General features: G+C 64.6%; 54 protein-coding genes and 2 tRNA genes (1 of these 56 running past the window's edge). 23 read left to right on the top strand and 33 right to left on the bottom strand.

Features of this window, described 5'->3' with window-relative positions:
- The 5 genes in view from tal to pgl are tightly spaced (at most 23 nt apart) and all read left to right on the top strand, a layout consistent with a single transcriptional unit that may run on beyond the window.
- Nucleotides 1–394, top strand: partial view of a transaldolase gene (tal, locus tag ACSS7Z_RS15600; RefSeq protein WP_438255789.1) — the final stretch only. Its footprint begins 719 nt before the window's first position; 394 of the gene's 1113 nt are visible here — the last part of the coding sequence; its start codon lies off the left edge, out of view; it ends in the stop codon at nt 392–394.
- Nucleotides 391–1998, top strand: coding sequence for a phosphoglucose isomerase-related protein (locus ACSS7Z_RS15595; RefSeq protein ID WP_438255788.1), 1608 nt, complete (start codon nt 391–393; stop codon nt 1996–1998). The genes tal and ACSS7Z_RS15595 overlap by 4 nt, the downstream gene beginning before the upstream one ends.
- Before the next feature lie 23 nt (nt 1999–2021).
- On the top strand, nt 2022–3569 hold the full coding sequence (gene zwf / locus ACSS7Z_RS15590) for a glucose-6-phosphate dehydrogenase (RefSeq protein WP_438255787.1): 1548 nt from the start codon (nt 2022–2024) through the stop codon (nt 3567–3569).
- Nucleotides 3566–4501, top strand: a complete 936-nt coding sequence (locus ACSS7Z_RS15585) for a glucose-6-phosphate dehydrogenase assembly protein OpcA (RefSeq protein WP_438255786.1) — start codon at nt 3566–3568, stop codon at nt 4499–4501. The genes zwf and ACSS7Z_RS15585 overlap by 4 nt, the downstream gene beginning before the upstream one ends.
- Before the next feature lie 5 nt (nt 4502–4506).
- Nucleotides 4507–5283, top strand: a complete 777-nt coding sequence (gene pgl / locus ACSS7Z_RS15580) for a 6-phosphogluconolactonase (protein ID WP_438255785.1) — start codon at nt 4507–4509, stop codon at nt 5281–5283.
- On the opposite strand, the gene ACSS7Z_RS15575 is transcribed toward pgl, so the two are convergent.
- Nucleotides 5277–6326: a DMT family transporter gene (locus ACSS7Z_RS15575; RefSeq protein ID WP_438255796.1), complete on the bottom strand. Its 1050-nt coding sequence runs from the start codon at nt 6324–6326 to the stop codon at nt 5277–5279. The genes pgl and ACSS7Z_RS15575 overlap by 7 nt on opposite strands.
- A gap of 62 nt (nt 6327–6388) precedes the next feature.
- Between ACSS7Z_RS15575 and def the strand changes: the two genes are divergently transcribed.
- Both def and ACSS7Z_RS15565 read left to right on the top strand, forming a co-directional pair.
- A complete protein-coding gene (gene def, locus ACSS7Z_RS15570) occupies nt 6389–6955 on the top strand; it encodes a peptide deformylase (protein WP_438255784.1) in 567 nt (188 codons plus the stop codon).
- A gap of 119 nt (nt 6956–7074) precedes the next feature.
- Nucleotides 7075–7605 carry a septum formation family protein gene (locus ACSS7Z_RS15565; RefSeq protein WP_438255783.1) on the top strand — a complete coding sequence of 177 codons (531 nt, stop codon included), beginning with the start codon at nt 7075–7077 and terminating at the stop codon, nt 7603–7605.
- Nucleotides 7606–7766: 161 nt separating this feature from the next.
- Here ACSS7Z_RS15565 and ACSS7Z_RS15560 read toward each other — a convergent pair.
- From ACSS7Z_RS15560 to dusB, 5 genes are all read right to left on the bottom strand, one after another.
- A tRNA-Asn gene (locus ACSS7Z_RS15560) sits at nt 7767–7839 on the bottom strand.
- Nucleotides 7840–7945: 106 nt separating this feature from the next.
- Nucleotides 7946–8722, bottom strand: a complete 777-nt coding sequence (locus ACSS7Z_RS15555; RefSeq protein ID WP_438255782.1) for an ATP-binding cassette domain-containing protein — start codon at nt 8720–8722, stop codon at nt 7946–7948.
- Nucleotides 8723–8759: 37 nt separating this feature from the next.
- The gene (gene dnaG, locus ACSS7Z_RS15550) at nt 8760–10619 is read right to left on the bottom strand and encodes a DNA primase (protein ID WP_438255781.1); all 1860 of its coding nucleotides are present in this window, start codon (nt 10617–10619) and stop codon (nt 8760–8762) included.
- Between the two features lies 1 nt (nt 10620).
- Nucleotides 10621–12033, bottom strand: coding sequence for a deoxyguanosinetriphosphate triphosphohydrolase (locus tag ACSS7Z_RS15545; RefSeq protein WP_438255780.1), 1413 nt, complete (start codon nt 12031–12033; stop codon nt 10621–10623).
- The gene (gene dusB / locus ACSS7Z_RS15540) at nt 11984–13138 is read right to left on the bottom strand and encodes a tRNA dihydrouridine synthase DusB (RefSeq protein ID WP_438255779.1); all 1155 of its coding nucleotides are present in this window, start codon (nt 13136–13138) and stop codon (nt 11984–11986) included. The genes ACSS7Z_RS15545 and dusB overlap by 50 nt, the downstream gene beginning before the upstream one ends.
- Before the next feature lie 60 nt (nt 13139–13198).
- Between dusB and ACSS7Z_RS15535 the strand changes: the two genes are divergently transcribed.
- Together ACSS7Z_RS15535 and ACSS7Z_RS15530 are read left to right on the top strand one after the other, a co-directional pair.
- Complete coding sequence (locus tag ACSS7Z_RS15535) at nt 13199–13702, top strand: glutathione peroxidase (RefSeq protein WP_438255778.1); 504 nt, start codon at nt 13199–13201, stop codon at nt 13700–13702.
- A gap of 38 nt (nt 13703–13740) precedes the next feature.
- Nucleotides 13741–14247, top strand: a complete 507-nt coding sequence (locus tag ACSS7Z_RS15530) for a hypothetical protein (RefSeq protein ID WP_438255777.1) — start codon at nt 13741–13743, stop codon at nt 14245–14247.
- A 40-nt stretch (nt 14248–14287) separates the two neighbouring features.
- Here the strand turns inward: ACSS7Z_RS15530 and ACSS7Z_RS15525 are convergent, their stop codons facing one another.
- Nucleotides 14288–14983, bottom strand: coding sequence for a DsbA family oxidoreductase (locus ACSS7Z_RS15525; RefSeq protein WP_438255776.1), 696 nt, complete (start codon nt 14981–14983; stop codon nt 14288–14290).
- A 52-nt stretch (nt 14984–15035) separates the two neighbouring features.
- On the opposite strand from ACSS7Z_RS15525, the gene ACSS7Z_RS15520 reads away from it, so the two are divergent.
- Together ACSS7Z_RS15520 and ACSS7Z_RS15515 are read left to right on the top strand one after the other, a co-directional pair.
- The gene (locus ACSS7Z_RS15520) at nt 15036–15590 is read left to right on the top strand and encodes a P-loop NTPase family protein (protein WP_438255775.1); all 555 of its coding nucleotides are present in this window, start codon (nt 15036–15038) and stop codon (nt 15588–15590) included.
- Nucleotides 15587–16177 carry a P-loop NTPase family protein gene (locus tag ACSS7Z_RS15515; protein WP_438255774.1) on the top strand — a complete coding sequence of 197 codons (591 nt, stop codon included), beginning with the start codon at nt 15587–15589 and terminating at the stop codon, nt 16175–16177. Before ACSS7Z_RS15520 ends, ACSS7Z_RS15515 begins: the two co-directional genes overlap by 4 nt.
- Nucleotides 16178–16261: 84 nt before the next feature.
- Here ACSS7Z_RS15515 and ACSS7Z_RS15510 read toward each other — a convergent pair whose 3' ends face one another.
- The 14 genes from ACSS7Z_RS15510 to lepA form a co-directional block, all read right to left on the bottom strand.
- Nucleotides 16262–17062, bottom strand: coding sequence for an isoprenyl transferase (locus ACSS7Z_RS15510; RefSeq protein ID WP_438255773.1), 801 nt, complete (start codon nt 17060–17062; stop codon nt 16262–16264).
- Nucleotides 17059–17802: a DNA repair protein RecO gene (recO, locus tag ACSS7Z_RS15505; protein WP_438255772.1), complete on the bottom strand. Its 744-nt coding sequence runs from the start codon at nt 17800–17802 to the stop codon at nt 17059–17061. Before recO ends, ACSS7Z_RS15510 begins: the two co-directional genes overlap by 4 nt.
- A 121-nt stretch (nt 17803–17923) precedes the next feature.
- Nucleotides 17924–19684 (bottom strand): 2-isopropylmalate synthase, encoded by a 1761-nt coding sequence (gene leuA / locus ACSS7Z_RS15500; RefSeq protein ID WP_438255771.1) that lies wholly within the window; start codon nt 19682–19684, stop codon nt 17924–17926.
- A gap of 167 nt (nt 19685–19851) precedes the next feature.
- Entirely contained in the window at nt 19852–20748 is an 897-nt protein-coding gene (gene era, locus ACSS7Z_RS15495) for a GTPase Era (RefSeq protein WP_438255770.1), read from the bottom strand.
- Nucleotides 20741–22018: a hemolysin family protein gene (locus tag ACSS7Z_RS15490; RefSeq protein ID WP_438255769.1), complete on the bottom strand. Its 1278-nt coding sequence runs from the start codon at nt 22016–22018 to the stop codon at nt 20741–20743. Before ACSS7Z_RS15490 ends, era begins: the two co-directional genes overlap by 8 nt.
- On the bottom strand, nt 22018–22476 hold the full coding sequence (gene ybeY / locus ACSS7Z_RS15485) for an rRNA maturation RNase YbeY (protein WP_438255795.1): 459 nt from the start codon (nt 22474–22476) through the stop codon (nt 22018–22020). The genes ACSS7Z_RS15490 and ybeY overlap by 1 nt, the downstream gene beginning before the upstream one ends.
- Nucleotides 22470–23498, bottom strand: coding sequence for a PhoH family protein (locus tag ACSS7Z_RS15480; protein ID WP_438255794.1), 1029 nt, complete (start codon nt 23496–23498; stop codon nt 22470–22472). Before ACSS7Z_RS15480 ends, ybeY begins: the two co-directional genes overlap by 7 nt.
- A gap of 49 nt (nt 23499–23547) precedes the next feature.
- Nucleotides 23548–23895 (bottom strand): HIT domain-containing protein, encoded by a 348-nt coding sequence (locus ACSS7Z_RS15475; RefSeq protein WP_438255768.1) that lies wholly within the window; start codon nt 23893–23895, stop codon nt 23548–23550.
- A 63-nt stretch (nt 23896–23958) separates the two neighbouring features.
- Complete coding sequence (locus tag ACSS7Z_RS15470) at nt 23959–24687, bottom strand: 16S rRNA (uracil(1498)-N(3))-methyltransferase (RefSeq protein WP_438255767.1); 729 nt, start codon at nt 24685–24687, stop codon at nt 23959–23961.
- 26 nt (nt 24688–24713) lie between these two features.
- Nucleotides 24714–25826 (bottom strand): molecular chaperone DnaJ, encoded by a 1113-nt coding sequence (gene dnaJ / locus ACSS7Z_RS15465; RefSeq protein WP_438255766.1) that lies wholly within the window; start codon nt 25824–25826, stop codon nt 24714–24716.
- Nucleotides 25827–25858: 32 nt separating this feature from the next.
- Entirely contained in the window at nt 25859–26893 is a 1035-nt protein-coding gene (gene hrcA / locus ACSS7Z_RS15460; RefSeq protein ID WP_438255765.1) for a heat-inducible transcriptional repressor HrcA, read from the bottom strand.
- A gap of 72 nt (nt 26894–26965) precedes the next feature.
- A complete protein-coding gene (gene hemW, locus ACSS7Z_RS15455; protein WP_438255764.1) occupies nt 26966–28204 on the bottom strand; it encodes a radical SAM family heme chaperone HemW in 1239 nt (412 codons plus the stop codon).
- A complete protein-coding gene (locus ACSS7Z_RS15450) occupies nt 28204–28857 on the bottom strand; it encodes a DUF1990 domain-containing protein (protein ID WP_438255763.1) in 654 nt (217 codons plus the stop codon). Before ACSS7Z_RS15450 ends, hemW begins: the two co-directional genes overlap by 1 nt.
- Nucleotides 28858–28920: 63 nt before the next feature.
- Complete coding sequence (lepA, locus tag ACSS7Z_RS15445) at nt 28921–30771, bottom strand: translation elongation factor 4 (RefSeq protein WP_438255762.1); 1851 nt, start codon at nt 30769–30771, stop codon at nt 28921–28923.
- A 235-nt stretch (nt 30772–31006) separates the two neighbouring features.
- On the opposite strand from lepA, the gene ACSS7Z_RS15440 reads away from it, so the two are divergent.
- From ACSS7Z_RS15440 to ACSS7Z_RS15420, 5 genes are all read left to right on the top strand, one after another.
- Nucleotides 31007–31990 (top strand): ABC transporter permease, encoded by a 984-nt coding sequence (locus tag ACSS7Z_RS15440; RefSeq protein WP_438255761.1) that lies wholly within the window; start codon nt 31007–31009, stop codon nt 31988–31990.
- A 2-nt stretch (nt 31991–31992) separates the two neighbouring features.
- Nucleotides 31993–32892, top strand: coding sequence for an ABC transporter permease (locus ACSS7Z_RS15435; RefSeq protein WP_438255760.1), 900 nt, complete (start codon nt 31993–31995; stop codon nt 32890–32892).
- Entirely contained in the window at nt 32889–34817 is a 1929-nt protein-coding gene (locus tag ACSS7Z_RS15430) for an ABC transporter ATP-binding protein (RefSeq protein WP_438255759.1), read from the top strand. The genes ACSS7Z_RS15435 and ACSS7Z_RS15430 overlap by 4 nt, the downstream gene beginning before the upstream one ends.
- A gap of 131 nt (nt 34818–34948) precedes the next feature.
- Nucleotides 34949–36664, top strand: coding sequence for an ABC transporter family substrate-binding protein (locus ACSS7Z_RS15425; RefSeq protein WP_438255758.1), 1716 nt, complete (start codon nt 34949–34951; stop codon nt 36662–36664).
- A 91-nt stretch (nt 36665–36755) separates the two neighbouring features.
- Nucleotides 36756–37490 (top strand): alpha/beta fold hydrolase, encoded by a 735-nt coding sequence (locus ACSS7Z_RS15420; protein WP_438255757.1) that lies wholly within the window; start codon nt 36756–36758, stop codon nt 37488–37490.
- Here the strand turns inward: ACSS7Z_RS15420 and ACSS7Z_RS15415 are convergent.
- A complete protein-coding gene (locus tag ACSS7Z_RS15415; RefSeq protein ID WP_438255756.1) occupies nt 37429–38691 on the bottom strand; it encodes an MFS transporter in 1263 nt (420 codons plus the stop codon). The genes ACSS7Z_RS15420 and ACSS7Z_RS15415 overlap by 62 nt on opposite strands.
- The gene (locus tag ACSS7Z_RS15410) at nt 38688–40040 is read right to left on the bottom strand and encodes a GH1 family beta-glucosidase (RefSeq protein WP_438255755.1); all 1353 of its coding nucleotides are present in this window, start codon (nt 40038–40040) and stop codon (nt 38688–38690) included. The genes ACSS7Z_RS15415 and ACSS7Z_RS15410 overlap by 4 nt, the downstream gene beginning before the upstream one ends.
- A 196-nt stretch (nt 40041–40236) precedes the next feature.
- Here ACSS7Z_RS15410 and rpsT point away from each other — a divergent pair, with 196 nt between their 5' ends.
- Nucleotides 40237–40497 (top strand): 30S ribosomal protein S20, encoded by a 261-nt coding sequence (gene rpsT, locus ACSS7Z_RS15405; RefSeq protein ID WP_438255754.1) that lies wholly within the window; start codon nt 40237–40239, stop codon nt 40495–40497.
- Between the two features lie 356 nt (nt 40498–40853).
- Here the strand turns inward: rpsT and holA are convergent, their stop codons facing one another.
- The 6 genes from holA to ACSS7Z_RS15375 all read right to left on the bottom strand — a co-directional run bounded on the left by holA (nt 40854) and on the right by ACSS7Z_RS15375 (nt 50304).
- On the bottom strand, nt 40854–41891 hold the full coding sequence (gene holA, locus ACSS7Z_RS15400) for a DNA polymerase III subunit delta (protein ID WP_438255753.1): 1038 nt from the start codon (nt 41889–41891) through the stop codon (nt 40854–40856).
- Between the two features lie 71 nt (nt 41892–41962).
- The gene (locus tag ACSS7Z_RS15395; RefSeq protein ID WP_438255752.1) at nt 41963–43165 is read right to left on the bottom strand and encodes a M23 family metallopeptidase; all 1203 of its coding nucleotides are present in this window, start codon (nt 43163–43165) and stop codon (nt 41963–41965) included.
- Between the two features lie 135 nt (nt 43166–43300).
- Nucleotides 43301–45637: a ComEC/Rec2 family competence protein gene (locus ACSS7Z_RS15390; protein WP_438255751.1), complete on the bottom strand. Its 2337-nt coding sequence runs from the start codon at nt 45635–45637 to the stop codon at nt 43301–43303.
- Complete coding sequence (locus ACSS7Z_RS15385; protein WP_438255750.1) at nt 45634–46239, bottom strand: helix-hairpin-helix domain-containing protein; 606 nt, start codon at nt 46237–46239, stop codon at nt 45634–45636. Before ACSS7Z_RS15385 ends, ACSS7Z_RS15390 begins: the two co-directional genes overlap by 4 nt.
- A 92-nt stretch (nt 46240–46331) precedes the next feature.
- The gene (gene leuS, locus ACSS7Z_RS15380; RefSeq protein WP_438255749.1) at nt 46332–48914 is read right to left on the bottom strand and encodes a leucine--tRNA ligase; all 2583 of its coding nucleotides are present in this window, start codon (nt 48912–48914) and stop codon (nt 46332–46334) included.
- Nucleotides 48915–48978: 64 nt separating this feature from the next.
- Complete coding sequence (locus ACSS7Z_RS15375; protein ID WP_438255748.1) at nt 48979–50304, bottom strand: anthranilate synthase component I family protein; 1326 nt, start codon at nt 50302–50304, stop codon at nt 48979–48981.
- Nucleotides 50305–50322: 18 nt separating this feature from the next.
- On the opposite strand from ACSS7Z_RS15375, the gene ACSS7Z_RS15370 reads away from it, so the two are divergent.
- The 3 genes from ACSS7Z_RS15370 to ACSS7Z_RS15360 are packed head-to-tail and all read left to right on the top strand — an operon-like array spanning nt 50323 to nt 52980.
- On the top strand, nt 50323–51000 hold the full coding sequence (locus ACSS7Z_RS15370; protein WP_438255747.1) for a DedA family protein: 678 nt from the start codon (nt 50323–50325) through the stop codon (nt 50998–51000).
- A 4-nt stretch (nt 51001–51004) separates the two neighbouring features.
- Entirely contained in the window at nt 51005–52033 is a 1029-nt protein-coding gene (locus tag ACSS7Z_RS15365) for an App1 family protein phosphatidate phosphatase (protein ID WP_438255746.1), read from the top strand.
- Nucleotides 52033–52980 (top strand): 3-methyladenine DNA glycosylase, encoded by a 948-nt coding sequence (locus ACSS7Z_RS15360; protein WP_438255745.1) that lies wholly within the window; start codon nt 52033–52035, stop codon nt 52978–52980. Before ACSS7Z_RS15365 ends, ACSS7Z_RS15360 begins: the two co-directional genes overlap by 1 nt.
- Here the strand turns inward: ACSS7Z_RS15360 and ACSS7Z_RS15355 are convergent.
- Both ACSS7Z_RS15355 and ACSS7Z_RS15350 read right to left on the bottom strand, forming a co-directional pair.
- Nucleotides 52884–54092 (bottom strand): glycoside hydrolase family 3 N-terminal domain-containing protein, encoded by a 1209-nt coding sequence (locus tag ACSS7Z_RS15355; RefSeq protein WP_438255793.1) that lies wholly within the window; start codon nt 54090–54092, stop codon nt 52884–52886. The two genes, ACSS7Z_RS15360 and ACSS7Z_RS15355, sit on opposite strands and share 97 nt — an antisense overlap.
- A gap of 2 nt (nt 54093–54094) precedes the next feature.
- On the bottom strand, nt 54095–54751 hold the full coding sequence (locus tag ACSS7Z_RS15350) for an SDR family oxidoreductase (RefSeq protein WP_438255744.1): 657 nt from the start codon (nt 54749–54751) through the stop codon (nt 54095–54097).
- A gap of 67 nt (nt 54752–54818) precedes the next feature.
- Between ACSS7Z_RS15350 and ACSS7Z_RS15345 the strand changes: the two genes are divergently transcribed.
- Nucleotides 54819–55829, top strand: a complete 1011-nt coding sequence (locus ACSS7Z_RS15345; RefSeq protein WP_438255743.1) for a DUF2804 domain-containing protein — start codon at nt 54819–54821, stop codon at nt 55827–55829.
- On the opposite strand, the gene ACSS7Z_RS15340 is transcribed toward ACSS7Z_RS15345, so the two are convergent.
- Nucleotides 55816–56886 carry an NAD(P)-binding domain-containing protein gene (locus ACSS7Z_RS15340; RefSeq protein WP_438255792.1) on the bottom strand — a complete coding sequence of 357 codons (1071 nt, stop codon included), beginning with the start codon at nt 56884–56886 and terminating at the stop codon, nt 55816–55818. The two genes, ACSS7Z_RS15345 and ACSS7Z_RS15340, sit on opposite strands and share 14 nt — an antisense overlap.
- Nucleotides 56887–57024: 138 nt before the next feature.
- Here ACSS7Z_RS15340 and ACSS7Z_RS15335 point away from each other — a divergent pair.
- Nucleotides 57025–57100, top strand: a tRNA-Ala gene (locus ACSS7Z_RS15335).
- Nucleotides 57101–57199: 99 nt separating this feature from the next.
- Nucleotides 57200–57592 (top strand): 2'-5' RNA ligase family protein, encoded by a 393-nt coding sequence (locus ACSS7Z_RS15330; RefSeq protein ID WP_438255742.1) that lies wholly within the window; start codon nt 57200–57202, stop codon nt 57590–57592.
- Here the strand turns inward: ACSS7Z_RS15330 and ACSS7Z_RS15325 are convergent.
- Nucleotides 57548–57671: integrase core domain-containing protein (locus tag ACSS7Z_RS15325; protein ID WP_438255791.1), on the bottom strand; the 124-nt coding region annotated here is incomplete at its 5' end. The two genes, ACSS7Z_RS15330 and ACSS7Z_RS15325, sit on opposite strands and share 45 nt — an antisense overlap.

The following is a 57671-nucleotide window of genomic DNA, read 5'->3' as shown; positions in this document are numbered from 1 at the left end:
CTACGAGCTGTTTGAGCAGACGTTCGCCGCCGACCGTGCGAAGGCACTTGTGGATGCCGGTGCAAACCTGCAGCGTCCACTCTGGGCCTCGACCGGTGTCAAGGACCCGGCACTGCCCGACACCCTGTACGTCACCGAGCTCGTCGCCCCCGGCGTCGTCAACACGATGCCTGAGAAGACTCTCGAGGCGACCTTCGACCACGGCGTCATCACCGGTGACACCATCACTGGCGGTTACGAAGAGGCGCGTGCGGTCTTCGCCGGGCTCGCCGAGGTCGGCATCGACTTCGCCGACGTCACCCAGTTGTTGGAAGACGAAGGCGTGACGAAGTTCATTGACTCTTGGCACGACCTGCTCACCCAGGTCGCAGAAGGGCTTGAGGCGCAGCGATGACGTTCTCGATCCACGCCTCGGGCGCCGCGAAGGCAGCGATCGAAGAGGTCGTCCCACAGCTGGTGGGCGATCTCATCGCTTCGCGCATCACCGGTTTCGATTCCACACTGTGGGGCGAAGCCGCTGAGGAAGAAGCATCCAAGCGCCTGGGCTGGGTCGAAGCGGTTTCGGTCTCGCGACCGTTGGTTCCTGAGATCATCGCGTTGCGGGATCAGTTGCGCGCCCTGGGCGTGAATCACGTGGTTCTCGCCGGTATGGGTGGGTCGTCTCTGGCGCCTGAGGTCATCAGTCAGACCGCGGGCGTCCCGCTCACGATTCTCGACTCGACCGCTCCTGGACAGGTTCTGGCCGCTCTTGATGAGGGGTTGGAGCACACGGCGCTCGTCGTGTCGTCGAAGTCCGGGTCCACTGTCGAGACCGATTCGCAGAAGCGAACCTTCGAGGCCGCATTCCGCGACATGGGCATCGACCCCACCGAGCGCATCGTGATCGTGACCGACCCCGGTTCGCCGCTGGATGCTGCCGCGCGCGCCGACGGATACCGGGTCTTCAACGCCGATCCCAACGTCGGTGGGCGCTACTCGGCGCTCACCGCCTTCGGCCTGGTTCCGTCGGGACTTGCCGGCGTCGACATCGCCGAACTGCTCGACGAGGCAGAAGCCACGCTGCTGCAGGTTGCGGTCGATCAGGCTGACAACCCGGCGCTGCGTCTGGGCGCGGCGATCGCCGCCACGAACCCGCGGCGCGACAAGCTCGGTCTGATCACCGATGGCACGCACATCGTGGGGCTGCCGGATTGGATCGAGCAGCTGATCGCCGAATCGACCGGCAAGGAAGGCACTGGCATCCTTCCGGTCGTCCTGCTTCCGGTTTCGCCCGAGGTCGACGAGGTGCCGTCGGATCTGCAGATCGTACGCATTGTCGACGACGCCAACGAATTCCACCTGCGCGAACGTCACCAGGGGGAGATCCTCGTCAGCGGCACGCTCGGCGCGAATCTGCTGGTCTGGGAGTACGCCACCGTGATCGCGGGCTACCTTCTCGGCATCAATCCCTTCGACCAGCCGGATGTCGAATCCGCCAAGGTCGCGGCCCGCGGTCTGCTGGATGCTCGTCCCGAGCCGACTGCGCCGGCGTTCGTGGAGAACGGCATCGAGGTGCGTGTCTCGGATGCTGCTCTTGCTGCGTCCGGCAATATCGAGGCCGTGTTGGATGCCCTGTGGGCGCAGCTGCCCGAGGACGGTTATGTCTCGATTCAGGCATATGTCAATCGCCTGGAGCTGACGCAGCTGCAGGGCCTTCGCGAACTTGTCGCTGCCGATTCGGGCCGCCCGACGACATTCGGGTGGGGTCCGCGCTTCTTGCACTCGACGGGTCAGTACCACAAGGGCGGCCCGGCCCAGGGTGTTTTCCTGCAGATCTTGGAGCGCACTGACGTCGACCTTGAGATTCCCGAACGCCCGTTCACTTTCGGCCAGCTCATCCAGGCACAGGCTGCCGGCGATGCCGCTGTGCTCGCCGAGCACGGTCGTCCGGTCGTGACCCTCACCATCACCGATGACTCAGCCGATGTGCTCGCGCTGTTCGAAGCCGCCCAGAAGTAAATTCGTAGGAGACTCCCGCACCGATGACCGTTTCCGTTTCGCGCGGCAATAACCCCTTGCGCGACCCCGATGACCGTCGCCTCAATCGCATCGCCGGCCCCAGTGCCCTGGTGATCTTCGGCGTGACCGGCGACCTGTCGCGTAAGAAGCTCATGCCCGCGGTGTACGACCTGGCAAACCGGGGGCTGCTGCCCCCTGGTTTTGCGCTGGTCGGCTTCGCCCGTCGCGATTGGGAGGACCAGGATTTCGCTCAGGTCGTCTACGAAGCGGTGAAGGAGCATGCCCGCACCGAGTTCCGCGAGGAGACCTGGCAGCAGTTGCTGCAGGGCATCCGTTTCGTCTCCGGTGAGTTCGACAACCCGGAGTCCTTTGCGAAGCTGCGTGAAACCGTCGAGAAGCTCGATGTGGAACGCGGCACGATGGGCAACCACGCGTACTACCTGTCCATCCCGCCGAAGTCCTTCCCGCTGGTGACCAAGCAGCTGAAGGACTCGGGACTCGTCGGTGAGGATCGCGACAGCGATCATTGGCGCCGCGTCGTCATCGAGAAGCCGTTCGGACACGATCTGGATTCGGCGCGTGCGCTCAACCAGGCGCTGGAGGTGGCTTTCCCGGCCGACTCGATCTTCCGCATCGACCACTACCTCGGCAAGGAGACGGTGCAGAATATTCTGGCGCTGCGCTTCGCGAACGAGCTGTACGAGCCGATCTGGAACCGCAACTACGTCGACCACGTGCAGATCACGATGGCCGAGGATATCGGCGTGGGCGGGCGGGCCGGCTACTACGACGGCATCGGTGCTGCGCGCGACGTCATTCAGAACCACCTGCTGCAGCTCCTGGCACTCACCGCGATGGAAGAACCCATCAGCCTGTCGGCGGAGCACCTCCGCTCCGAGAAGGAGAAGGTTCTCGCGGCGGTCAAACTGCCAGACGATCTGTCCCAGGCGACAGCGCGCGGGCAGTACGCCGGTGGCTGGCAGGGTGGCCAAGAGGTCGATGGTTTCCTCGGCGAGGACGGCATGAACCCCGAGTCGATCACCGAGACCTATGCCGCCATCAAGCTGGAGATCGCGAACCGTCGCTGGGCTGGCGTGCCGTTCTACCTCCGCAGCGGCAAGCGTCTGGGCCGCCGTGTCACCGAGATCGCGGTGGTGTTCAACCGCGCCCCGGAGCACCTGTTCGGGCGCAGCAATGCTTCTGAGCTCGGGCAGAACGCGCTCGTCATCCGCGTGCAGCCTGATGAGGGCGTCACGATCCGATTCGGTTCGAAGGTTCCCGGCACCGGCACGAACGTGCGCGATGTGACGATGGACTTCGGTTACGGCCATGCCTTCACGGAGGCGAGCCCGGAGGCCTACGAGCGACTGATCCTCGACGTGCTGCTGGGCGACCCACCGCTGTTTCCCCGCCATGAGGAGGTGGAGCTGAGCTGGAAGATCCTCGATCCGGTAGAGAAGTACTGGGCAGCCGAGGGCGGACCGCTGGAGCAGTATGCTCCCGGCTCCTGGGGGCCAGCATCCGCTGATGCCCTTCTTGCCCGTGACGGACGCGTTTGGAGACGACCGTGATCATCGACCTTCCCGACACCACCGTCAGCCAGGTTGCCAAGCAACTGGTTAAGGTCCGTGAAGAGGGCGGCGCTGTCGCTCTCGGCCGTGTTCTGACCCTCATCATCTCAGCGCGCAACGGCGTCGCCGAGGCCGCTATCGACGCCGCCAACGATGCCTCGCGCGAGCATCCGATGCGTGTCATCGTGCTCACCACGGGCGAAGGTGACGCTCATCTGGACGCTCAGATCCGCGTTGGCGGGGATGCCGGAGCCAGTGAAGTGGTCGTGCTGCGCGCCTACGGCGCGGCGGCCAGCAACGAGGAAAGCCTCGTCACAGGTCTGCTGCTACCCGATGCCCCTGTGGTTGCGTGGTGGCCGGAGCAAGCACCGGTCGACCCGGCAGCATCGCCGCTGGGCCGCATCGCTCAGCGCCGGATCACGGATGCCGCCAACAGCGACGATGTGCGCGAGCAACTCATCCTGCTCGGAACGTCGCATGCTCCGGGTGACACTGATCTCGCCTGGACGCGTCTGACGCACTGGCGCGAGCAGTTGGCTGCTGTGCTCGACCAGCCTCCGTACGAGACAATCACCTCGGCTGAGGTGTTGGGGGCTGCGGCTTCTCCCTCTACCGCTTTGCTCGCCGCCTGGCTGCAGTTGTCGTTGGATGTGCCGGTGCGCTGGCAGTACGAGGATCCGTCCCACTGGGAAGCAGGCATCAAGTCGGTACGGCTCACCCGTGCCAGCGGCGATATCCTGCTCGAGCGTCCTGAGACCAGCGTCGCTGTGCTCACGCAGCCCGGCCAGCCCGACCATGAGCTGCACCTGCCACGACGCACCCTGCGCGAGTGCCTTGCTGAGGAGCTCCGACGCCTCGACCCCGACGTCCTGTACGGTCGAGTGATCACCGAGGGCTGGCAGAAGCTCGGTGCGCCTGAGACAGGAGACTGAACGCAATGGTGGCATCCGCGGAGAAGCTCGTCGTCGTGGAGCAGACCCCGACCGCTCTCGCCGAGCGCGTCGCGGATCGTTTCCTCACCCGGGTGAAGGCACGCACCAAGAACGGTCGCATCGCACACATCGCTCTCACCGGCGGCTCTATGGGCGGTTCCGTACTGCAGGCCGTCCGCGAGCACCCGAAGGTCGACAAGATCGACTGGTCACTCGTGCACTTCTGGTGGGGAGATGAGCGCTTCGTTCCCGCTGATGACGCCGATCGCAACGCGGTGCAATCCCGTGAGGCGCTGCTGAACCACATCGCGGTTCCGGCTGAGAACGTGCACGAGGTTGCCGCATCTGACAGCGGTAAGACTTTGGATGAGGCGGCCACCGACTACGCAGCCGAACTGCAGAAGTTCGGCACCGACGAACACCCGTGGCCGTCGTTCGCGGTGTGCTTCCTCGGTGTCGGCCCCGATGGTCACATCGCCTCGCTCTTCCCGGATCGCACCGAGGTCACCGAGACGGATGCTGCGGCGCTGCCGGTGCGGGACTCGCCGAAACCACCGGCAGAGCGGGTGACGTTGACGCGTCCGGTCATCAACTCGTCCAAGCGGGTCTGGCTGGTGCTTACGGGAGCCGACAAGGCCTCCGCGCTCGGACTCGCTCTCGCTGGCGCCAGCTACACAAATGTGCCGGCAGCCGGCGCCAAGGGGCGCAAGCGCACGATCTTCTTCGTCGACCAGGCAGCAGCCGCAGAGGTCTCCGAAGACCTCATCGATCAGGCTTACTGACCGCGCAGTTCACCGTCTTCGTCGCCGCGCAGTTCGGCTGCGCTCCCGTCCGCTGATTCCGTCGGAGGATTGGCCACGATTCCCGTGCCGTCGCTGCCGCGGCGAATGGCCAGCTCCTGGCTCTCGCTGAGGACCTGTGGGTGGTACCGGGCGAGTCCGACCACTCCCCACACGGCAATCGCACCGGCCACTGCGAAGCACACCAGAACCCACTGCGGGGCTGCTGCGGCCTCCCCGAGGACCAGCATTCCGATCAGGACGGCGATCAGCGGGTCAACGACGGTGAGACCGGCGATGACGAGGTCTGGCGGGCCGGAGCTGTACGCGGTCTGCACGAAGTATGCGCCGACGGCAGAAGCCGCGACGAGTGCGATCACGCAGACCAGGGTGATCCAGTCGAACTCCCCTGCCTGCACCCGTTTGATGACCGCTTTGGCCAGCGTCGCGACGAAGCCATAGAGAATACCGGCACCGACCACGTAGAACAGCGCGCGCATGCGGTGGCGCAGGACCAGCCAGCATCCGCCGAGCGCGATGATCACGACCAGCAGGATCGCCAGAATCGTGAAGAGCTCGCGATCCGCGATCTCTTGCTCGGTGGCGAATATTGCAGCGAAGAACACGAAGATGAAGATGCCGCCGACGCAGGCCCCGATCGCGATCAGCGATTTCTTCGTGGGCGTGTGTCCGGAGATGCGGGCGTTGAGGAGCGTAGTGATCACCAGGGCGATCGCCCCTAGCGGCTGGACCACGATGAGCGGTGCGACCGCGAGCGCGGCGAGTTGACACACGATGGCCAGCATCAGCATGACGGTGCCGATGATCCAGGACGGGCGGGTCAGCAACCGCTTGAGCTGCTCGATGCTCAGGCCCATGGCACCGTCGGCGCCGCTGAGCCGCTCCACCTTCTCCACGCCACGGTGCTGATACTGCGCTCCGAGCGACATGAACACGGCGCCGGCGAGGGCGAGCGGGATCCCCAGCAGGAGTGCCGGGTTCTGAAATGCGCCGACAAGCTGATCGCCGACATCCGACGCGGTCATCCATACGCTTGCACTCACAGGGAAAACATTACCGGGCGTAACCTGCACAGTAGGGTTGTGGCGTGGCTGTTCTACCGATTCGCATCATGGGCGATCCTGTTCTGCACTCTCTCGCATCCCCCGTCGAAGAGATCGACGACGAGATCCGCGCTCTCGTGGCTGACATGTACGAGACGATGGATGCCGCTCCCGGCGTCGGATTGGCCGCACCTCAGGTCGGTGTGGCCTTGCGCATTTACACCTACGCGTACGTCGACGACGATGACCAGCCCTGGCGCGGGGTTTTGATCAATCCGGTCCTGTGGATGTCACCGCCGGAGCCCGGCTCCCCCGATCCGGAAGAGGAATCCGAGGGATGCCTGTCATTCCCCGGTGAGCGTTTCGCGCTGCGACGAGCGGACCGCGTTCTCGTGACCGGTCTCGATTTGGACGGTTCTCCCGTGCGCATCGAGGTCGACGGGTGGCGTGCCCGCATCATGCAGCACGAATTCGATCACCTCGACGGCATCCTCTATGTCGATCGCCTGTCTGACAGTGATTGGAAGACTGTGCAGAAGATCTCCCGCAAGCGTGGATGGGGGCGTCCCGGATCGAGTTGGATGCCCGGCATCGACGATCTGGATGGCTGAGCGCGTAGCGTTTTTCGGACGCATTTTCAAAGTTGCGGCGCATATTCACGCTGAGTAGCGTTCACTGAGGGCAGGTTGATGTTTCCTGCCCTCCACAGCTTTCTAAGAGGGAATGACGAATGAAAATGCGTACACGCACGGCTTGGGCATTTGCCGGCTCCGCGGTTGCTCTGAGCCTTGCGCTCAGCGGATGCAGCAGCATGGTGCTCGGCGTCGGCGACGCCCAGCGCGATGACGGAGGCAACGTCACCGAAGAGGCGACGATCGACATCTTCTCGCTCAAGGTCGGCGACTGCATGCCCGAGAGCGACACGACCGGCGATATCCAGGACACGCCCGTCGTGCCCTGCGAAGAGCCGCACACCAACGAAGTGTTCTTTGAGTTCGAGCTCACGGGCGACACCCTGCCCAGCGATGACGAGATCACCGCCGAGGTTGAGGCGCAGTGCGTGCCGGCGTTCGCCGACTTCGTCGGATTCGACTACTTCGAGTCCGTGCTCGACTTCTGGTGGCTGACGCCCACAGAAGAAACCTGGGACAGCGCCGATGACCGCCTCGTGCAGTGCGTCCTCTACGAGCCCGACCCCGCTGACCCGACCGGCGAGGCATCGCTGGAGATCACCGGATCGCTGAAGGGCGCCACACGCTGATCGTTTTCTCGCACTGTTTTTGAAGAGGCTCCACCATCCGGTGGGGCCTCTTCTGCTTCTGGTGAAGCAGGTGCTGCCGCACGCTGATTACGCCGCGGCGGCCGCGCACGCCCAACGAGAGAAGGCGCCCCATCCCGGAGGATGTGGCGCCTTCTGTTTTGCTCCCCAAATTGGACTCGAACCAATAACCTGCCGATTAACAGTCGGCTGCTCTGCCAATTGAGCTATTGGGGATCAGGCACTGTCGCCGAGGCAACTCTACAATCTTAGCAAACTCCTGCGGGTGCTTGTGACATCGCCCGAGCCCTCGGGCGTGTCGTCGAACCACGCGGCGAACGGGTCACCGCACGCGCGAATCGGACTGCCCATTCGGCACCCAGAGCAGGTCCTTTCCCACCCCGCGGGCAACGACGTGCCCACCCCTGAGCATCAACGTCTCCGCGTTCAACTCGCGGATGAAAGCGGCGTCGTTCGTGACCAGCAGTGCGCCGAGCCCCTGATCCTTGCGCCGACGGGTGATCGCATCGAACACGACCGGTCGAACCTCGAGATCGAGGTTGGCCAGTGGCTCATCGGCGATGAGTACGCGCGGCTCGAGTACGAATGCTCGGGCAATCGCCACCCGCTGGCGCATCCCGGCGCTCAGCTCATACGGAAACTTCGACGCGGTCCCCAGCGGCAGGTGCATCTCATCGAGGAGCGTCGCGACACGGATCGCGAGGGCCTTGGTGTTCACCCGCTTCTCACGGATAAGAATGGGTTCGGAGATCACTTCGCTGATCGTCAGAGTGGGCGGCAGATCCGCACCGGCGCTCTGCGGGATGAACCCGGTGCGGTAGGTGAGTTCGCGGTGCCGACGTCCCGGCTTTCGCACGTTCACACCGCAGACCGAAGCGTGTCCGCCCACGATTCGAACCGAAGGATCGGTAGAACCTGCCAGAGCAGCCACCAGCGTCGACTTGCCGGAGCCGGTGGGTCCCGCGACGCAGATGAGCTCACCGGGCGAGAGTTCGAAGCTCACCCCGTCGACGGCCCGGGTGGCAAGGCCGTGCCCGACCCGATCGATAACCAGATCAGAACAGTCGATCGCGTACGGGGAAGAAGACCTGCCAGACATAACGCCCATCCTCCCCCGGATTCGGTATACCGGGCGGTTACGACTCGGTGAACCGCTGACGCTCGATGTCAAGATCCCGCATTCGCATTCGCAGCGCGCGACCACCGTCGGAATCTGCCGGCACGCGCTGCACGGCACCGAGAAGCTCGTTCTTCTCCCGATCGAGGTTGCGCAGCACCATACGCCGACAAAGATCGGCCGTCGACGCCACGGCCCCAGCCTCATCGCGCGCCGGGAACGGCGTCATCAGCAGCTCGCCGGCGAGGGAGCGGTACGGTTCACGCACGGCGTTTACTGCATCCATCGCCCATCCGACCCGGGTGCGATCCGGCACAGCCACGATGACCTCGCGGATGGCTTCGAGAGCCGGATGCCGGAACGGCACCTCCAGCGCCCGTGCCAGCATCGGCTGATCGACCTGGTGCCCGTATTGCAGGGCGCCCATCAGTGCACCACGCTCCATCACGACATCCGCCGTACGCGGCAGACTCGCCAGCGTGACCGGGGCGACAGCGGCGCTCGCAGCGTCAGTCGGCGCCGCCTGTGCGGGTTCTCGTCGTGCCTGTGTCTGACTCTGCCCGCGTGCCGCCCGCTCGACTTCAGCGCGCACCTCGGTGGGGTCCATGCCCAGCCGTCGCGCGAGAACCCGTTCGTATCCGGGCCGCAGAAGTCGATCCCGGATCTCGGCCACGATCGGGGCAGCAGCGCGCAGCGCTCCCACCTGGCCCTCGACTGTTGCCAGGTCGAATCCGGCAAGCTTTCGATCGATCGCGAATTCGAACATCGGCACTTTGGTGTCCATCAGCCCACGCACGGCGGCATCACCACGCTGCAGGCGCAGATCGCACGGATCGAGGCCATTGGGCGCAACCGCCACGAACGTCTGTGCGTTGAAGCGGTCGTCTTCAGTGAATGCGCGCAGCGCGGCCTTCTGACCTGCCTCATCACCGTCGAACGTGAAGACCACTTCGCCGGATGCGGAATCATCACCCATGATCCGGCGCAGCACCTTGATGTGTTCGGTACCGAAGGCGGTGCCACAGGTTGCCACCGCCGTCGTGATCCCCGCCAGATGACAGGCCATCACGTCGGTGTACCCCTCGACGACAACAACGCGTCGCGGATCCCCCCGGGCGATGTCACGCTTGGCGAGATCGAGTCCGTAGAGGACCTGCGCCTTCTTATAGATCACGGTCTCTGGCGTGTTCAGATACTTCGGGCCCTTATCGTCGTCGAAGAGCTTCCTCGCACCGAATCCGATCGTCTGGCCGGTGACATCTCGAATCGGCCACACCAGGCGTCCGCGGAACCGGTCGTAGACACCGCGCTGCCCCTGCGAAACGAGCCCTGCGGCCAGAAGTTCGTCGCGGGTGAAGCCCTGTGCGGTCAGCGCTTTCAGCATGCCGTCCCAACCCCGCGGAGCGAAGCCGACGCCGAAGTGCGCCGCTGCGCCCGCGTCGAAACCACGCTCGCCCAGAAACCGACGGCCGGTTTCGGCGTCGCTGGTGAGCAGCTGGCCGCGGAAGAACTCTGCTGCGGCGGAGTTCGCCGCGTACAGCCGGCTGCGCCCACTGTTGTCGGGCGCCGTTCCGCCATCTTCGTAGTTCAGGGTGTAGCCGATGCGTCCCGCGAGCCGCTCAACGGCCTCGGTGAAGCTGACATGGTCCATCTCCCGCAGGAACGAGTAGACGTCGCCAGACTCGCCGCAACCGAAGCAGTGGTAGTAACCGACCTGCGGGCGAACATGGAAGCTCGGGCTCTTCTCATCGTGAAACGGGCACAGCCCCTTGAGGGATCCGACACCGGCAGACTTCAGTGCCACACGCTCACCGACGATATCGGCGATGTTCGTGCGGGATTTCACCTCATCGACGTCTGCTTGACGGATCCGCGCCATGTCAGAAGGCCCCTTCGACCGTTTGCGCAGCGGCCAGCGATCGGTTGGAACCGACCCGTGCGGTGCGCGGGCTCCAGATGCCCACCTCGGCCGGGTCGATGTCTCCCACCAGTCGGTTGTGCCAGTCCAATGCTGTCTGATCGGTCAGGCTGGCGATCTGGTCGACGATGACCCGGGAGCGCTCGGCATCAGTTGTCGCGTCGAGGAAATCTGCAGCGAACGCGGGCTCCAGCACGTCCTCACCGGCGTTCCACAGCGCGTCCGTCGACCAGAGCGCATCGGCGAGGCGTTTGAGTACACGACGCTGCTCCTTGTAGACGCCCTTGCGCGCTTCGATGGTGACGATCGCCTGCCCCATGATGCCTTTGAGTACGGCGATCTCGGTCTCCACGACGCGAGGAACAACGACATGCGCGTTGTAGCGGGCGAGCGTCGGGCCGCCATACGCATCTCGCGTCGCGGCAACAGCAGCCCGAGCGAAACGGCCGATCATGTCGCTCGTGAGGTTCTTCAACCGGGCGAGGTCCTGACGGGAACGATCGAACGACTTCAGCCACATCGGCTGACGCGTGAGCCGATAAAGACCATCGGCGAGCTCCTCGCGCGTGAAGTCATAGCCGACCCACTGCTGGATGCGTCCGACAAGAGCGTGGTGCTCCGCCGGATCCGACAGCTGAGCCACGTCGAGGTAGCCGTTGACGATGGCATCCTCGAAATCGTGCACCGAGTACCCGATGTCATCGGAGAGATCCATGATCTCGGCTTCAATGCAGCGCAGGCGCCCGGGAGCGCCATCACGCATCCAACGGAACACAGCCTCATCTTCGGGGTAGACGCCAAACTTCAACCGTCCGCCCGGATCCGGCATCGGACTGTCGACTGTCCACGGGTATTTGCAGGTCGCATCCAAGCTCGCCCGGGTGAGGTTGAGCCCGACAGAATGCTCGCTGCTGTCGAGGACCTTGGCTTCCAGACGCGTCAGGATTCGCAGTGACTGCGCATTGCCCTCGAAACCGCCGATGGCCTCAGCCCAGTCGTTGAGCGCTCGTTCACCGTTGTGGCCAAAGGGCGGATGCCCGAGATCGTGGCTGAGGCAGGCTGTGTCTACGACATCGGCAGAAACTCCTAACGCGACCGCCAGCTCACGCCCGACCTGTGCAACTTCCAGCGAGTGCGTCAGACGGTTGCGGGCGAAATCGGCCGTGCTGGCGGGACTCAGTACCTGGGTCTTCGCAGCGAGCCGGCGCAGTGCGGCTGAGTGCAGCACGCGCGCACGATCACGGGCGAAGCCGTCGCGCTCAGATCGGTGAGTCTCAGCGACGTAACGCTCAGCGTCGCGGGGCTCGTAGCCCTCCGCGAGAACCTCAACCACCGTTATTCTCGATTTCCGCTCCTCGCAGCATCTCGCTGGCATCGGCTGCGACGTCCCGGGAATCCAACCACTTCTCCGGCAGCGCCGTGCGCTTCGGGCGGCCAGCACGTCCGCGCTGACCCTCAGCATCCTCACCGGGGTACGGCGCGTCATGATCGAGCTGGCCGAGTAGATCGTCGATGTGCGCCAGGCTCTGCGCAGTGGCGAGACCGGTGCGCACGTCGCTGCCGACCGGGTAGCCCTTGAAATACCAGGCGACGTGCTTGCGGATATCGCGGCAACCGTGATCTTCGTCGCCAAGGAACTCGATGAGCAGCTCCGCATGACGACGGAACGCATCCGCGACAAAACCGAGTGTCGCATCGACCGGGCGAGACTCAGCGCCGAAGGCCGTGGCCAGCTCTCCGAACAGCCACGGACGTCCGAGGCATCCGCGTCCGACGACCACGCCATCGCAATCGGTCTGCGCCATCATCCGCACAGCGTCTTCACCCGACCAGATGTCACCATTGCCCAGCACAGGGATGCTTGTGACTGCCTGCTTCAACTCGCCGATGGCATTCCAGTCGGCGTGGCCGGAGTAGAACTCGTTGGCCGTGCGCGCGTGCAGCGCGACAGCGGCAGCTCCGGCATCTTCGGCGGCGCGGCCCGCGTCGATGAACGTGAGGTGGTCAGGGTCGATGCCCTTGCGCATCTTCACCGTCAGCGGAATATCTCCTGCTGCCTTCACAGCCTGCTCGACGATATCGGCGAAAAGCTTGGTCTTCCAGGGGAGAGCTGCTCCCCCGCCCTTACGCGTGACCTTCGGCACGGGGCATCCGAAATTCAGGTCGATGTGATCGGCGTGATCGTCGTCGACGATGACCTTGACCGCATCAGCGATGGTCTTCGGGTCGACGCCGTAGAGCTGGATCGAGCGCGGCGTCTCACTCTCGTGGTGCTGGATCAGTCGCATCGTGGTCTCGTTGCGCTCAACGAGCGCACGCGAGGTGATCATCTCGCTGACGTAGAGTCCGGCACCATACTCACGGCAGAGCCGGCGGAAGGCGGTATTGGTGATCCCCGCCATGGGCGCGAGGACGACAGGCACGTCGAGGGCGATCGGGCCGATGCGCAACGCGCGCGCGGGTGCAGGAGCGATAGTCATGTCCTCTCCATTCTCCCACCCTCCGGCCTCTGCAGCCTCAACGCGTCATAGGCTGTGGATATGACCGATTCCGCGCTGCGCCAGATCCCCTTCACCGATGCTCAAGGAGCCGAGAAGACCCTCGACGACTTCGGCTCCGACGTGCTGCTGGTGGTCAACGTGGCGTCGAAATGCGGCCTCACCCCGCAGTACGAGCAGCTCGAACAGCTCCAGCGCACCTATGGCGAACGGGGTTTCAGCGTTGTCGGGTTCCCGTGCAATCAGTTCCTGGGCCAGGAGCCCGGGTCCCTGGAGCAGATTCTGGAGTTCTGCTCGACGACCTACGGCGTGAGCTTCCCGGTCAACGACAAGGTCAAGGTCAACGGCAAGAACGCCACCGAGCTCTACAAAGCGTTGAAGCAGTCAGCGGATGCCGGGGGCAAGGCCGGTCGCGTGGAGTGGAACTTCGAGAAGTTCCTCGTCCTGCCCGACGGCTCAGTTCAGCGGTTCCGACCGAAGCAGAAGCCCGACTCGCCGGAGATCGTTGAAGCCATCGAGACGGCGCTTACCTCGGCTGCTCGCTGACCGCGGGAACGGGTTTTGCGGCCCAAGAGAGTATTGGCATGGACCAAGAAATCCTCATCTACCTCCTCCTCGCGATCGTCATCGTTCTGCCCGTGGTGGGGTTGATCCTGAAGCGTAAGGCCCGCCGTGCTGGAGCTCAGCGCTGGGAAGCGAAGAAGGACCGTCAGGCCGGCGATGATGGGCTCGGCGCAACAATCACTTTCGCTGCCGATGAGGCTACGGTCCGAGTCTTTGCCGCACCCCTCATCGAAGGCACAAAGCGCGTCCGCACGCAGGATGACGGCACCTGGGCGCAGACGCATTACAACGACGACGACGTCGTGTACCAGCTCGTTTCGACTGCTGAGGGCACCACTCTGGGTGTCTCACGTGCGATCGAGTTCTCCGGAACCCTCAACGGCATGAAGGCGTGGAAGAAGCTCCGCGAACAGCTCGTTGCCGCGGCGGCCGAGCGCGAAATCGCTGTCACCACCGGCAATCGTCCGCTCGTGCGCACCACCGACGCCAGCCCCACCGGCGCAGTGATCTGGCGGCCTGCCGCCTGATCAAAGCTCCGGCTTCAGCTCGCGAGGGATTCGTCTGACTTCAGGCGGATCCCTCAGCTGTTGCCACCGGCTCGCCGCGCTTGGACCACAGGTCCTTCAGGACGTTCTCGAACGTCGCCGGTGGCTGCGCACCGGAGATGCCGTACTGCCCGTCGATGACGAAGAACGGCACACCCTGGATTCCGTAGGCGCGTCCCTGTGCCTGGTCCTGTCGCACGGCTGGCAGGAATTTGTCGTTGTCCAGCGCATGGCGCGTGGTGTCTGCATCCAGTCCCACCTCGACAGCCAACTCGACCAGATCGTCGACGCGTCCCACGTGCTTGCCCTCGGTGAAGTAGGCCGACATCAGCCGCTCTTCCATCTCGAGCTGCAGGCCCTGCGACTTCGCATGGTGAAGCAACTCGTGTGCCTTCACCGTGTTGGTGTGCTGAAGCAGATCGAAGCGGTACTCCAGGCCTGCGTTCTTTGCGACATTGGTGACGTTCTCCAGCATGCCCTCGACCTGCTCACGAGGCATCCCCTTGTGTCCGGACAGGAAATCGACCTCGTTGCCGTCGAAGTCGACCGGCGTATCGGGTGCCAACTCGAAGGAGTGGAACGTGATGTTGACCTGCGGGGCATCCGCGCCCTGCGTTTCTTGGAGCGCCGCAAGGCCCTGCTCGAGGTTGCGTTTGCCGATGTAGCACCAGGGGCAGGCGATGTCGGACCAGATTTCAATTGCGATGGGTTCAGTCACATCACCAACAACCTCTCGTCAGCCGCGTGTATTCCGCAGATAGAATTTTCGGATGCTCTGTGTCGATGACCCGCTCCCCGTAGCGCCGATGCGCGTACTGATCGCGGGGGTCACCGGATCGGGAAAGACGACCCTGGCACGGCGCATCGCCGAGCGCTGGAAGCTGGATCACCATGAGATCGATGCGCTCTACCACGGCCCGGAGTGGACGCCCCGACCCGAGTTTCTCGACGACGTTCGTACCTTCGCCGCCACCGAGCGTTGGGTGACCGAGTGGCAGTACACGAGCAAGGGGACCAACGAAGTCCTCGTGCCGCGCGCCGATCTGGTCGTCTGGCTCGACTATCCCTGGCCACTCGTTCGACGGCGGCTCGTGGCTCGCACCCTCCGTCGACGGGTCATGCGCACCAGGCTATGGAATGGAAACGTGGAACCGGCCCTGTGGACGCGCGAGGCCTGGTCCGGCGAGAACGACATCATGCGCTGGCAGAAAGACACCCGGTACAAATGGGACCGGCGGATGCCGGAGATCGAGAAGGCCTTCTCGTCTTTGCAGATCATGAGGTTGCGTCATCCTCGCGAAGCGGAGCAGTGGTTGCGCAGATGACCGCGCCTCTGTTGACCGCGGCTGATCCGCTGCCTTTCCTGCCCGAACGGGTACTGATCGCAGGGGTCACCGGATCGGGAAAGACGACCCTGGCACGGCGCATCGCCGAGCTCTGGAGACTCGATCATCATGAGATCGATGCGCTCTACCACGGCCCGAATTGGACACCGCGACCCGAGTTCCTCGACGACGTTCATACCTTCGCCGCCACCGGGCGCTGGGTGACCGAGTGGCAGTACACGAGCAAGGGCACCGACGAGATCATGACGCCGCGCGCGCAACTGGCGATCTGGCTCGACTATCCGTTCCCGGTGGTGCGGGCTCGGCTGATCCGAAGGACGCTGGCGCGGAGCATCCTGCGCACGCAGATGTACAACGGCAACGTCGAAAAGCCGCTCCGGAAACTGCTGGCGACACGCGACCCTGCCGAGAACATCCTCGCCTGGCAGACCCAGACGCGCGGGTTCTGGGCAGACCGGATGCCGGAGAAGCGGGCGCAGTTCCCGCATCTGACAATCGTCCGGCTCGCACACCCGCGTGAGACGGAGCGGTGGTTGCGCGCGCAGCGGGAGCACGAATCTCGCTGAACAACAGCAACTTCGCAGCAATTCCAGCAGATCCTGCGAAATTCGTGCTGTTCTGCGGTCTGGGGTTCTACGATTCCACGCGGCTCACGTGCCAGCATCCGGCACATCGACCGCACCGCCGAAGCGTCGGTCACGCGACACGTAGACCTCGATCGCACGCCACAGCTCCTCGCGGGAGAAATCCGGCCAGAGCGTGTCGAGGAACACCATCTCGGCATAAGCCGACTGCCAGAGCAGGAAGTTCGAGGTGCGCTGCTCGCCCGAAGAGCGCAGGAACAGGTCGACGTCGGGCATGTCCGGAACGTACAGGTTCCGACGGATCATCTTCTCGCTGATCGCTTTGGGCTTGACCTTGCCGGCGGCGACGTCCTCAGCGATCCGGCGCATGGCGTCGACGAGCTCCACCCGACCGCCGTAGTTCACGCACATCGTGAGCGTCAGGACATCGTTGCCCTCGGTGAGCTTCTCGGCGTACTGCAGCTCTTTGATGACCGATCCCCACAGCCGCGGTTTGCGCCCAGCCCAGCGCACCCGCACACCCCACTCGTTGAGCTGATCGCGACGCCGGTGCAGCACATCACGGTTGTACCCCATCAGGAAGCGCACTTCTTCGGGTGAGCGCGCCCAATTCTCGGTCGAGAATGCGTAGACGCTCAGGTGCTTGACGCCCGCCTGGATCGCCCCCGCGACGACATCCAGCAGAACTTCCTCACCGGCTTTGTGCCCCTCGATGCGGGTGAGTCCACGCTTGTTCGCCCAGCGCCCGTTGCCATCCATGACGATCGCGACATGCTCGGGAATCTTCCCGAACGCTGGCGGGTGAACACCAGTCCAGTCCAGCGGACGATACGCGACGGCGTCTTTGTGGGTGTAGGGCTTAGTCAATAGTTTCCCTCTCGTGGCGAATCCGAGACATGGGCGAGCGAGCGGATGCCGCGCTCCAGGTGGAACTGCGCATAGGCCGAGATCAGCCCCGAGGCCGCTGCTGTGGCGGCGTGCGGCGCTGCGTCGACCTCGTCCCATTCACCGCGGAGGAGCGATCTGAGCAGCTGCAGAGTTGATTCGGCGATCCGTGGGCTTCCGGCGGGAGCACAGTCCGCGCAGACCATCCCGCCCATCTGCCCGACGAAGCTCCGGTGTGGCCCAGGCGACGCGCACCGAGCGCAGTCACTCAGAGACGGTGCCCAGCCCGAAAGCGACATGACGCGCAGCAGATAGGAATCGAGGATGCTGCGTGGGGCGTGCTCGCCACGAGAAAGCGCGCGCAGGCCGCCGACGAGCAACAGGTACTGCTCGGGTGTGGCCTCTGCGTCGTTCAGCCGATCAGCAGTCTCAACCATGGCGTTGGCCGAGGTGAAGCGATCGTAGTGTGCGGCGATATCACTGCCGTAGGCGCCGAGCGACTCCGCCTGTTGCACAATGTCGAGCGAGCGCCCCTGATACAGCTGCACGTCGGCGACCATGAACGGCTCCAGCCGTGAGCCGAACTTCGATGAGGTGCGGCGTACGCCCTTCGCAACAGCGCGGATCTTGCCGTTGCGCCGCGAGAGCATGGTGACGATGCGATCCGCCTCCCCCAGCTTGTGGGTGCGGAGGATCACCGCTTCGTCTCGGTAGGTGGGCACTGTTCGATTATCTCCCGTGCGCGCGAGAATGGCTGGGTCACCGCACCGAACGTCGAGACCCCCTCGTATTCACACGCGGGGGTCTCGACGATAAAACCGGATGCCGAGAGGACGAGCCAGACTAGACGCTGGCGAGCTCCGGATTCGCCACCCGCGTGCGGATCGACCGGTTCACACCCGACACGATCGCCTTAAGCGATGCGGTGGAGATATCGCCGTCGATGCCGACGCCCCACAGCCGCTGATCTCCGATCTGGAGTTCCACATAGGCCGCGGCCTGGGCGTCGCCGCCCGAGCTGAGAGCATGCTCGACGTAGTCATACACCGTGATGTCGAAGCCCTGCGCACGCAGCACCTCGACAAAAGCTGCCACGGGGCCATTGCCCTGGCCCGTGACTGCGTGCTGAGCGTCTCCATCGCGGATCACGACATCGAGCACGACCTCGCCGGACATATCGCTGCGCGTCTGCGTTGCCAGCAGCTCGTACCGGCCCCACTTCGCCTCCGCGACCTCGGCCGGCAGATACTCGTCGTTGAAGATCGACCAGATCTGGTCGCTGGTGACCTCGCCGCCCTCGCTGTCGGTTTTGGACTGCACGACCCCGGAGAACTCGATCTGGAGCTTGCGCGGCAGATCGATGGCGTGATCGGTCTTGAGCAGGTACGCGACGCCGCCCTTGCCGGACTGCGAGTTCACCCGGATGACTGCTTCATAGGAGCGACCGAGATCCTTCGGGTCGACGGGCAGATAGGGCACCGCCCACTCGATCTCATCGATTGTCTTGCCCTCAGCCTCAGCGCGGGCCTCCATCGCCTCGAAGCCCTTCTTGATGGCGTCCTGATGCGATCCGCTGAACGCGGTGAACACGAGGTCACCCGCCCAGGGGCTACGCTCAGGCACCGGCAGCTGGTTGCAGTACTCGACAGTGCGCTTGACCTGGTCGATGTCGCTGAAGTCGATCTGCGGGTCGATGCCCTGCGTGAACATGTTGATTCCGAGTGCGACCAGATCGACGTTTCCGGTGCGCTCTCCGTTACCGAACAGGCATCCTTCGATGCGGTCGGCTCCGGCCATGTAACCGAGCTCCGCAGCCGCAACCGCGGTGCCGCGGTCATTGTGCGGGTGCAACGAGAGGATGATGTTCTCCCGATGGTTCAAGCGCCGGCTCATCCACTCGATCGAATCGGCGTAGATGTTCGGGGATGCCATCTCAACCGTCGCGGGCAGGTTGATGATGACCTTGCGCTCGGGAGTCGGCTCGAAGACCTCGATGACCTGGTTGCAGATGTCGAGAGCGAACTCCAGCTCGGTGCCGGTGTAGCTCTCCGGTGAGTACTCGTAGAAGACCTGCGTCTCCGGAATCCGCTTCTCGAACTCGCGGCACAGCCGCGCGCCCTCGAGAGCCAGATCGATGATGCCCTGCTTGTCGCTGCGGAACACGACCTCGCGCTGCAGCACACTCGTGGAGTTGTACAGGTGCACGATCGCCTGCTTGGCCCCGGCGATCGATTCGTAGGTGCGCTCGATCAGGTGCTCGCGCGCCTGGGTCAGCACCTGAATGGTGACGTCATCCGGGATGAGGTTCTCTTCGATGAGCTGGCGAACGAAGTCGAAATCTGTCTGGCTCGCCGAGGGGAAGCCGACCTCGATCTCCTTGTATCCCATGCTCACGAGCAGCTGGAACATGACGCGTTTGCGCTCGGGCGACATCGGGTCGATCAGTGCCTGGTTGCCGTCACGCAGATCAACTGCGCACCAGCGGGGTGCTTCAGTGATGCGCTGAGACGGCCAGGTCCGGTCCGGGAGGTCGACAGCGATCAGCTCGTGGAACGGCCGGTACTTGTGAATCGGCATCGCAGACGGGCGCTGGAAGTTTTGCATGGTGGGGCTTCTTCTCTTCGTCAAATTGAACGGGCCAACACAAGCGCCGCGACGAGGAAGGCCCTAGCTTTAGGACTCGTCGCGGCAACTAAGAAGAAGCTGTCCGCCGAAAGGCATGTGGTCATGCTAGCAGGATGCGAGGGCACCTGTGCGCCATCTGCGTGCTGCTAGAAGCCGAGCTTGCCCAGCTGCTTCGGGTCACGCTGCCATTCCTTCGCGACCTTCACGTGCAGCCCAAGAAAGACGCGCGTGCCGAGCAGCTCTTCGATCCCGACGCGCGCACGCTTTCCGACATCTGCGAGACGCTTGCCCTTGTGCCCGATGATGATCGCCTTCTGGCTATCCCGCTCGACGACGATCTGCGCGTGCACGTCGGTGAGGTCGCTACCCTCACGGGGAGCCACATCGTCGATCACGATGGCGATCGAGTGCGGCAACTCATCGCGCACGCCTTCGAGTGCGGCCTCACGGATCATCTCAGCAATGCGATCCTCGTTGGATTCATCCGTGGTGATTCCTTCGGGGTACAGCGCCGGCCCCTTCGGCATCAGCTTGAGAACCTCGTCTGTGAGCACATCGAGCTGTTCGCGTGTCAGGGCTGACAGCGGGATGACTGCGGCCCAGTCCTCACGCAGCGAGTCGACTTCCATCAACCGCTCCGTGATCGCGTCTCGACTCGCAGCATCCGTCTTGGTGACGATCGCGACCTTCTTCGCGCGCGCATAACCGTCCAACGATGCGGCGATGCGCCGGTCGCCGGGGCCGACCTTCTCCGTGGCTGGTACGCAGAATCCGATGACGTCAACGTCGCCCAGAACCTGCTCCACGAGGTCGTTGAGCCGTTCGCCCAGCAGGGTGCGCGGCTTGTGGATGCCCGGTGTATCGACGATGACGAGCTGTCCGTCCGGGCGGTTCACGATGCCGCGAATCGCACGCCGGGTCGTCTGAGGCTTCTCACTGGTGATGGCGATCTTCTCGCCGACCAGGGCATTGGTGAGCGTCGATTTGCCGACGTTGGGACGCCCGACGAACGTCACGAATCCGCTACGGGGTTTTTCAGACATCGTCGGTCTCCTCTAGTGCGCCAGCGGCGCGTTCCACGAATACAGTTGCGATTCCGCGGCCTCGGCCGCGCGATGCTCCACCGGTCAGGACGAGCCCATCGATGGTGGCGGTCACGCCAGGCTGCGGAACCTGATCGACAGCTTTGCCGAGCAGGCCACCGATCGAATCGACGTCCTCGTCTTCCAATTCAATGTCGAACAGGTCGCCCACGTCGTCGAGCGACAGCCGCGCGCTGACCCGGTAGCGGCCTTCGCCCAGGTCGACGATCTCAGCAGCCGCCTGGTCGTACTCGTCAGAGATCTCGCCGACCAGCTCTTCGATGAGATCCTCCAACGTCACCAGTCCGGAGATTCCGCCGTGCTCATCGATCACCAGACACACGTGCACGGCGTCGCGCTTCATCTGCTGCAGCAGCGTCTCCGCACGCATCGATTCCGGCACGAACGTCGCCGGTCGTGCAATGGGGCGAATGGATGCTGCGCGCCAGGCCGAGTCGTCACGATAGGCGAACTGCACGAGGTCTTTCAGATACAGCACACCGACGACGTCGTCTGCATCGTCATCGACCACGGGTATCCGCGAGACACCCCGATTCAGGAACAGTGACATCGCCTGGTCGGTGGTGGCCTCAGCATCCACTGTCACCATGTCAGTGCGCGGCACCATCACGGCGCGCACGAACTGATCGGTGAAGTCGAAGACCGAGTGGATCAGATCGCGATCGTCCTCTTCGATGAGATCGTTGGACGCGGCCTCGTCGACCATGCTGAGTAGCTGGTCTTCCGAGGCGAACGAGCTTCTTCCGGTGCCGGGAGTGACCTTGCTGCCGAGCACGACGAGTCCCTGGGCGAGCGGGCCGAGGCTCAGACGCAGACCGCGCACGATCGATGCCGTGCCTCGGATCATCCCCTCCGCGTGGTGTCGGCCGATCGACCGTGGGCTCGCCCCGACCAGAACGAAGGTGATGCCGGTCATCAGGATGGCCGCGGCCATCATCGCCCACCAGATGTTCTCGAACAGGACCGTGAACGCGACGGTGACCAGCACGGCAGCGGTGACCTCGACGAGCACGCGGATGAAGGAGACCGCGTTCACATGAGCGTCGAGATCGTCGCCGATGCGGGTGAGGGCCTTCGCGTTACGGCCTTCACTGGCCATACTGGCAAGATCAGCGCGGGAGACGACTCCGTAAGCGGCATCGATGGCTGCGGAGAGCCCACCGAAAGCGACGAGCAGAAGAGCTGCGAGAAGCAGGAGGATTTCGGTCATCAGCCGCGTTCAGCATGCGCGAAAGCCACGATCAGCTCCTTCTGCAGTCCAAACATCTCACGCTCCTCGTCGGGCTCGGCGTGGTCGAAGCCCAGCAGGTGCAGCAGGCCGTGCGTGGTGAGCAGGATCAGCTCGTCCATCAGCGTGTGACCGGCGGCCTGTGCCTGGGTCTCCGCAACCTGGGGGCACAGCACGATATCTCCGAGCAGCCCAGGAGGGGTCGGACGTTCTTCGGTGCCGGGGCGCAGCTCATCCATCGGAAAGCTGAGCACGTCGGTGGGTCCGGGCTCGTCCATCCACTGCACGTGCAGAGCTTCCATGGCGCCTTCGTCGACGAGGACGATCGCGACCTCGGCATCCGGGCTCACGTGCAGCTGGGCGAGGTTGAAGTCCGTCAGGCGTTGCAGGACGGTCTCGTCGATGGAGATCTCCGACTCGTTATTGATCTCGATCATGATGAGTGTCCTCGTTTCGGGGAACGGTCGCGCGGACCGGGACGCAGGTTGCTGCGGCGCTCCGCACGGTTGGCGAACTCGGCTGCCTGCTCGCGCTCGTATCGTGCGGCGACGCGCTGCTCGTCGTACTCGCTGTACGCGTCGACGATGCGTCCGACGAGCGAGTGACGCACGACATCGGCGCTGGTGAGGCGGGTGAAATGAATGTCGTCGATGTTGTCGAGCACTCGAGTCACGAGGCGCAGACCTGATGCGCCCTGCGGCAGATCGACCTGGGTGATGTCGCCGGTGATGACCATCTTCGTGCCGAAGCCGAGCCTGGTCAGGAACATCTTCATCTGCTCAGGTGTGGTGTTCTGTGCCTCATCGAGCACCACGAACGAGTCGTTGAGCGTGCGTCCGCGCATATAGGCGAGTGGAGCGACCTCGATGGTGCCGGTCGCCAGCAGCCGAGGCACGACCTCGGGGTCCATCATCTCGTTGAGCGCGTCGTACAGCGGGCGCAGATACGGGTCGATCTTGTCGTTGAGCGTTCCGGGCAGGAATCCCAGCCGCTCCCCTGCCTCGACCGCGGGACGGGTGAGGATGATACGGGTGACCTCTTTGCGCTGCAGTGCCTGCACCGCCTTGGCCATCGCGAGGTAGGTCTTTCCCGTTCCGGCCGGGCCGATTCCGAACACCACGGTGTTCTCTTCGATCGCATCGACGTAGCTCTTCTGGCCAGCGGTCTTCGGGCGGATCACCCGACCGCGGGTCGACAGAATTGCTTCGCCGAGCACCTCGCTGGGACGGGGGCCGTCTTGCTGGCGCAGCATCCGCGCCGAATTCTCGACGTCGCCCGGGACGAGGTCGTGACCATCGCGTGTCATGGTGAGCAGTTCCTCCACCAGGGTTTTTGCTGCAGCAACGTGAGCGGCTTCACCGGTGATCGTGATCTCATTGCCGCGCACGAGTACGTCGACATCCGGATGCTGGCGCTCCAGCATCTTCAACAGGCGATCCTGCGGACCGAGCACCCGCACCATGGCGACGCCGTCGGCGTAGATGCGTTCGGTGACGCTGTTCTGTTCGGGCTCAGGCACCGACGCTCTTCTCCGTCAGGCCGCCAGCGAGGATGTGCGCGTGCACATGGAACACTGTCTGGCCGGCATTCGCGCCGATATTGAAGATCAGTCGAAAATCGCCGTCGGAGTGCTCGGCGGCAAGATCCTTCGCGAAAGCAGTCAGTTCGGCGAGGAGCGCGGGGTCTCCCGCTGCGAGTTCAGTGACGTCGCGATACTGCTCGGTCTTGGGGATGACGAGCAGGTGCACTGGCGCCTGCGGAGCGATGTCGCGGATGGCGAACAGCCGATCAGTCTCCGCGATGATCTCGCCGGGAATGTCGCCGCCCAGGATACGGGTGAAGATCGAGGGTTCCGTCATGATCTCAGTCTACTGGCGTCAGTTGCTGGCGTCACCGAGCCGCCTCTGCAGGGGCGCGCGGCCTCACCAGCGACCGAGTGCGGCCGACAGCACAGCGATCGCCGCGGGCCCGGCGGTTGACGTGCGCAGCACCGTGTTCCCGAGGAGCACCCGCTCGGCGCCGGCCGCTTCGAACTTCTGCAGCTCCTCCGGGGAGATGCCGCCTTCCGGGCCGACGACCAACAGAATGTCCCGGTGATCGGCGGCCACGGACGAGAGCCGCACGGTGGCGGTCGGATCCAGGACCAGCATCCGCTTGCCCTCGGCGCGCGCGATGAGCTGTGCTGTCGTCAACGGCGCCGAGACCGGCGGCACCCAGGCACGATGCGCTTGTTTCGCAGCCTCCCGAACGATGCTCGCCCAGCGCTCGCGCCCCTTTGCTGCCTTCGGTCCCTCCCAGCGAGAGATGCTCCGCGATGCCTGCCACGGCACGATGTCGTCGACGCCGAGTTCACAGGCTGCCTGCACGGCGAGCTCGTCGCGGTCGCCCTTCGCCAATGCCTGGACCAGAACGAGTCGCACGTCCGGGATTTCCGCCTCCGTGCGCGCGGCGATGTCCACATCGACGCGTGACGCGGACACGTCAGTTACGGTGCCTTCCAGCCACACGCCGGATCCGTCGCCGATCGTCACCGATTCCCCGACCCGCAGCCGTCGTACCACCGCAGCATGCTTGGCCTCAGCGCCGGTCAGAGAGACTGTTTCTCCGACAGCGACCGATGACGACCCCTCGACAAGAAAGTGCAGAGCCACGTGTCCTCCGGTTCAGAAAATGCGAATCAGTGCCGGAACCGGTCCCGCAACTTCGAGAACAGCCCCTGCTGGAACTGCGCAAGCTGCGGCGACGGAGACTTCTGCTTCTTGGCGAAGTCCTCGATCATCGCACGCTGCGCCGAATCGAGCTTCGTCGGGGTCACAACCTGCACACCGACGCGAAGGTCGCCGCGCTGAGTTCCGCGCAGCGGCGTGATCCCCCGGCCCTTGATGGTCAAGATGTCGCCCGACTGCACACCGGGACGAATCTCGAGGTCGACCTGGCCGTCCAGGCCGTCGATCGATGTCTCGGTACCGAGAATCGCGTCCGCCATCGACACCTCGAGCGTCGCCAGCAGGTCGTCCCCGTCGCGGCTGAACGCCGCGTGCGGTGAGACAGTCACCTCGACGTACAGGTCTCCGTGCGGTCCGCCAGCCTTGCCGACCTCACCCGATCCCGGCAGCTGCAGACGCAGCCCGGTCTCGACTCCAGCCGGAATGTCCAGAGACACCGTGCGACGAGAGCGCACACGGCCCTGACCGGCGCAGGTTCCGCACGGGTGCGGGATCACTGTGCCGTATCCCTCGCAGCTGCCGCACGGCTGTGACGTTACGACGTTGCCGAGGAGGCTGCGCACCTGACGCTGCACGTGACCGGTGCCGCCGCAGATGTCGCAGGTGACCGGAGATGTGCCGGCCTGTGTGCACGAGCCGTTGCAGGTCTCGCACAGCACCGCGGTGTCTACCTCGATGTCGCGATGCGCACCGAACACGACGTCGCCGAGCTCGAGCGTGACGCGCACCAGCGCATCCTGCCCGCGTTCGCGGCGTGATCGTGGACGAGCGCCCCGACCACCGCCCTGACCGCCGAAGAACGTCTCGAAGATGTCTCCGAATCCGCCGAAGCCACCGAAGTCGCCGCCACCAGCGCCGTCTCCGCCGCCCATGTCGTAGCGGCGGCGCGAGTCGCCATCGCTGAGCACGTCGTAGGCGTGCGTGACGAGCTTGAACTTCTCGGCGGCATCGTCTCCCGGGTTCACATCCGGGTGCAGCTGCCGAGCGAGCTTGCGATATGCCTTCTTGATCTCGTCCGTCGTCGCATCCTGCGACACTCCGAGAACCTCATAGTGGTCCGCCACAATCACCTTCCTGCCTGTGAGAACGACCCGCCTCAGCGGCTCGCATCGTCTTCGTCGAGCAAACGCGACAGGTAGCGGGCGACGGCCCGTGCTGCGGCGAGATTGCTCGGATAGTCCATTCGTGTTGGCCCCATGACGCCAACACGTGCTGTGCCGCCGGGTGCCAGATAATTGCTCGCGACAATGGATGCCTCGGGCAAGCCGAAAGGTTCATTCTCGGCGCCGATGCTCGTCGCGAGACCGTGCTCGTCAGTCACCATCTCGCTCATGAGACGCAGGAGCGTCACCTGCTCTTCGATCGCTTCGAGGAGTGGATGGATGCTGCCGCGAAAATCTTGCTCGCGCCTGGCCAGGGTTGCCGCCCCCGCCATCACGAGGCGTTCCTGTCGGAACTCCGCAAGCTCTTCGCTGATGATTCCCGCCACTGTGCGCAGCGCGATATCGGTGCGGGAACCTGCGGTGGAATCGATCAGCCCCTGAACACGATCAGTAGCCTCACGCACCGATTGCGCGGTCAACAGTGCGGACAGTCGTGCACGCAGCACCGCGACATCGGCGTCCTCAAGATCAAGCGGTAGTCCAGCGATGCGCTGCGATACGCCACCCGCATCCGTCACCAGGATCACCAGAAGCCGATTCGGGGCGAGGGAGACGAGCTCGATGTGGGTGAGATGGGCGCGCGCAAAGGACGGATACTGCGCCAGCGCCACCTGACCGGTCACCTGGGTGAGCACGCGAACAGTGCGCGCCATCAGATCGTCAAGGTCTGCGGGGTCGGCCAGGAACGTCTCAATGGCGCTGCGCTGCGCGTTCGACAGCGGGCGCAGCTGCGCCAGGTGGTCCACAAAGACCCGGTAGCCCTTGTCCGTGGGCACCCGCCCTGACGAGGTGTGCGGAGCGACGATGAGATCCTCATCTTCAAGCTGCGCCATGTCGTTGCGAATCGTCGCAGCGGAGACCCCGAAGGAATGGCGTTCGACGATCGACTTGCTGCCTACTGGCTCATGCGTGGCCACATAGTCCTGCACGATCGCTTGGAGGACCTGAAGTCCACGTTCAGAGACCATCTGCCGACCCTCCCCTCTGGCACTCAAACACTTAGAGTGCCAATTCTAACCCGCCGTGCCGATGCCGCAGCGCTAATCCGTGAGCTCGCGAACCACGGCATCCGCCAGAAGCCGACCGCGCAAAGTCAGTCGAATCCGGCCCTTGAGGGCTGCCGCAGCATCCACCAGACCGTCGGCGATGAGTCCGGCCACCCGTGGGCGGTTCTGCTCGGGGATAGCTGCGACCGCGATGCCCTCGGCGAGCCGGCTCTCAAGAAGAACCCGCTCCAGCAACCGCGCCCGGGCATCGGGGCGCTCGGTTCCGGCGGCCGGCGATTCGGATGCCGCGAGCCGCTGGGCATACGCCGCCGGATGCTTGACGTTCCACCAGCGCAGGCCAGCGACATGGCTGTGCGCACCGGGGCCAAAGCCCCACCAGTCACTCCCCCGCCAGTAAGCGAGGTTGTGGCGCGACCGATTGCCTGCGGCGGACTCTGCTCCGTGCGATGCCCGCGCCCAGTTGCTCAGCTCGTACCATTCGAAGCCGGCCGCCGCGAGGCGTGAATCTGCGAGCTCGTACATGTCCGCCTGCAGGTCGTCATCGGGCGCGGGCACTTCACCTCGGCGGATCTGGCGCGCCAGCTTCGTGCCGTTCTCGATGATCAGCGCATATGCCGAGATGTGATCGGGTTCCAGAGCGACGGCAGCCTCCAGCGAAGCTTCCCAGTCGGCGAGTGACTCCCCCGGTGCCCCGTAGATCAAATCCACGCTGACGGCGAGACCGGCATCCTGCGCCGCTTCTACCGCGGTGCGGACGTTCTCCGGCTGATGCGTGCGATCCAGCGCGGCCAGCACGTGCGGCACGGCAGACTGCATGCCCACCGAGAGCCGGGTCACGCCAGCATCCACCAGCGTGCGCACGACCGAGGGAGTGACCGTGTCGGGGTTGGCTTCGACGGTGATCTCGGCGCCTTCGGTGAGCCCGAACGCATCCACAGCGCCGTCCAGCATCCGCGCGAGATCGCCGGCTGGGAGCAGAGTGGGCGTACCGCCGCCGAAGAACACCGTGTTCATCGGGCGCAGTGCACCGGCATCCGCCAGCACCCGCTGGGCCAGCGCGATCTCGAGGCCGAGCGTGTCGGCGTACTCGTCCTGCCTCGCGCCGCGCAGTTCACTCGAGGTGTACGTGTTGAAGTCGCAGTAACCGCAGCGCACCCGACAGAACGGCACATGCAGATACGCCGAGAACGGCGCGCCGACATCGATCGGCAGGTCCTCGGGAAGTCGGCCGTCTGACGGCGCCGGATCTCCGAGCGGCAGGGGTCCGGCCATCAGAGCGGCGTCGCGTACAGCGGAGAGATCGCACGCAGGTATCGGGCGAAGAGCTCTTTGCGACGGCGCTTCACCAGACCCGGCACGAATCGATACAACCAGGAAGTCGGCGCGTCGAAAGCGCGCACCGTGAACCACACCTCATCGTTGTCTTCGCGCCATTCGACCTCGAACAGCTCCTCACCGCTGACGACCGAGCCGCTGACGGTGCCGAGCACGAAGCCGATCCGCCGTGCGTCTTCGGTGACCGAGATCACTCGAAGCTCAGCATCCGCACGCATCCCAGAGACGCGTCCGCGAACGCGCAGCGTCATGCCAGCGCCGGCATACGGGGTGCCTTCGGCATCGAAACGCTGCTCGATCTCGCGTTTGCTGGGCACGACCGGATTTCCGTCGGCATCGAAGCTCACACCGGCATAGGTGGGACCGGCCGCCGGACGTACGTCCTCGAGCACGAGTCCCGCCGCCCGCTGTGCGGTCCAGGAAAGAAGTGCGTCGCCGGCGGTGCGGAAGCGTTCTTCGCCGCTGCCCAGCCGCCACGCAGCTTCTGCCGGGATGCTGCGCTCCGGCGGATACTGCATCAGGTCAGGGGCATGGGTGGCCCCGACGGCTGCATAGTCAACCGTCTCGTCTCGGAAATTCCCGCGCCGCATGAGTTCCAGACTAGTTGGGCGTAGCTGTGTGATCGCCCCCACTCGCCGTGGGAGCGCACACCACTACTTCTTCTCTTTACCTTCGACGTCTCCGGAGAGCGCAGCGATGAACGCCTCCTGCGGGACCTCGACACGACCGACCATCTTCATACGCTTCTTGCCTTCCTTCTGCTTCTCCAGAAGTTTGCGCTTACGGCTGATGTCGCCGCCGTAGCACTTGGCGAGCACGTCCTTGCGCAGGGCACGGATCGTCTCTCGGGCGATGATTCGTGCGCCGATGGCCGCCTGAATCGGAACCTCGAAGTTCTGGCGAGGGATGAGTTTGCGCAGACGGTCGGTCATCAGCGTGCCGTAGGCGTACGCCTTATCCCGGTGCACGATCGCGCTGAACGCGTCGACCTTGTCCCCCTGAAGCAGGACGTCGACCTTCACCAGATCTGCCGTCTGCTGCCCGGCAGGTTCGTAATCGAGGCTGGCGTAGCCCTGCGTCTTCGACTTCAGATGGTCGAAGAAATCGAACACGATCTCCCCGAGCGGCATCATGTAGCGCAGCTCGACGCGCTCCTCCGAGAAGTACTCCATCCCCAGCAGCGATCCCCGTCGCGACTGGCACAGCTCCATCACCGTTCCGACGTAGTCCTTCGGAAGCAGGATGGCCGTCTTCACCATCGGTTCGGCGACCGAGGCGACACGCCCGTCCGGGTACTCACTCGGGTTGGTGACCGTCACCGTTTCACCGGTATCGGTCGTGACCTCGTAGATCACGCTCGGAGCCGTGGTGATGAGGTCGAGATCGAACTCGCGCGAAAGCCGCTCGGTGATGATCTCGAGGTGCAGCAGCCCGAGGAATCCGCACCGGAAGCCGAAGCCGAGGGCCACCGACGTCTCGGGTTCGTACTGCAGCGATGCGTCGGAGAGCTTCAGCTTGTCCAGCGCCTCGCGCAGATCCTCGTAGTCACTGCCATCGATCGGGTACACGCCGGAGAAGACCATGGGCTTCGGGTCGGTGTAGCCGGGAAGCGCTTGGGTGGCGCCATCGCGCACGGTGGTGACCGTGTCTCCGACCTTCGACAGGCGCACGTCCTTCACACCGGTGATCAGGTAGCCCACCTCGCCGACGCCGAGGCCCTGCGACGGAATCGGTTCGGGGCTGGAGACACCGATCTCGAGCAGTTCATGATGGGCGTGCGTCGACATCATCTGAATGCGCTCACGCGGGGACAGTCTCCCGTCGATCATGCGCACATAGGTGACCACGCCGCGGTAGGAGTCGTACACCGAGTCGAAGATCATCGCTCGCGCCGGGGCATCCGCATCACCCTGCGGAGCCGGGATCTCCTGAACGAGACGCTCCAACAGCTCCTCGACACCGACGCCGGTCTTACCTGAAACACGGAGCACGTCCTCGGGACGCCCGCCGATCAGGTCGGCGAGCTCCTTGGCGAACTTGTCCGGATCAGCGGCAGGCAGATCGATCTTGTTCAGCACGGGGATGATGTGGAGGTCATTCTCCAGCGCCAGGTACAGGTTGGCGAGCGTCTGGGCCTCAATGCCCTGAGCAGCGTCAACGAGCAGGATCGCGCCCTCGCACGCGGCAAGAGAGCGCGAGACCTCATAGGTGAAGTCGACGTGCCCCGGGGTGTCGATCATGTTCAGAGCGAAGGTTTCACCGTCGACCGACCACGGCATCCGCACGGCCTGGCTCTTGATCGTGATGCCACGCTCGCGCTCGATGTCCATGCGGTCGAGATACTGAGCGCGCATGTCTCGGTCGGAGACCGCCCCCGTGATCTGCAGCATGCGGTCAGCGAGGGTCGACTTGCCGTGATCGATGTGAGCGATGATGCAGAAGTTTCGGATCTGCGAAGGCGGCGTCGCGGCAGGCGAGAGCGGAGTGAGAGCGCGTGGTGACATGTCCAGATGATTGTACGGTGACCACCTCACAATCATCGATTCGCGCCAAGCGATGATAGTCTCACGAGGTTGCCCTGCACGATCTCGGCGGAACCGGGTGTCATGCACAACCCGACTCCGTCCCAGGCGTTAGGACTGAGATCGGTCGCACAAACGAGTTGAAGATGTTTGACTACTTCGACTCAGCGCACCGTCGGCAGATCCCGAGCGCGCCTGCAAAGAGAAAGACAAAACCTTGATCAAGTATCTCCTGCGCCGTACTTTCGGCTGGCTGTTGATGATCGTGATCGCGACCAACATGACGTTCTTCCTGGCTTGGGGTTTCCTCAACCCACGGAACAACTTCGTCGGTCGACGCCCACCGCTCAGTGAAGAGCAGATCGTCAACCTCCTGGAACCACGAAACCTCAGCGATTCCGTACCCATCTGGGAACGGTGGTGGAACTGGTTCAGTGGAATCCTGTTCCGCTGGGACTGGGGCGTGAGCCCCACCGGCGGTTCGGTCAATGAGCAGGTCGCCTATCGCATGTGGGTCAGCGCTGAACTGGTGCTCGGTGCAACCGTGATCATGACCGTGCTCGGCATCGCTCTCGGTGTCTACACCGCTTCGCGCCAGTACAAGCTCGCCGACCGCATCGGCCAGGCGACCTCGATCATCACGATGAACATCAACATCATCGTCGCAGCCCTCGGCATCGTGCTGCTGGCGATCGCGCTGAACGACCTCGTCGGCGTCCGCATCTTCTACGTGACCGGAGCGTCCAGCAAGGGGGTCGAGGGCTTCTTCCCGGTGCTCTTAGACAAGCTCCAGCACGTCACACTGCCCACGATCGCTTTGGTCATCACCGGGTACGCAGGTACGCACTTCCTGCAGCGCTCCCTGCTGCTGGACAACATCAACGCCGATTACGTCCGCACCGCCCGTGCCAAGGGACTGACCAAGCCGCAGGCTATCCGCAAGCACGCCCTGCGCACCTCGCTCATCCCGGTCGCAACGCAGGTCGCGTTCAGCATCCCCGGTGTGTTCACCGGCGCTATCCTCACCGAGCAGATCTTCGCTTGGAACGGTATGGGTGAGTACTTCATTGAGACGATCATGAAGAGTGATATCAACGGCGTGGTGGCCATCGCCGCCTTCGCCGGACTTTTGACCGCACTCGGAGCGATCCTCTCCGACATCGTGGTCGTCGTCCTCGACCCGCGAGTGAGGGTGAACTGATCATGGCAAACACCGCAACCGATACTGCCGTCGTCACGACGAGGCCGATGTCGAAGTGGACGCTGTACACACGGCGGTTCATGCGCAACAAGCCCGCAGTCGCCGGCATCGTCATCTTCATCCTGCTCGTGCTGTTCGCGATCATCGGACCGCTGATCGCGAAGTTCGATCACGTCCAACTCGACTTCCTCGCGCTGAGCGAAGGCCCATCCGCTGACCACTGGTTCGGCACGACCGCGTCCGGTAACGACACCTTCGCCCAGGTCGCCGTCGGACTGCAGCGTTCGCTGATGATCGCCGTGAGCGTTTCGCTGGGAACCACTATCCTGTCGGCCATCATCGGCACCGCTGCCGCGTACTTCGGCGGTCGCACCGAGAAGATCACGCTGGCTGTCATCCACTTCATGATGGTGATCCCGAGCTTCCTGATCCTCTCGCTGCTGTCGAACCGTTCCGGCGGCGACTGGCGAATCATCGCCCTGATCATGATCTTCGTGGTCGGCTGGTACTTCCCCGCGCGCGTCGTGTGGACAACAGCACTGTCACTGCGCGAACGCGAGTATGTGCATGCTGCTCGATACATGGGAGTGGGCGGCATGACCATCGTCATGCGGCACCTGCTGCCGAATATCGGTTCGCTCCTCGTCATCAACTTCACGCTCGGCATCGTCGGTGCGGTGATGGCTGAGACCGGCTTGTCCTTCATCGGCTTCGGCGTGAAGATCCCGGATGTCTCGCTCGGCTCCCTCATCGGATCCGGAGCGAGCACGATCACCAGCGCGCCCTGGCTGTTCTATTTCCCAGCCGCTGCGCTGACCATGCTCACCGTCTCGATGTCCCTGGTCGCCGACGGACTGCGCGACGCCCTCGATCCCACCTCGGCAGCCGGAGGACAAGCATGAGCGCCATCATCTCAGTACGTGATCTGAACGTCAGCTTCGCCTCGGAGGCAGGTCGCGTCGACGCCGTGCGTGGTGTTTCCTTCGACCTCGAAGCGGGCAAGACTCTCGGCATCGTCGGCGAGTCCGGCTCGGGCAAGTCGGTCACCTCTCTCGCTATCATGGGCCTGCTCGATGAGAACGCCCGTGTCTCCGGCTCGATCATCTACGACGGTGAGGAACTGCTCGGCAAGAACGACAAGCAGATGTCGGTCCTCCGCGGCAACGGCCTCGCGATGATCTTCCAGGACCCGCTGACCTCGCTTACTCCCGTGTTCACGATCGGTGATCAGCTGATCGAAGCGCTCACAGTGCACCGCGGTCTGTCCAAGAAGCAGGCGTGGGACCGCTCGATCGAGCTGCTCAACCTGGTCGGCATTCCGCAGCCGGAGAAGCGTATGAAGGGCTTCCCGCACGAGTTCTCCGGCGGAATGCGTCAGCGCGTCGTGATCGCGATCGCGATGGCCAACAACCCGAAGCTGATCATCGCGGATGAGCCGACCACCGCACTCGATGTGACCATCCAGGCGCAGATCCTCGACCTCATCGAGAAGGCGCAGGACGAGACCGGCGCCGCCACGATCATGATCACCCACGACATGGGTGTTGTTGCGCGTATGGCCGATGACGTCATGGTTATGTACGCGGGTCGCCCCATCGAGCATGCCCCCGTGAGTGAGCTCTTCCACCACACCCGGATGCCGTACTCGATCGGGCTTCTCGGCGCCATCCCGCGCGTCGACAAGTCTGAGAAGGAACCGCTCGTTCCCATCAAGGGCAACCCTCCCCTGCTGATCAACCTCCCAGACGCGTGCCCGTTCGCGAACCGCTGCCCGATCGTGATGGACGCCTGCCTCACAAGCGAGCCCGAGCTCGTCGCGGTGCAGACCGGAACCGGCGCCTCGCATCAGGCTGCCTGCATCCGCGCTCATGAGATTGAGGACGGTGGCCTCATCGGAGGTCTTCCCGTCTACCCGGTGCCGGAGATCCCGGAGAGTGACCTGACCCGCACTCCACGCGAGCAGCGCCCCATCACGCTCGAAGTGCGCAACCTGAACAAGACCTTCCCGCTCATGAAGGGCGCTTTCTTCAAGCGCAAGGTCGGCGAGGTGCATGCCGTCAAGAACGTCACATTCGACGTGCGCGAGGGCGAGACGATGGCCATCGTCGGCGAATCCGGATCCGGCAAGACGACGACGCTGCTGCAGATCATGGATCTCGTCAAGCAGAACGACGGCGACATCGTCATCAACGGCACCAGCGTCAACGACATCACCAGCCGTTCCATCGAGCGCCAGGTGCGTCGCGACATCCAGATCGTCTTCCAAGACCCGATGGGTGCGCTCGATCCGCGAATGACGGTCTCCGATGTGATCGCCGAGCCGCTGCGCGCAATCGGCACGCCCAAGGCCGAGGTGCACCGCCGCGTTCAGGAGCTCATGGACCTGGTGGGACTCAACCCTGCTCACATCGACCGATTCCCAGGTGCCTTCTCCGGCGGTCAGCGCCAGCGCATCGGCATCGCCCGGGCGATGTCGACCAATCCGAAGATCATCGTGCTCGACGAGCCGGTCTCGGCGCTGGATGTATCGATCCAGGCCGGCGTCATCAACCTGCTCGATGAGCTGAAGGTGAAGCTCGGGCTGTCATACCTGTTCGTGGCTCACGATCTCTCTGTGATCCGTCACATCGCCGACCGGGTCGCCGTCATGTACCTCGGTGATTTCGTCGAGCACGGCGACGTTGAGGCGATCTTCGAGAACCCGCAGCATCCGTACACCAAGGCGCTGCTATCGGCGATTCCGGTGCCGAATCCCGACATCGAGCGCACCCGTGAACGTCTCATCTTCAACCCGGAAACGATGCAGGCTGAGCCTGTTACGCGCTGAGACTGTTACCGGCAGGTAACAGTCGGTCACTGTCCGATAACAGTTAAGCGCGATTCACTGTGCGCGGGGCAAATCGGACGGTGTGCGAACTATTCTCGCCTTATGACACGCCGAAAGGCGAAAGGAGCACCATGAAGCAGTACAAGCTGATGGGGGCGCTCGCATTCAGCGGAGCCCTCGCACTTGCCCTCTCGGGCTGTGCAGCCGACACCGGAAACAACACGGGTGACGGCGGCGACAAAGACGCAGCCCCCGTTGAGACCAAGTCCGCGGATTACAACCCGCAGGACCGCGAGAACCTTGCCAAGGGCGGCGAAGCGCGGTTCCCGATCAACGAGATCCCCGAGCAGATGAACGCCTTCCACGGCGATGGTTCTGCGGACACTGCCCGTGTTGCCGCGTGGTACATGCCGCAGGTCATGCTGCAGGAGGCCGACGGCACCCCGTACAAGAACGATGCCTACCTCGACGAGTGGAGCATCGACGAGGTCGACGGCAACACCCAGATCACCTTCACCTTCACGGATGAAGCGCACTGGAACGACGGCACCGACATGGACTGGACTGCCATCGACGCCACGTGGAAGGCCAACCGTTCCATCGACGAGGGCTTCGTCCCGAACGCCACTGATGGCTACAAGGCCATCAAGTCGGTCGAGCAGGGCGACAGCGCGAAGACCGCGATCGTCACCTTCGACGGCATCTTCGCCTGGCCGGAGATGCCCTTCCTGACGGGTGTCCTGCACCCCGCACTGGCAGACCCGACCACCTTCAACGAGGCTCTGATCGGCGAGCCGCACCCCGAGTGGGGCGCCGGCCCGTACAAGATCGAGGAGTTCGACAAGAACTCGCAGTACATCTCGTTCGTTCCGAACGAGCTGTGGTGGGGCAACGAGCCGCTCCTCGACCGCGTTTCCTTCCAGGCGATGGAAGCCTCCGCCTCGATCAACGCCTTCAAGGCTGATGAGATCGACATGGTCGGCGTGGGCACCAAGGACCGCATGGAGCAGGTCAAGGACATGGAAGACATCACGATCTACCGTTCCACGCAGACCGCGAACACCCTGCTCGAGATCGACGCTGACAAGCCGCAGTTCGAAGATGTCAAGGTCCGCGAGGCATTCTTCAAGGCTGTCAACATCGACCAGCAGAAGGAGATCGCTTGGAACGGTCTGGACTACGAGGAGGAGCCGGCCGGCTCGTTCACGCTGTTCCCGTTCCAGCCTGGCTACTCCAACGCTCTTGCCGAGGCCGGCTGGGAGTACAACCCCGACGCTGCCAAGGAGCTTCTTGACGAAGCTGGCTGGACCGAGGGCGAAGACGGCATCCGCGAGAAGGATGGCGAAAAGCTCTCCGTCGTGTACCCGATCTTCGGCGATGACCCGACGACCGAAGCACTCGCCAAGGCACTTCAGGCGCAGCAGAAGGCTGTCGGCATCGACGTCCAGATCGAGGTTCGCCCCTCGACCGATTTCTCCAACGACTACGTGTCGAAGAACTGGGACATCGCGTCGCTGCGCTTCACCTCCTCTGACCCGTTCGGTGCTGCCTGGTTCTGCCAGCTGTACTGCATGGACATGGGCCTGAACCTCTCGGGCGTCCAGACGCCTGAGATGGACGAGCGCATCCACGAAGAGGTCGAGTCGCTTCCGACCGCCGACGAGCAGACGGCTGCGGCCATGAAGCTCGAGGCAGAGATCTTCCAGGAGTGGGGCCTGATCCCGCTCTACAACGGTCCGTCGATCTCGGCTGTCAAGACCGGTCTTGCTAACCTCACCCCTGAGCCCTACGTGGGCCTGGACGGCTTCGGCGTCCAGCCCGTAGAGAACGTGGGCTGGGAGAAGTAATCCCCTAGCCGTTCCCTGAGATTCTCGAAGGGGCGGCCGCGAAGCGGGGTCGGTGGTTTTCCACCGGCCCCGCTTTCTTTATGCTGGAGGCGTGAGCATCCAGGTCGTCCTCGTGCATGGCATCCGCACGTCGCAAACGATGTGGCGTTCGCAGCTCGCGCATCTCGCTGAACGCGATATCGAGGCCACAGCGGTCGAGCTGCCCGGGCACGGTACGCGCATGGCCGAGACATTCACCCTCACCGGTGCGCTGTCCGCGATCGATGAGGCTGTGCAGGATTCAGCCGGCCGCGGGCCGGTGCTGCTCGTGGGGCATTCGATGGGTGGCCTGCTCTCGATTGCGTACGCCGGAGACGCGTCTGCGCCGCCGGTCGCCGGATTCATCGGGGCGTCCTGCACCGCTTTCCCCCGCGGTGTCGGGCTGACGACCTATCGCACCCTCGCACGGACGTTCAATGCGCTCCCCGATCAGGGCATGTGGCTGACGAACCGGGTTCTTCAGGCGACGCTCCCCCGCGATACGCGCGCCGACTTCGCTGCCGGCGGCTATGCCTTCGATGCGCAGGACATCGCTCTGGCGAGTCTCGGCGCGCTCGATCTGGCCGCCGACCTGCATCGGCTGCGCATGCCACTGTGGTGGATCAACGGGCAGTTCGATCAGCTGCGCATGCAGGAGCGCCTCTTCCAGGGCCTCACACCGCATTCCGAGCTGATCGTCGTCCCGCGCACGTCCCATCTCGTAACCGCGATGCGGCCGCGGGTGTTCAATGCCCTGTTGGATCTGGCAATAGCGACGCTGCAGAAAGACGAACGGCCACAGTCATAAGGGCGCCCACCGCTGACAGGATTCCGGCGATCAGGAACAGTAGCCAGAAACCGCCGACGACCGCGACCAGTCCTGCGCCCAGCAGCGGCCCCAACAGCTGTCCGAGGCTCGCCGAGACATTCACCACACCGAGATCGCGGGCATGGTGTTCGACGCGCGGAAGCAGATCCGTGGCCAGCGCGAGACTTACCGCCATATAGGCGCCGTACCCCACACCCATCACACCCGCCGCTATCGCGGTTCCGATGAACGTCGGAGAGATCAGGATCATGACGGCTGAGAGCGCTTGAATGAGCGCCGCGATGAGCACGATCGATTTACGCTTGCCGGTTCGGTCGGAGATGGATCCGGCAATGAGGGATGCTGCGACCACGAAGATGGTGTAGATCACGATGAGCACCAACAGATCATCCTCTGCGCTCTCGGCCGGAGAACCGACTCCATAGAGCAGGAAGAACAACAGCAACGCCGTTCCGAGCGCGTTACCGAGGTTGACTGTGAACCGGCTCACCAGCACCCACACGAAATTCCTGTCCTGCAGTGCACCGAGCCGATCACGTACACTCTCGGTGCTGTCTCGCTTCCAGTGAGCGACAACGGGGTCAGGCAGCAAAATCGCCGTCCCCACCCCGACGATCAGGATGATGGCGGCCAGCAGAAGGTAGCTGGCACCGATGCTGAGTCCCAGCAGCACCACGGCGCCGACACCGACCACGATTCCGACCGCTTGGGCGGAGCTCACGAGGGCGGATGCTGTGCCCCGCTGCACGAAAACCTGATCGGCGATCATGGCGGTCAGGGCCGCAGACAACACAGCGACCCCGATCGAGACTCCCACCCAGGCTGCGCCGACAGCGAGCGGCTCGGTTGCCGCCCCCGTCAGCAGCAGTGAAACCGCGGCGAGTGTGGAGCCGCCGATCGCCCAGGGCCGGCGTCTTCCCCACCGGGATGCTGTGCGGTCGGACAGCATCCCGGCCAGCGGTCCGGCGAAAACCCCCGCCATTCCGCCGACCGAGAGGATCAGCCCCGACCAGATGACGCCGGTGATCCAATCGCTCTCGGCGCCCGGGGTGTCCAATTGCAGCGGGAGCAGCAATTGCACCGGGGTGAGCTGTACGGTCCAGACTGCCAACCACGCCACGGCGAACAGGCTCAGCCAGGTTGCACCGACTCTTCCCTCACGGGGCAGCAGCGACTTCATCGCCGGCTCTCCGCGATCAGCGTCCGGTACCAGTCATAAGAGCGTTTCGGGGTGCGTTTCGAGGTTTCGTGGTCGACATGCACGAGCCCGAAGCGCTGCGTGAATCCGTCGGCCCATTCGAAGTTGTCGAGCAGGCTCCACACCGTGTACTCCTCAATGCGCACGCCCTGGGTGATCGCATCAGCCACCGCGCCGATGTGTCCGGCCAGGTAAGCGACCCGATCGCTGTCTCTGATCGGGGCATCCACCGCATCCGGTTCTGGAAATGAGGCGCCGTTCTCACCGATGATGATCGGCGGCAGGCGGTCGCCGTAGCGTCGAGCGGCCTCGGTCAGAAACGCGGTCAAAGCAGCTGGGTCGATGGGCCACAGCTCACCGAAACCGGTGTGCGCGACTCCCGGCGTGGGCACCTGTACGAACGGCACGGGTGCATCTGCCGGGGCTGCGGCGATCGTGGTCGGATTGTAGAAATTCACGCCGTAGAAATCGGATGCCGTGGCGATGATGTCCATGTCGCCGTCCTGTATCGGAAGATCGACGCCCAACGGCCGCAGATCTGGATAGTTTCCGGTCAGCACGGGGTCGGCGAAGAGGCGGTTGTGGATGAGGTCGTACAGGTGCGCGGCGGTCTGATCTGCCTCGGAGTCAGTGGCCGGACGCACCCAGGTGTGATTGTTGACGATGCCGACGGCATCCGCTCCGTGCTCACGAAGCACGCCGGTAGCGAGCCCGTGCGCGAGCAACTGGTGATGAACAGCCGGCAGCGCGTCGAACAGCAGCTGCCGACCTGGAGCCAGCTCACCGATCGCGTAGCCCTGCAGGGCGGTCGAGATCGGCTCGTTGATCGTGTACCAGTGCTTCACCCGATCGCCGAGCGCGGCGGCGACGATCTCGGTGTACTCCGCGAAGCGCTCGGCTGTGTCGCGGACGAGCCAGCCGCCGTCCGCCTCGAGCGTGGCGGGCAAGTCCCAGTGATACAGCGTCGGAAACGGCGTGATACCGACCTCGAGTAAACCGTCGACGAGTCGGTCGTAGTAGGCGATGCCCCGAGGTTCGGGCTTGCCGCGGCCGTCCGGCTGCACGCGAACCCACGAGATCGAGAAGCGATACCGGTCCACGCCGAGCCCCTGCAGCAGCGCGATGTCTTCCGCGAAGTGTTCATAGCTGGCAGGTCCGGGTTCTGCGGTCGTGGCATCCACAACCTGTCCCGGAGTATCGACGAAGTCATCCCAGATCGACCGCCCACGGCCGTCGCCATGACGCGCACCCTCGATCTGGAAGGCTGCCGTCGCTGCGGACCAGCGCAGGCCCGCGGGCGGGGTTGACGGTCGGCCGAATGCATCCACCATGAAGAGCCCCTTTGCTCGGTTAGCGCCAGCATGCCGTATCCAGCGACACCGTGCGAGCGGCGCGCGATGAACCCAGCCGAGACCTGATAGAGTTGGTTCTTGGCTTGCGTGTGGGTTTATCCCTCACGAACGTCGAACAGCAGCCCTCTTCTGCTCTCGACATATCCCATCCATCACTGAACGGAAGTTTCCACGCGTGGCAAACATCAAGTCGCAGATCAAGCGCAACAAGACCAACGAGAAGGCTCAGGCTCGCAACAAGACTGTCAAGTCGGAGCTCAAGACTGTCGTCCGCAACGCCCGCGAGGCCATTGCCAAGGGCGACAAGACCGCTGCTGAAGCAACGCTCAAGCTCGCGTCGAAGAAGCTCGACAAGGCCGTCAGCAAGGGCGTCGTGCACGAGAACCAGGCTGCTAACCGCAAGTCCTCGCTCGCGAAGCAGGTTGCAGCTCTCTGAGCTGATTCAAGCCGAGCTGATTCAAGCCGAGCTGATTCAAGCCGAGCTGATTCAAGCCGAGCTGAAGCTTTTCGAGAAGCCCGTCCCGTTCGCGGGGCGGGCTTCTTGCGTTCCATCCCCGCGTGCTCGTCCGGACGCGCCCTCCCCGCGTGCACGCCCGGATGTTACCTCCCCGCGTACGCGTCCGGATGTTCCATCCCCGCGTACGCGTCCGGATGTTCCATCCCCGCGTGCGCGTCCGGATGCAGGGCGATCGTACGGATGCAGGGCGAAACGCCGATGGATGCCCCTGCATCCGTGCATCGGCACTGCAAGTGTGCAGCGCGGAAGAGTTCCGGGGCGACCGGGTGGGGCGACTACTCGCCGAACGGGGCTCTCGTCGCAATGACGGTGACCATGCGCTCCAGCGCGAAGATCGGGTCGCGGGCAGCACCCTTGACCTCGGCATCCGCCCTCGCCGTCGCCTGGATGGCGAGGCCAAGAGACCGCTCATTCCACCCGCTGAGGTCGCGGCGGGCTCGATCCACCTGCCAGTCCTTCATTCCCAGCCGCTGTGCGAGGCTGCGGCTCGGCTCGCGCTGACCGGCCACGCGGGCCATCGTGCGCAGCTTCATGGCGAAGGCGGCAACCATCGGCACCGGATCGGCACCGGAATCCAGCGCGTGGCGCAGAGCGACCAGTGCCTCGCCGTACCGGCCCGCGATCGCCGTGTCGGCGACGACGAACGCCGATACCTCGACCCGCCCGCCGTAGTACTTGGTGACCGTGTCTTCGCTGATGTCTCCCTCGACATCGCGAATCAGCTGCTGACATGCAGAAGCAAGTTCTGTGAGGTCGTCAGCGAACGCTGAGACCAGGGCGCGCAGAGCCTGCGGGGCAATGCGGCGCCGGGCCGCGGTGAATTCCCCGGCGGCGAAATCAACCCGATCGCTGTCTCGTTTGATCGTCGGGCAGGCGATCTCGATGCCGCCGCCCGTGCCAGAACGCAGGGCGTCAAGAAGCTTCTTCCCGCGGACACTCGCACCGGTGTGCCGGAGCAGCACCGTCGCGCCCTCCTGCGGGTTACTGAGGTACGACACCGCCTCCTGCAGAAAAGCATCCGAGCACTTCTCCACGCCGGCCACCCGAACTAGTCGCGGCTCGCCAAACAGCGACGGCGAGGTGAGCGCCAGCAGCGTGCCCGGGGCGTAGTCGTCCGCGCGAACGTCGCTGACTTCCAATGCCGGATCTTCGACGCGCAGGTAGTCACGGATGCCGGCGATGGCGCGCTCAGCGCACACCTCTTCCGGCCCCGAAACCAGCACGATCGGCGCCGGTCGCGGTTCGCGCCAAGACACCTGCGGGACTTTCGTTGCCTTCGCGCCACCACGAGCTGAGGAACGAGGAGCGGCCATGTTCCGAGCCTACCCGGGGTTGGGGACATCCTCGGTGCTGTCCGGGCAGGGCGCAGCAGTGCTTTTGCGGATTACTCGGGCGCAGCAGACGTCGATGGCTCGGGCGTGCTGGGCGGCTCCGATGGCTCCTGCGTCGGAGCCGGCGGCGCCGGAGGTTCCGGTGCGGCCGGAGGGGCTGTGGGCTCCGGTTCAGATGGAGGTTGCGTGGGCTCCGGTGCTGCCGGAGGATCCGTGGGCTCCGGCGTGGACGGCGGGTCCGTGGGCGTGGGATCCGGAGTCGGTGTCGGCGTGCCTGGCGGGTCCGTCGGCGTCGGATCCGGAGTCGGTGTCGGAGTGCCTGGCGGGTCCGTCGGCGTCGGAGTGCCCGTCGGTGTCGGCGTCGGCGTCGGCGTCGGAGTGCCCGTCGGTGTCGGTGTCGGCGTGGACGTCGGCTTCGCCGGCTGCTCCGGCTTCGGAGGCTCCGGAACCTGCGCTGGCGTGCCACCCGTGATCGGAGTCCACGGTGCAACCACGACGGGATCCCCTGCGCCATCGAGGTAGCGGCGTGGATCGACGGCCGTACCGTTGACCCGCACTTCGAAGTGCAGATGATCACCGAAGCTGTGGCCGGTGTTCCCCACGAGGCCAATCGGATCCCCGGCTTCTACCCAGTCGCCTTCTTTGACGGCGCGGCTGCCGTGGGTCAAGTGCCCGTAGAGCGTCTGCACGCCGTTGATGTGTTGGATGATGACGGCGACACCGTAGCCGTAATGCGACTCGCTGGAGAGCACGACGATTCCGGGCGACGCAGCCGTGATCGGTGTTCCGCCCGCGGCGGCGAGGTCCATGCCTTGGTGCCGCCCGCCTCTCGCGCCGAAGTGGTCCGAGATCCTGGCGTTCGCGACCGGCCAGATGAACTCGCCGATGGACGACATCGCAGCAGCATCCGGGAACCGTGAGAGGTCGACATTCATACCAGATTCGATGGCCGACCGGATGAGAGCTTCCCGGGCCGCTCGACTCTTCTCGGCGAGCTCTTCCATCGTCGTCGCCGAGTAGACGCTTGCCGAGCGAACTGACGCCTCGGCGAGGGCGCTCTCAGCAAACCGTTTCGCCACCTCGGAGAATCCCGCGGTGTGCGACTCCGGAGCCTCGATGTGGTCTGACACATCGCGTTCTGTGCTCGAGGCAGCAGCCTGCGGAGGGTTCTCGTTGCGTGAGCCGAGGTGCGTACCCGCTCCGATTGTCGCGACAGCCAGCGCGGCCGTAGCCATGCACGCGTAAGAGACGCGCATCCACCGTTTCACACGGGTGCGCGTAGCGCTCGCATCTCGATCTGATTCACCGGCTTGCATTCTTCCCCCGCATCCATCCTGAGCGCTTCGGACGGATGATACAAGCCCTCCAGCGTCCCCAGGCCACAGCGCCTGCTAGGAACTCTTCTCCCGCTCCGTCCACACCAACAGTTCTCCGTCCCGGAGTCCGATCAGGATGCGGCCCTGAAGGTCCGTGCGTACAACGAGAGCGCCAGCAGCCTCAGCAAGGTCAAGAGCCTCATCACGCGGATGCCCGTAGTCGTTGTCCACCCCGGCGCTGAAGATCGCCACAGCAGGCCCCAGACGCTCGTACAGGCCGGGATCCTGGTCAGCACTGCCATGGTGCGCAACCTTCACCACCGAGTAGGGGCCAGTCAGCTGCGGGCTGAGCATGCGCTGCGGCAACGCGGAGATGTCGCCGAGGAAGATCGATCGCGGCACGTCTCCCCCGTCGAATTCGATCACAACGCTGGCGTCGTTGCCTGCCGGGAACGCTGCCGAGTCCTTCCGTGGCCACAGCACCTTCCACGATGCTGATCCGAGCGTGCCGTGCAACCCGGTGGATGCGGAGACCAGCCGCGCCCCGCCACCAGCGAGGCGTGCAAGCAGCTCCCGCTGATCCGCCGATTCACTGGGTCCGTGCAGAACAGTGTCGACACGCCCCTCGATCACTGACACCGCCCCGACGTGGTCCGCGTCGAAGTGCGTCAAGACCAGCAGGTTGATCCGGTCGACCGCCAGCGCATTGAGACACGTTGAGAGCAGGTCAGGGTCCATGCCGGTGTCGATGAGTGCAATCTGCCCGGCAGATCGTATGACGAGCGCATCGCCCTGACCAATATCGCATGCGGCGATCGACCACCGCTCCGGAACCGCCGTTGCCGCCAGCGGCCCGGTCAGCAGCATCCGAGATCCCAGCAGCGCCGCCATGATCACGAGCACCGCGATGGATGCTCCGCGCACCCAGCGGATCGCCGCAAACCCGCCCGTGCACAGCAGCACCCCCAACGCACCGCTGAGAATCGTCACGAGCAGCGCAGACCCGATTCCCGGGACGATGAGCACGGTTCCGCCCGGTACATTCGCCGAAACCGTCGCGGTGGTCGAGATCCACGCGGCCGGCAACCAGGCGAACGCCGCGAACAGATCGGCCAGCGGCGGAATGGGAGCGGCCAGACAGGCCAGCAGGCCGATGACAGTAGCGATTGGTGCCATGGGCCCAGCGAGCAGATTCGCAGGGATGCCGACGATCGACTGCTGCTCGGCGAACAGCGCGATGATCGGGCCGCAGGCGAGTTGGGCTGCCAACGGGATGCCGATGGCCAGAGCCAGGGGCGCCGGCATCCACCGAGCAAGCCCCCGCGACACGGGCGGCGCGAGCACGATGAGTGCGGCGGTCGCCGCGGCAGACAGCGCGAACCCGGGCGTCGCCGCCAGCCACGGGTCAGCGATGAGAATCGCCACAGCCGCGAGGCAGAGCACGCCCACCCCGGCGCTCGGACGCCCGCACAGCAGCGTGAGCATCGCGAGCCCCGCCATCACGCCCGCGCGAATGACGCTGGGTTCGGGCGTTACGAGAACCACGAACGCGGCGAGGGCGATCAGAGCCAGAACCACCCGCAGCGTGCGGCCGCCGCCGCAGAGCGACACCAGCCAGAAGACCGCACCCACCACGATTGCACAGTTGGCGCCCGACACAGCGGTCAAGTGGCTGAGGCCCGATGTCAGCATGGCTGCGTTCAGTTCTTCGGACACTGCCCGGGTATCGCCCACCGCCAACCCGGGCAGCAATCCCGCCCCGGGTTCGGGCAGTGCGACGGCCCGCTCAACGAAGTCTTCTCGTACCTGCGCCGCGACGTCGAACACACCGCTTGCTGGCTGGATGATCTCCGCCCGTGTGCCGAAGATGACCAGCGCCGCGCGTTCGCCAGGATCGGTCGCTTTCGCCTGCCCACCGATTCGAACGAGCGCCCCCAGATCGAGTCCGGATACCGGATCGACTCCGACGCGCATCGGCACCGCGAGCGGATCGGGGTCGCCGGGAACACCCGCGCGCGAGCTTTGCACGTCGAACCATAGCCGCTGATCGGTTCCGATCGACGACGATGATGAGATCACAGCGACGACCTCGATGAAACGACCGTCGAGTTCGTCGGCTTCAGCTCGTTGCGGTGCAGCGAAACCGGCCGTCATCGCCACGGCAGCCATGGCCAGCGCCACGACTGCCATCAGTCCCCCGCTTGCGACCATCGACGTCAGACGCGACGCCGAACGTACGCCGCGCACGGACTGCCGCGCGAGCACGCCCAGCAAGGCAGCGCCCACCACGACGCCGGCCGCGACGCACCAGCCCGCGGCATCCGGCACGAAGACGCAGACGAGCGCCGCACCCCATACGCCCAGCGCGAGCGGCACGAGGCGAAGATCGCGCACACGCGTGCTGCCGTTCACACCCGCACCAGATCTTGCAGCCCCGCCAGAAGCTTCTCCCCGATGCCGGAGACCGCCAGCAGATCTTCCACGGCCTGGAAGCGGCCGTTCTTCTCGCGCCACTCGATGATTCGCTGCGCCAGCGCCGGTCCGATCCGGGGCAGCGCCTCCAAGGCCGCCTGATCGGCGCTGTTGAGATTCACCAACCCATCGCTGTGCCGTGCTGCCCCGCCAGTGTCGACAGGTTCCCCGATGACCGGCACGAGCAGCTGCTCACCGTCGCTGAGCGGCCGTGCCAGGTTCACCGCCTGCAGGTCGGCATCATCCAGCGTCCCGCCCGCTGCGGACAGGGCATCCACGACGCGGGCGTCGACATCGAGCAGGTACAGCCCAGGATTTTCGACCTGGCCGAGCACATGCACATATATCTCGCCGCCGACCGCGCTCTCCTCGCCGCCTGCGACTTCCGTCTGCACCGTCTGCACCGGCTGCGTCTGCCCGCGCATGATGCCGAGGCCGACCGCAGCCGACAGCACGACCAGCCCGAGCACGACGGCCGCGCCGATACTCAACTTCAGGCGAGATGCCCTGGGGCGAGCGGTCGCCGATTCAGTCGCTGACACTCCGCCACGTTAGGCAGACCGTCATTCAGGCGGCGGCGCCGATCACGTCATCCGTGGAGAAGTCATGCCTCGGCGCGGGTGTGCAGAAAGACTCAGCCCTTGACGGCGAAGCTCACGATCTTCGGCGCACGGACGATCACTTTCACGATCTCCCGGTCGCCGATAGCGCGGATGACACGTTCATCAGCCCGCGCCAGCGCCTCAAGCTCTGCCTCGCTGATTTTCGCCGAGACCTCGAGCTGCGCACGAACCTTTCCGCCGACCTGCACCACAGCGGTGATCGTCTCGTCCACCATCAACGCCGGATCTGCTTGACGCCAGGTAACCAGGCCCACAGACGGCTCGTGCCCGAGTGCTTCCCACATCTCCTCCGCAGTGTGCGGCGCAATGAGATCGAGCATCACCGCGATGGTCTCCACCGCTTCGCGAACCGCGGGGTCCGCGGCTCCGGCGCCGGAGTCGATCGTCTTGCGGGTGAGGTTGACCAACTCCATGAGACGTGCGACGAGCACGTTGAATTTCGTCTGTTCGACGAGCCCGGGTGCCTCAGCCAGCAGGTGGTGGGTGCCACGGCGCAGCGCCGCATCGCCGTCTTTGAACAGCACGTCGACGGGGCTCGCCACATCATTGCTCAGTCGCAGCGCACGGGCGAGGAACTTCTGCGCACCGGTCGTGGAGACGTCGGCCCAGTCCTTGTCGTCCTCCACGGGTCCGGCGAACGCAAGGCCGACACGCAGAGCGTCGGCACCATGCTTGTCGAGCTCTTCCTGGAACAGCACCAGGTTGCCCTTGCTCTTGGACATCTTCGCGCCGTCGAGGATGACCATGCCCTGATTGATCAGGCTGCTGAACGGCTCAGTGAAGTCGATCAGCCCCATGTCGAACAGCACCTTGGTGATGAAGCGTGCGTACAGCAGGTGCAGAATCGCGTGCTCGACACCGCCGATGTACGAGTCGACCGGCGCCCAGCGGTCCGCCTCGCTCGTCTCGAACGCCACCTTGTCGTTGTTCGGCGAGAGGAACCGCAAGAAGTACCACGAGCTGTCCACGAAGGTGTCCATGGTGTCGGCATCGCGCAGCACGGGGTCACCGCTGACGGGGTCGACGGTCTGCACCCAGGATTCTGCAGCACCCAGGGGGGACGTCCCCTTGGGCGTGAGGTCGAGTCCGGCGACGCTGGGCAGCTTCACCGGCAGCTGATCTTCTGGCACCGGCGTGACGTGGCCGTCTTCGTGATGCAGCATCGGGATCGGTGTGCCCCAGAAGCGCTGCCGGGAGATCAGCCAGTCGCGCAGACGGTAGTTCTTGGCCGCACGACCATTGCCGTTGGCTTCGAGCTGCTCGATGGCGCGTGCGACGGCGTTGCGCTTGGACAGTCCGTTCAGCTCGCCCGAGTTGATCATGCGTCCCTCGCCCGTGAGCGCGACACCCGTGACCGATGGATGCTGGGCGTCGAGACTCGCGGCGCCCGTGTCAATCGGAACGCCATCCTCGTCTACCTCGATCACCGGCATCGCACCGGTGATCGGAGCCGTCGTGTCGACAACGACCTTGACTGGCAGATCGAATGCGCGAGCGAAGTCGAGGTCGCGCTGATCGTGTGCGGGAACAGCCATCACGGCGCCGTGACCGTAGTCGGCCAGCACGTAGTCCGCCGCCCAGACCGGCAGCTTCTCACCGTTCACCGGGTTGATCGCATAACGCTCGAGGAAGACACCCGTCTTCGGCCGATCCGTGGCCTGACGATCGATATCGGTGGTCTTCTGCACCTTCGCGAGGTACTCCTGGAAAGCCGTCTTCACGTCCGGCGACGCATCGGCGACCAGCTCTGCAGCCAGCTCGGCATCCGGTGCCACCACGAAGAACGTTGCACCGTGCAGGGTGTCCGGACGCGTCGAGAACACCGTCACCGGCTCCTCGCGGCCCTCGATGACGAAGTCGACATCGGCACCGATCGAGCGTCCGATCCAGTTGCGCTGCATCTGCAGCACCTTGTGCGGCCAGCGACCCTCGAGCTGGTTCAGATCATCCAGCAGGCGGTCTGCGTAGTCGGTGATCTTGAAGTACCACTGCGTGAGCTTCTTCTTGATGACCTCGGTGCCGCAGCGCTCGCAGCGACCATCGACGACCTGCTCGTTCGCCAGCACAGTCTGGTCGTTCGGGCACCAGTTGACCGGGCTCTTCTTGCGGTAGGCGAGCCCCCGCTCGTGCAGCTTCAGAAACAGCCACTGGTTCCAGTGGTAGTACTCCGGGTCGGAGGTGTGCAGCTCGCGCGACCAGTCGAACGATACGCCGTAGGCCTTGAAGCCCACCTTCTGCTGATCGATGTTCTGGTACGTCCACTCGCGCGGGTCGGCCCCGCGGCGGATAGCGGCGTTCTCCGCAGGAAGCCCGAAGGAGTCCCACCCGATCGGGTTCAGAACGTTGTGTCCGCGGTGCCGCCAGAAGCGCGCGACGATGTCGGAGTACAGGTAGTTCTCGGCGTGCCCCATGTGCAGGTCACCGGAGGGATACGGGAACATCGCCAGCACGAACTTGCGCGGCCTGGTGTCTTCTTCACCGCCCGCGAGGAACGTGTCGTTATCCGCCCAGTACTTCTGCCACTTGGCTTGGACAGCGTGCACCGACAGCGACTCGTCGGCGGCCTCGGTGGAGGGGGACAGATTTTCAGACAACGAACGGCCAATCACATAGAAGCGGACTGCGCAAAAAGTCAGGAACTTCCAGGATATCCGATCCCTACCGGCGCCACGCTTCCGGAAGTTCCGCGCCCAGAGCCGTCAACGGCGCCCGTGCCTTCGTCGCGACCTCATCGACTTCGGCAACAGCCACCGAGCCCCAGGTGATGCCGCCACCCGCGCCGATAACGGCTTCCTCCGCTGTGATCACGATGCTGCGGATGACCATCGCCAGATCAACTGCTCCGTCAACACCGACGTAGCCGAAGCATCCGCTGTACACGCCCCGCGGCCGGTGGCCCTCGAGCTCGTGCAGCACGGTCATCGCCGACAGCTTCGGCGCTCCGGTCATGCTGCCGGCCGGAAAGGCTGCCGCCCACAGCTCGTTCACCGTGAGACCGCTGCTGGCCTTCCCGGTGACCGTGGACACCAGCTGATGAACGGCCGGATAGGACTCGATCTTCCACAGTTCGTCGACCTGTATCGAACCCGGAACGCAGACACGGGACAGGTCGTTGCGCATGAGGTCGACGATCATGACGTTCTCGGCGCGTTCTTTGGGACTGTCGAGGAGCTCTGCGGCGAGCGCCGCATCTTCTGCAGGTGTGACCCCGCGCGGACGCGTCCCCTTGATCGGCCGGGTCTGGATGTGGCCGCCGGATGCACGCAGAAAAGTCTCCGGACTGGCGCTGAGCAGTGCTGTGTCACCGATCCGCACGAATCCGCCGTGGTGGGCGGGGGTCGCGCTCCGCAGCCGCAGGTAGGTCTCCAGCGGATCGTGCCGGCCCGGCACGATGAACCGTGTCGTCAGGCACAACTGGTAGGCATCTCCGGCGCGGATTACGGCGCGGCACTGCTCGATGAGACTCTCGTACTCCTCCGGCGTGTGCCGTGCGACGGCGACGGTTCGGTCGGATGCTGCCGCGGATGCTGCGCCGGCCTTCACCTGCACACAGCGCTCGAGCACCGGGTCTGCCCCCAGCATCCATACCGCGCCGGTCGGGTGATGAATCGCAATGGCGGCGCGCACGCGTATCCAGGCGGGTCCGACCTCGGAGCCGGCCGCTGTTGCACCGGCAGCCGCCGCCCCTGATTCGAAGTCCAGCCATCCGACCCAGCCACCACGAAACGGCGGAGCGTCTGCAGGCGCGGCGAGCACTGCGGGGTCCGCGTCGATCAGCACGTTCCCCGGCCCCTGCGCATCGACATCTCCGGTACCGAGAACACTCCAGCCCTGGGTTGCTCCGTCTCCGGCATCCAGCCAGAACACGTCGGTAAACTCCGCGGCGAGCGCACGGAACGCACCGACGACATCGAGGGAAGAATCCAGACGTCGAAGTTCCAGCGGCGAGAGGTGCGGCACCCTCTCAGCGTAAGGCTCGATCAAGCACGTATTCTCGTGTGCGTGGACGACTTCCTCCAATGGCTTCTCGATGCTGTACAGGCAGTCGACCCGATTGCCCGCACACTGATCGCCGGTATCGCTGTCATGTTGGAGACCAGCATCCTGATCGGCTTGATCGTCCCGGGTGACACCATCGTGATCATCGCGTCCATGGGCGTCGAAGGGGTGGCCGAAGCAGTGGCGATGGTGCTCGTCGTGGTGGCGGGAGCGTTGATCGGCGAGAGCATCGGCTTCTGGCTCGGACGTTGGCTGGGGCCACGCATTCGCCATTCCTGGATCGGGACGAAGGTCGGCGAACGGCATTGGATGCGGGCCGAGCAATATCTGGCGCGGCGGGGCGGCATTGCAATCTTCATCTCGCGCTTCCTCCCGGTCCTGCACTCCCTCGTCCCCCTCACAGTGGGCATGAGTACCTACTCGTACCGTCGTTTCCTCGCTTGGACGGCACCGGCATGCCTCATCTGGGCAACGGCATATGTGACGGTCAGCTCTCTGGCTGCCGGCAGCTTCCGTGAGCTCGTGGACCGGGTGCACTTCGCCGGTTACGTGTTCGTGGGAATCATCGTGCTTTTTCTGCTGGTGGTCTTCTTCGGCAAGAAGCTGCTGACCCGCTGGGAAGATCGGCATATGCGCAGCACAGACGACGGCGAGAATGCCGCGTCGAACATGAAAGACTGAAACGATGTCCGAAGACAGCCCCACCAAGACCAGGATTCACTGGTTCGCCCGCCTGGAGCACCGCCTGCACAGCTGGCGTGAGAGCAGAGCGAGACGGCGTGGACGCACCGCGACGATTCAACCCTTCGCCGGCTACGGCGGCAGCGGCTGGGTGCGCGTCGTCGGTCGTGTGCTGATCGTTCCCCCGCAGCGCCGCACCGAGAACGGCGAGTACGCGAGTGTGCGCGGGTGGCGCAGCTTCGTGGGTATTCCGGTCAGCTTCGCCACGGTGCGCGTCATGATCGGCGGACGCACTCATGAAGTGATCGCCGATCGCGGTGGTGTCATCGACACCGTGATCAACGCGGATCTGCAACCGGGCTGGCAGAGCTTCACCGTGGCAGTGGAGAATCAGGAGCCCGTCGAAGCCAGCGCGTTCATCGTGGCTGACGACGTGACGTTCGGTGTGCTCTCCGACGTGGATGACACAGTCATGGTCACTGCGCTGCCTCGGCCCTTCATCGCCGCCTGGAACTCCTTCGTCATCGACGAGCATGCTCGTCTTCCTGTCCCCGGTATGGCTGTGCTGCTCGAACAGCTGGTGCGCCAGCATCCGGGCTCCCCCATGATCTACCTGTCCACCGGCGCATGGAATGTCGCCCCCACACTCAGCCGGTTCATGAACCGGCATCTGTTCCCCCGTGGCTCGATGCTGCTCACCGACTGGGGTCCGACGCACGATCGCTGGTTCCGCAGCGGACGCGAGCACAAGCTCACCAATCTGCGCCGACTCGCCGAAGAGTTCCCGAACGTGCGCTGGCTGCTGATCGGCGATGACGGGCAGCACGATGAGTCGATCTACACCGAGTTCATGCAGGAGCACCCTGATCTGGTCGCCGGCGTCGCCATTCGTCAGCTCTCCGCCACCGAGGCCATGCTCGCCGGTGGTCGGGCCGCATCTGATGACCATTCCGAGGACACCGTGCTTTGGGTGGCAGCATCCGACGGCGCCGGGCTCCGCGAGCGACTGACCGAACGCGGCATCCTGCACTGATGTCTCCCACCGTGTCGCTCGACCGCACGAGGTGGCAGCAGCGCGAAAGCCAGCACCAGGAACGTGCGGATGCTTTGACCGCTGCACACCGCGAACGTGCCTCGCGCGGCGAGAAGCATCCGGTATGGGATTTTCTCTTCACCTACTACTCGTATGCACCCGCGCAACTGCGGCGCTGGCATCCCGGAGCCGACGTCCAGCTCGACGATGCACCCGAGCGGGCCGAATGGCGCTGGTACGCGCCCGGCACGCGCACAGATTCCGTCGTTCCCGATGCCGGGGCCTTCGCTCGCGAGAAACAGCAGTTGGCTTCTCTCACTGAGCGGATGCTGCGCCGCACGGCCGCACGCCCAGGACAGTTCGGCTGCTTCGGACTGCACGAGTGGGCGATGGTGTATCGCGCCGACGAGCATCGGCATGCAGTACCGCTGCGCCTCGGCCGGGCCGGTACTGACGCGGTTGTCGAATCGCACGAGTTGCGCTGCACGCACTTCGACGCGTTCCGCTTCTTCACCCCCGAAGCCGTACCGCTTAACCGTCAGGTACTGAGCCGCGCCGATCAGCCGGAACGGGAGCAGCCGGGGTGTCTGCATGCCGGTATGGACCTGTACAAGTGGGCGATGAAGCTCGGACCACTGATCCCCGGTGAAGTGCTGCTCGACACCTTCGAACTGGCCCGCGACATCCGGCTGCTTGATATGGAAGCCGCCCCCTACGATCTGTCCGACTGGGGTGTTACGCCCGTGCCGATCGAGACGGCAGAGGGCAAGGCCGATTATGTGCGTCAACAGCGCGGCTTCGCCGAACGCGGTCAGGCGCTGCGCGAGCGGATGCTGTCAGCGTGGCTGGGTCAGGATGCCGGTTCACAGTCCGCGCACGGCGCCCAGACAGCACCGGATGCTGCCAGCTCCAGCCGCAGCGTCATCACGCGCTCTGCAGCATCCTGAAGCCGTTCGGCAGAAAGGGATCCGGACTCGACCGCGGTCGTGATCCCGGCGGTGAGTTCGGATGCGGTCTCCGGAGTCGTGTGCGCGATCGACAGGACGAGGTCGTTGCCGGCGGCCACCGCAGCCACCGCGTTGGCAATCGGATCGGCGTATTCGGGGATCCCGGTGGATTGCAGCATGCCTAGGTCGTCGGTGACGATCACGCCGTCGAAACCGAGGTCGTCGCGGGCGATCTCGTGCCACCGGGGAGAAAGCGATGCCGGTGCCGAATCGACTGCTGTGTACGACAGATGCCCGAACATCAGCAGCGAAGCACCGGCCTCGATTCCGGCGACGAACGGCACCGCGTCCGACTGCCGCCACTCATCAAGCGTCTTATCGGTGCTGGGGATCAGCTCGTGCGAATCGCCCGGGGCGGCGCCATGCCCGGGGAAATGTTTGAGTGTGGAGGCAGCGAACTGCTCCTCCGCCGTCACGGCTGCCGCGACGCGTTCAGCAGCGCTCGCCGGATCGGCTCCGAGAGCGCGGCCGAAGATGAACGATGTACGCTCCGATGTGGTGTCGGCGACGATGCCGAAGTTCACATTTGCTCCTGCTCGGGCGACGAGTGATCCACGAGCAGCGAAGGAGGCAGCGACCTCCGCGGCCGGGCGTTCCTTGAGTGTCGTGGAAGCGGGAAACTGGTCCCAGGGTAGCCGGGAGACGATCCCGCCCTCCTGATCGATGGCGATGAGCGGGCCCGGCAGGGACGAATCGGTTGCGAGCGCCGCGGATACTCGCTGCAGTTCGGCCTCCGACCCCGGCACGTTCGCTCCCATGAGGATGAATCCGCCGATGCCGGTCTGCTCCATGTACCCCGACAACTCGGCGGGGTTCTGCGAGGAGATGTGCCCCATCACGATGCTTGCGGCTCGCTCGGAGGTTGTCATCTCGGCCACGAGCCGTTGTGCGGCGGCCGATGTCTCCGGGGCATCGGCAGGGTGCACAAGGGTCGGCTGGCCGGTCGCGGTGGGTGCGGTCGCGGTGGGCGCGGCGATAGCGGGCCCGGTGGTGACAGCGGCCGTCATGGCCACGACGATGGCGGCCAGGACGAATGGATGGCGGCGGCGCATGCTCACCGCGCGAGCGCGAGCGCAATGGGTTCGGATGATTCCGGTGTGCCGTTGCCGAAGCGGATTGTGCGTCCGATCGTCAGTGGCTCCGTCAGCGTGGCAGCGATGACAGCTGCGACATCGGCGCGCGCCACGGCACCGCTGCCCTGGGCATCCAACTCGATCCGCCCGGTCGGTTCATCGAAGGTGAGAGCGCCTGGCCCGAGGATCGTGCCTTCGAGATCGGTCGCGCGCAGGTGCTCATCAGCGGCCCATTTCGCATCGGCGTAGGCGAAGAACGAGTCATCCTCCGACACACCGTGATCCGCCGTGGACCCGATCCACGAGACCATCACATAGCGGGCAACGCCGGCGCGCGCGGCAGCATCCATCGAGCTGATCGCGGCATCGCGGTCGACGGCGTAGGTACGGTCGGGGTTTCCCCCGCCCGCTCCCGCAGACCAGACCACCGCGTCATGCCCACGGATGATCTCGGCGAGGGCTCCGACATCCGCAGTTTCGACGTCTGCGACCACGGCGGTCGCCCCAGTGGCTTCGACGTCGGCCGCGTGGTCCGGGTTGCGGATGACCGCGGTCACCTGGTCACCGCGATCCACGAGCAGGGGTGCGAGCAGAAGGGCGATGCGGCCGTGGCCGCCGAAGACGATGACACGAGACATGCGTCCAGGCTAACGCTGATGCCGCATAGAATCACGGGAGCATTCACCGGCCCCGATAGGAGCAGTCATGATTGAGCGCGAGATCACGCAGCGGGTATCGCTCACCGCGGAGAACGGCGGGCTGAACCACGCCGCCCTGGGGTGGACGCGCACGCCGCTGCATGACACATCGGGGATTCCCGGCCGCGGCCAGTGGGGGCGCAATAAGCGCTGGGAGTACTGGAGCGTCATGACCCCGACGTACATCATCGCGCTCACCGTCTCCTGCATCGACTACCTGTCGTTGCATTCGGTGTGGGTGTACGACCGTGCCACAGGTGAGGCGATCGACACCACGGTGCTCTCCCCCGGCGGACGCAGCGCCACACTGCCGGCATCCCTCGGCGACGGTCCTGCCCGAGCACGCACCAAGAAGGTGACGCTCGATATCGACGAGATCGATGGCGGCACCCGACTGCGCGGCACAACACCACGGGTGTCTTTCGACATCATCGCCGATCGTCCGGCCGGACATGAGTCGCTCGGCGTCGTCGTGCCGTGGCGGCGCGGCGGCAGCACCCGTCGGTTCCAGTACACGGTCAAGGATGCCGCGCGGCCCGCGCACGGCACTCTCACCGTCGATGGCACAGCGCTCAACGTGCCAGAGGGCAGCTGGGCTGTTCTCGATCATGGGCGTGGACGCTGGCCGTACCAGGTGTGGTGGAACTGGGCGTCTGGCAGCGGAATCGTCGACGGTCGAGTGATCGGCCTGCAGCTCGGCTCGAAATGGACCGATGGATCAGGGGCGACCGAGAACGCCGTCGACGTCGACGGAACACTCTCGAAGATCAGCGAAGAGCTGGTCTGGGACTACGACTCATCCGACTGGATGAAGCCGTGGCATATCCACGGCAAGCGGGCGGATCTGACGTTCACGCCGTTTTACAACAAGCATTCGCGGACGAACGTGCTGGTCATCTCGACGCGCACCGATCAGCTGTTCGGAACATGGAGCGGCTGGGTGCTGGATTCCACCGATGAGCGCGTCTCGGTCGATGGGATCGAGGGCTTCGCCGAGGACGTCCTCAACCGGTGGTGATGAGTTCTGCGGCACGTTTGAGCGACCGTTGCACGCCCGTGGCAGCGCTGCGTCCGGCACGGTTCGCGCCGATCGTGCTGGCTGAAGGACCGTAACCGACGAGTTGGATGCGGGGGTCGGCGACGGCTGTCGTGCCCCGTCCGTTGCGGTCGAGCTGGATGCCGCCTGCTGCACTGCGCAGACGCAGGGGCGCGAGATGGGCGATCGCCGGGCGGAAACCGGTGGCCCACAGGATCACATCGACCTCCTCGAACGACCCGTCAGACCATCGCACACCGTCCGGCTCGATCCGCTCGAACATCGGGAGTCGGCGAGCATAAGCGCCGAGGCGTTCGGCTTCGCGCTCCTGAGGACGCAGCATGAGACCGGTGACTCCGACGACGCTCTGCGGCGGCAGGCCCTGGGCGACCCGCTTTTCGACGAGGGCAACCGCTGCGGCGCCGGCCTCGGGTGTGAAGTCGTCATCGCGCCACACCGGCTCGCGGCGGGTGACCCAGAGAGTTTCCGTCACTGGCGCGAGTGCGCCGAGGAACTGCACGGCGGAGGCACCACCGCCGACGACGAGGACGCGTTTGCCGGCGAAGTGGGCCGGCCCCGGGTAATCGACAGTGTGCAGTTGTTCCCCGACGAAGGTCTCCACGCCCGGATAGTGAGGCAGGAACGGCTGTGTCCAGGTGCCTGTCGCATTGACGAGCGTTCTGGTGTGCCAGTGGCGATCATCCGCGTGCACGACCAGCAGACCGTCGTCATCGGTTACCCGGTCGATCTTCACCGGCCTGAGCACCGGAAGCGCATGGTCGCGTTCGTAGGCTGAGAAGGATGCCGGCACCGCGACGTTCGCGCGTTGCATGCCTCGTGTCGGTGCCTCAGCTCCGGGAAGCTCGGCAACCCCGTGCACGTCGTTCATCGTCAACGCATCCCAGCGATGCTGCCAGGCCCCTCCCGGAGCGTCGTTCGCATCGAGAACGAGGTGATCGATGCCCAACCGCTTCAGATGATAGGAGGTCGACAGGCCCGCCTGGCCTGCTCCGACGACGATGCTCTCCGTGATCTCCATATCCATCACAACGCATACGCTCGTGCCGATGTTCCCGCATACTCGGGTCGAAACACCCGGCCGCCCGCTCAATTGGCTAACGACGCTTCAGATGTTGTATTCTTTTCAAGTTGCCCCGCTCATCCGGGGAAGCAAGATGGGCCTGTGGCGCAGTTGGTAGCGCACCTGCATGGCATGCAGGGGGTCAGGGGTTCGAATCCCCTCAGGTCCACCAAAAAGAAGCCCCCGGAAAACCGGGGGCTTCTTCGTTTTGTATGCCTAGCCCGCGCGCCGGACCGACTAGTACAGGAATGACCTCGCTTAGCATCGAGATATGCCCCGAACAGCGTTGATCATTGAGGCGCCAGTATCAGCCACGCTTGCTGCCCTGAGACAGAGGTTGGCCGTCGATGCGCGGCTCGCGCCAGAATCGCCCGCCCCGTTTATTGAGCTCACTGCAGCAGTCGCACGCGTATTCCCGGCCTATCCGCCTTACGGAGGGTTACACGATGCGCCGGTACCCCATGCCACGGTGGGCGACTCCGCTGGTTATGAAGAATTGCAAGAGGCTGAGCGAGCTCTCGCCGCGGAGTTGCCACTGAGCGGGACAGCATCTGCCGTCGTCCTCCTCGTAGAGGGCTCACACGGCCGATGGCACGAGGCGAGACGTTTCCCGCTCTCGCTAGGTGTTCTTCCCACTGACGTTGTGGACGCGGTCGATGGGTGAGAGTCCTCCGATGCCGGTATGGGGTCTGTGGTGATTGTAGCTATGGATCCAGGCTTGGTAAGTGGCAGCTCTGGCGGCG

This window comes from Microbacterium wangyouchuni (assembly GCF_051546305.1).
Lineage (GTDB): Bacteria > Actinomycetota > Actinomycetes > Actinomycetales > Microbacteriaceae > Microbacterium.
This window is presented reverse-complemented; position numbering and strand designations above follow the sequence as displayed.

Coding starts and splice junctions, on each gene's coding strand:
- ACSS7Z_RS15595 (WP_438255788.1), top strand. CDS start 391: ATGACGTTCTCGATCCACGCCTCGGGCGCCGCGAAGGCAGCGATCGAA.
- zwf (WP_438255787.1), top strand. CDS start 2,022: ATGACCGTTTCCGTTTCGCGCGGCAATAACCCCTTGCGCGACCCCGAT.
- pgl (WP_438255785.1), top strand. CDS start 4,507: ATGGTGGCATCCGCGGAGAAGCTCGTCGTCGTGGAGCAGACCCCGACC.
- ACSS7Z_RS15575 (WP_438255796.1), bottom strand. CDS start 6,326: ATGACCGCGTCGGATGTCGGCGATCAGCTTGTCGGCGCATTTCAGAAC.
- ACSS7Z_RS15565 (WP_438255783.1), top strand. CDS start 7,075: ATGAAAATGCGTACACGCACGGCTTGGGCATTTGCCGGCTCCGCGGTT.
- ACSS7Z_RS15555 (WP_438255782.1), bottom strand. CDS start 8,722: ATGTCTGGCAGGTCTTCTTCCCCGTACGCGATCGACTGTTCTGATCTG.
- dnaG (WP_438255781.1), bottom strand. CDS start 10,619: ATGGCGCGGATCCGTCAAGCAGACGTCGATGAGGTGAAATCCCGCACG.
- ACSS7Z_RS15545 (WP_438255780.1), bottom strand. CDS start 12,033: ATGCCAGCGAGATGCTGCGAGGAGCGGAAATCGAGAATAACGGTGGTT.
- dusB (WP_438255779.1), bottom strand. CDS start 13,138: ATGACTATCGCTCCTGCACCCGCGCGCGCGTTGCGCATCGGCCCGATC.
- ACSS7Z_RS15535 (WP_438255778.1), top strand. CDS start 13,199: ATGACCGATTCCGCGCTGCGCCAGATCCCCTTCACCGATGCTCAAGGA.
- ACSS7Z_RS15530 (WP_438255777.1), top strand. CDS start 13,741: ATGGACCAAGAAATCCTCATCTACCTCCTCCTCGCGATCGTCATCGTT.
- ACSS7Z_RS15520 (WP_438255775.1), top strand. CDS start 15,036: ATGCTCTGTGTCGATGACCCGCTCCCCGTAGCGCCGATGCGCGTACTG.
- ACSS7Z_RS15515 (WP_438255774.1), top strand. CDS start 15,587: ATGACCGCGCCTCTGTTGACCGCGGCTGATCCGCTGCCTTTCCTGCCC.
- leuA (WP_438255771.1), bottom strand. CDS start 19,684: ATGCAAAACTTCCAGCGCCCGTCTGCGATGCCGATTCACAAGTACCGG.
- era (WP_438255770.1), bottom strand. CDS start 20,748: ATGTCTGAAAAACCCCGTAGCGGATTCGTGACGTTCGTCGGGCGTCCC.
- ACSS7Z_RS15490 (WP_438255769.1), bottom strand. CDS start 22,018: ATGACCGAAATCCTCCTGCTTCTCGCAGCTCTTCTGCTCGTCGCTTTC.
- ACSS7Z_RS15480 (WP_438255794.1), bottom strand. CDS start 23,498: ATGGTGCGGGTGCTCGGTCCGCAGGATCGCCTGTTGAAGATGCTGGAG.
- ACSS7Z_RS15475 (WP_438255768.1), bottom strand. CDS start 23,895: ATGACGGAACCCTCGATCTTCACCCGTATCCTGGGCGGCGACATTCCC.
- hrcA (WP_438255765.1), bottom strand. CDS start 26,893: ATGGTCTCTGAACGTGGACTTCAGGTCCTCCAAGCGATCGTGCAGGAC.
- hemW (WP_438255764.1), bottom strand. CDS start 28,204: ATGGCCGGACCCCTGCCGCTCGGAGATCCGGCGCCGTCAGACGGCCGA.
- ACSS7Z_RS15450 (WP_438255763.1), bottom strand. CDS start 28,857: ATGCGGCGCGGGAATTTCCGAGACGAGACGGTTGACTATGCAGCCGTC.
- lepA (WP_438255762.1), bottom strand. CDS start 30,771: ATGTCACCACGCGCTCTCACTCCGCTCTCGCCTGCCGCGACGCCGCCT.
- ACSS7Z_RS15435 (WP_438255760.1), top strand. CDS start 31,993: ATGGCAAACACCGCAACCGATACTGCCGTCGTCACGACGAGGCCGATG.
- ACSS7Z_RS15430 (WP_438255759.1), top strand. CDS start 32,889: ATGAGCGCCATCATCTCAGTACGTGATCTGAACGTCAGCTTCGCCTCG.
- ACSS7Z_RS15425 (WP_438255758.1), top strand. CDS start 34,949: ATGAAGCAGTACAAGCTGATGGGGGCGCTCGCATTCAGCGGAGCCCTC.
- ACSS7Z_RS15415 (WP_438255756.1), bottom strand. CDS start 38,691: ATGAAGTCGCTGCTGCCCCGTGAGGGAAGAGTCGGTGCAACCTGGCTG.
- ACSS7Z_RS15410 (WP_438255755.1), bottom strand. CDS start 40,040: ATGGTGGATGCATTCGGCCGACCGTCAACCCCGCCCGCGGGCCTGCGC.
- holA (WP_438255753.1), bottom strand. CDS start 41,891: ATGGCCGCTCCTCGTTCCTCAGCTCGTGGTGGCGCGAAGGCAACGAAA.
- ACSS7Z_RS15395 (WP_438255752.1), bottom strand. CDS start 43,165: ATGCGCGTCTCTTACGCGTGCATGGCTACGGCCGCGCTGGCTGTCGCG.
- ACSS7Z_RS15365 (WP_438255746.1), top strand. CDS start 51,005: ATGTCCGAAGACAGCCCCACCAAGACCAGGATTCACTGGTTCGCCCGC.
- ACSS7Z_RS15360 (WP_438255745.1), top strand. CDS start 52,033: ATGTCTCCCACCGTGTCGCTCGACCGCACGAGGTGGCAGCAGCGCGAA.
- ACSS7Z_RS15355 (WP_438255793.1), bottom strand. CDS start 54,092: ATGCGCCGCCGCCATCCATTCGTCCTGGCCGCCATCGTCGTGGCCATG.
- ACSS7Z_RS15350 (WP_438255744.1), bottom strand. CDS start 54,751: ATGTCTCGTGTCATCGTCTTCGGCGGCCACGGCCGCATCGCCCTTCTG.
- ACSS7Z_RS15345 (WP_438255743.1), top strand. CDS start 54,819: ATGATTGAGCGCGAGATCACGCAGCGGGTATCGCTCACCGCGGAGAAC.
- ACSS7Z_RS15340 (WP_438255792.1), bottom strand. CDS start 56,886: ATGGAGATCACGGAGAGCATCGTCGTCGGAGCAGGCCAGGCGGGCCTG.
- ACSS7Z_RS15330 (WP_438255742.1), top strand. CDS start 57,200: ATGCCCCGAACAGCGTTGATCATTGAGGCGCCAGTATCAGCCACGCTT.